This is a genomic window from Bartonella sp. W8122 (assembly GCF_016102485.1).
Taxonomy (GTDB): Bacteria; Pseudomonadota; Alphaproteobacteria; order Rhizobiales; family Rhizobiaceae; genus Bartonella; species Bartonella apihabitans.
This window is the reverse complement of sequence record NZ_JACFOO010000001.1, coordinates 634,386-692,056: the sequence shown is the minus strand read 5'-3', so window position 1 is coordinate 692,056 and position 57,671 is coordinate 634,386. Positions and strand designations below refer to the sequence as shown.

Annotated in this window: 46 protein-coding genes, 1 tRNA gene, 1 other RNA gene, 2 pseudogenes and 1 riboswitch (2 of these 51 cut by a window edge); of the genes and pseudogenes, 25 read left to right on the top strand and 25 right to left on the bottom strand. The window is 45.7% G+C overall.

All coding sequences use genetic code 11. The annotated features are described in order from the left end of the window. The 7 genes from mutM to H3S83_RS03025 all read left to right on the top strand — a co-directional run. On the top strand, window positions 1-119 hold the end of the coding sequence (gene mutM, locus H3S83_RS03055; protein WP_198238875.1) for a bifunctional DNA-formamidopyrimidine glycosylase/DNA-(apurinic or apyrimidinic site) lyase. The gene continues 757 nt to the left of window position 1, outside the view; the window shows 119 of its 876 coding nt (coding positions 758-876); its start codon lies off the left edge, out of view; it ends in the stop codon at window positions 117-119. A gap of 143 nt (window positions 120-262) precedes the next feature. Next, entirely contained in the window at window positions 263-1,645 is a 1,383-nt protein-coding gene (locus H3S83_RS03050) for a dipeptidase (RefSeq protein ID WP_198238874.1), read from the top strand. A 10-nt stretch (window positions 1,646-1,655) separates the two neighbouring features. After that, window positions 1,656-2,276 (top strand): ribonuclease D, encoded by a 621-nt coding sequence (locus tag H3S83_RS03045; protein WP_078038987.1) that lies wholly within the window; start codon window positions 1,656-1,658, stop codon window positions 2,274-2,276. Window positions 2,277-2,476: 200 nt separating this feature from the next. Continuing rightward, entirely contained in the window at window positions 2,477-3,214 is a 738-nt protein-coding gene (locus H3S83_RS03040) for an outer membrane protein (protein ID WP_198238873.1), read from the top strand. 508 nt (window positions 3,215-3,722) lie between these two features. Then, window positions 3,723-4,472, top strand: a complete 750-nt coding sequence (locus H3S83_RS03035; protein ID WP_198238872.1) for an outer membrane protein — start codon at window positions 3,723-3,725, stop codon at window positions 4,470-4,472. A 245-nt stretch (window positions 4,473-4,717) separates the two neighbouring features. Next, on the top strand, window positions 4,718-7,633 hold the full coding sequence (gene ileS, locus H3S83_RS03030) for an isoleucine--tRNA ligase (protein ID WP_198238252.1): 2,916 nt from the start codon (window positions 4,718-4,720) through the stop codon (window positions 7,631-7,633). 262 nt (window positions 7,634-7,895) lie between these two features. After that, window positions 7,896-8,525 carry a hypothetical protein gene (locus H3S83_RS03025; RefSeq protein WP_078040306.1) on the top strand — a complete coding sequence of 210 codons (630 nt, stop codon included), beginning with the start codon at window positions 7,896-7,898 and terminating at the stop codon, window positions 8,523-8,525. A gap of 713 nt (window positions 8,526-9,238) precedes the next feature. Here H3S83_RS03025 and H3S83_RS03020 read toward each other — a convergent pair. Continuing rightward, window positions 9,239-10,072, bottom strand: a complete 834-nt coding sequence (locus H3S83_RS03020) for an aldo/keto reductase (protein ID WP_198239645.1) — start codon at window positions 10,070-10,072, stop codon at window positions 9,239-9,241. Next, complete coding sequence (locus H3S83_RS03015; protein ID WP_198238871.1) at window positions 10,072-10,521, bottom strand: nucleoside deaminase; 450 nt, start codon at window positions 10,519-10,521, stop codon at window positions 10,072-10,074. Before H3S83_RS03015 ends, H3S83_RS03020 begins: the two co-directional genes overlap by 1 nt. Window positions 10,522-10,696: 175 nt before the next feature. On the opposite strand from H3S83_RS03015, the pseudogene H3S83_RS03010 reads away from it, so the two are divergent. The 10 genes and pseudogenes from H3S83_RS03010 to lpxK all read left to right on the top strand — a co-directional run. Further along, window positions 10,697-12,037 (top strand): annotated as a pseudogene (locus tag H3S83_RS03010) (pseudouridine synthase); the annotation flags it as partial. A gap of 568 nt (window positions 12,038-12,605) precedes the next feature. Beyond that, window positions 12,606-13,163 carry a 16S rRNA (guanine(966)-N(2))-methyltransferase RsmD gene (gene rsmD, locus H3S83_RS03005; RefSeq protein ID WP_370541359.1) on the top strand — a complete coding sequence of 186 codons (558 nt, stop codon included), beginning with the start codon at window positions 12,606-12,608 and terminating at the stop codon, window positions 13,161-13,163. 26 nt (window positions 13,164-13,189) lie between these two features. Continuing rightward, complete coding sequence (locus H3S83_RS03000) at window positions 13,190-14,662, top strand: M16 family metallopeptidase (protein WP_370541327.1); 1,473 nt, start codon at window positions 13,190-13,192, stop codon at window positions 14,660-14,662. Window positions 14,663-14,670: 8 nt separating this feature from the next. Then, a complete protein-coding gene (locus H3S83_RS02995; protein ID WP_246741705.1) occupies window positions 14,671-15,999 on the top strand; it encodes a pitrilysin family protein in 1,329 nt (442 codons plus the stop codon). 435 nt (window positions 16,000-16,434) lie between these two features. Beyond that, the gene (locus H3S83_RS02990; protein ID WP_198238868.1) at window positions 16,435-17,766 is read left to right on the top strand and encodes a TldD/PmbA family protein; all 1,332 of its coding nucleotides are present in this window, start codon (window positions 16,435-16,437) and stop codon (window positions 17,764-17,766) included. Then, complete coding sequence (locus H3S83_RS02985; RefSeq protein ID WP_198238867.1) at window positions 17,753-18,553, top strand: 3'(2'),5'-bisphosphate nucleotidase CysQ; 801 nt, start codon at window positions 17,753-17,755, stop codon at window positions 18,551-18,553. Before H3S83_RS02990 ends, H3S83_RS02985 begins: the two co-directional genes overlap by 14 nt. Window positions 18,554-18,598: 45 nt before the next feature. After that, window positions 18,599-18,844, top strand: coding sequence for a DUF4170 domain-containing protein (locus H3S83_RS02980; RefSeq protein WP_077970212.1), 246 nt, complete (start codon window positions 18,599-18,601; stop codon window positions 18,842-18,844). A gap of 226 nt (window positions 18,845-19,070) precedes the next feature. After that, the gene (locus H3S83_RS02975; RefSeq protein ID WP_198225330.1) at window positions 19,071-19,826 is read left to right on the top strand and encodes a lysophospholipid acyltransferase family protein; all 756 of its coding nucleotides are present in this window, start codon (window positions 19,071-19,073) and stop codon (window positions 19,824-19,826) included. Window positions 19,827-19,837: 11 nt separating this feature from the next. Beyond that, complete coding sequence (gene waaA, locus H3S83_RS02970; RefSeq protein WP_198238866.1) at window positions 19,838-21,160, top strand: lipid IV(A) 3-deoxy-D-manno-octulosonic acid transferase; 1,323 nt, start codon at window positions 19,838-19,840, stop codon at window positions 21,158-21,160. After that, entirely contained in the window at window positions 21,150-22,172 is a 1,023-nt protein-coding gene (lpxK, locus tag H3S83_RS02965) for a tetraacyldisaccharide 4'-kinase (protein ID WP_198238865.1), read from the top strand. Before waaA ends, lpxK begins: the two co-directional genes overlap by 11 nt. A gap of 58 nt (window positions 22,173-22,230) precedes the next feature. Here lpxK and H3S83_RS02960 read toward each other — a convergent pair whose 3' ends face one another. The 3 genes from H3S83_RS02960 to H3S83_RS02950 all read right to left on the bottom strand — a co-directional run bounded on the left by H3S83_RS02960 (window position 22,231) and on the right by H3S83_RS02950 (window position 26,084). Continuing rightward, complete coding sequence (locus tag H3S83_RS02960) at window positions 22,231-22,470, bottom strand: DUF2093 domain-containing protein (RefSeq protein ID WP_078040300.1); 240 nt, start codon at window positions 22,468-22,470, stop codon at window positions 22,231-22,233. A 389-nt stretch (window positions 22,471-22,859) separates the two neighbouring features. Next, complete coding sequence (mutL, locus tag H3S83_RS02955) at window positions 22,860-24,725, bottom strand: DNA mismatch repair endonuclease MutL (RefSeq protein WP_198238864.1); 1,866 nt, start codon at window positions 24,723-24,725, stop codon at window positions 22,860-22,862. Window positions 24,726-24,890: 165 nt separating this feature from the next. After that, window positions 24,891-26,084, bottom strand: coding sequence for an O-succinylhomoserine sulfhydrylase (locus H3S83_RS02950; protein ID WP_078038978.1), 1,194 nt, complete (start codon window positions 26,082-26,084; stop codon window positions 24,891-24,893). 172 nt (window positions 26,085-26,256) lie between these two features. Continuing rightward, a riboswitch (SAM riboswitch) is annotated at window positions 26,257-26,291 on the bottom strand. An 88-nt stretch (window positions 26,292-26,379) separates the two neighbouring features. On the opposite strand from H3S83_RS02950, the gene H3S83_RS02945 reads away from it, so the two are divergent. Continuing rightward, window positions 26,380-27,477, top strand: a complete 1,098-nt coding sequence (locus H3S83_RS02945) for a 2'-deoxycytidine 5'-triphosphate deaminase (protein ID WP_210327910.1) — start codon at window positions 26,380-26,382, stop codon at window positions 27,475-27,477. A gap of 144 nt (window positions 27,478-27,621) precedes the next feature. Here H3S83_RS02945 and H3S83_RS02940 read toward each other — a convergent pair whose 3' ends face one another. The 5 genes from H3S83_RS02940 to H3S83_RS02920 all read right to left on the bottom strand — a co-directional run bounded on the left by H3S83_RS02940 (window position 27,622) and on the right by H3S83_RS02920 (window position 32,947). Beyond that, window positions 27,622-29,463: a glucosyltransferase domain-containing protein gene (locus H3S83_RS02940; RefSeq protein ID WP_198232804.1), complete on the bottom strand. Its 1,842-nt coding sequence runs from the start codon at window positions 29,461-29,463 to the stop codon at window positions 27,622-27,624. A 61-nt stretch (window positions 29,464-29,524) separates the two neighbouring features. After that, window positions 29,525-29,935 carry a GtrA family protein gene (locus H3S83_RS11665; RefSeq protein WP_198221258.1) on the bottom strand — a complete coding sequence of 137 codons (411 nt, stop codon included), beginning with the start codon at window positions 29,933-29,935 and terminating at the stop codon, window positions 29,525-29,527. Continuing rightward, a complete protein-coding gene (locus tag H3S83_RS02930) occupies window positions 29,932-30,867 on the bottom strand; it encodes a WxcM-like domain-containing protein (RefSeq protein ID WP_198238863.1) in 936 nt (311 codons plus the stop codon). Before H3S83_RS02930 ends, H3S83_RS11665 begins: the two co-directional genes overlap by 4 nt. A 5-nt stretch (window positions 30,868-30,872) precedes the next feature. Beyond that, entirely contained in the window at window positions 30,873-31,808 is a 936-nt protein-coding gene (locus tag H3S83_RS02925) for a glycosyltransferase (protein ID WP_198238862.1), read from the bottom strand. Between the two features lie 8 nt (window positions 31,809-31,816). Next, entirely contained in the window at window positions 31,817-32,947 is a 1,131-nt protein-coding gene (locus tag H3S83_RS02920; protein WP_198238861.1) for a DegT/DnrJ/EryC1/StrS aminotransferase family protein, read from the bottom strand. A gap of 293 nt (window positions 32,948-33,240) precedes the next feature. Between H3S83_RS02920 and H3S83_RS02915 the strand changes: the two genes are divergently transcribed. Both H3S83_RS02915 and H3S83_RS02910 read left to right on the top strand, forming a co-directional pair. Continuing rightward, window positions 33,241-33,314: transfer RNA gene (locus H3S83_RS02915), tRNA-Gly, on the top strand. 393 nt (window positions 33,315-33,707) lie between these two features. Further along, entirely contained in the window at window positions 33,708-36,077 is a 2,370-nt protein-coding gene (locus H3S83_RS02910) for a membrane-bound PQQ-dependent dehydrogenase, glucose/quinate/shikimate family (RefSeq protein ID WP_198238860.1), read from the top strand. Window positions 36,078-36,839: 762 nt separating this feature from the next. Here the strand turns inward: H3S83_RS02910 and H3S83_RS02905 are convergent. The 7 genes and pseudogenes from H3S83_RS02905 to gshB all read right to left on the bottom strand — a co-directional run. Then, a pseudogene (locus tag H3S83_RS02905) lies at window positions 36,840-37,607 on the bottom strand (cell wall hydrolase); the annotation flags it as partial. Between the two features lie 876 nt (window positions 37,608-38,483). Continuing rightward, window positions 38,484-39,206, bottom strand: coding sequence for a phosphate signaling complex protein PhoU (gene phoU / locus H3S83_RS02900; protein WP_077970200.1), 723 nt, complete (start codon window positions 39,204-39,206; stop codon window positions 38,484-38,486). A 17-nt stretch (window positions 39,207-39,223) separates the two neighbouring features. After that, complete coding sequence (pstB, locus tag H3S83_RS02895; RefSeq protein ID WP_198234791.1) at window positions 39,224-39,982, bottom strand: phosphate ABC transporter ATP-binding protein PstB; 759 nt, start codon at window positions 39,980-39,982, stop codon at window positions 39,224-39,226. A gap of 68 nt (window positions 39,983-40,050) precedes the next feature. Beyond that, window positions 40,051-41,343, bottom strand: a complete 1,293-nt coding sequence (gene pstA, locus H3S83_RS02890) for a phosphate ABC transporter permease PstA (protein ID WP_198238858.1) — start codon at window positions 41,341-41,343, stop codon at window positions 40,051-40,053. After that, window positions 41,340-42,824, bottom strand: a complete 1,485-nt coding sequence (pstC, locus tag H3S83_RS02885) for a phosphate ABC transporter permease subunit PstC (RefSeq protein ID WP_198238857.1) — start codon at window positions 42,822-42,824, stop codon at window positions 41,340-41,342. The genes pstA and pstC overlap by 4 nt, the downstream gene beginning before the upstream one ends. Before the next feature lie 56 nt (window positions 42,825-42,880). After that, the gene (locus H3S83_RS02880; RefSeq protein WP_198238238.1) at window positions 42,881-43,930 is read right to left on the bottom strand and encodes a PstS family phosphate ABC transporter substrate-binding protein; all 1,050 of its coding nucleotides are present in this window, start codon (window positions 43,928-43,930) and stop codon (window positions 42,881-42,883) included. Window positions 43,931-44,071: 141 nt separating this feature from the next. Then, on the bottom strand, window positions 44,072-45,010 hold the full coding sequence (gshB, locus tag H3S83_RS02875) for a glutathione synthase (RefSeq protein WP_198238856.1): 939 nt from the start codon (window positions 45,008-45,010) through the stop codon (window positions 44,072-44,074). An 85-nt stretch (window positions 45,011-45,095) separates the two neighbouring features. On the opposite strand from gshB, the gene H3S83_RS02870 reads away from it, so the two are divergent. Beyond that, window positions 45,096-45,863 (top strand): molybdopterin-synthase adenylyltransferase MoeB, encoded by a 768-nt coding sequence (locus tag H3S83_RS02870; protein ID WP_198238855.1) that lies wholly within the window; start codon window positions 45,096-45,098, stop codon window positions 45,861-45,863. A 161-nt stretch (window positions 45,864-46,024) separates the two neighbouring features. Here the strand turns inward: H3S83_RS02870 and H3S83_RS02865 are convergent, their stop codons facing one another. The 6 genes from H3S83_RS02865 to H3S83_RS02840 form a co-directional block, all read right to left on the bottom strand. Next, complete coding sequence (locus H3S83_RS02865) at window positions 46,025-46,258, bottom strand: hypothetical protein (RefSeq protein ID WP_198238854.1); 234 nt, start codon at window positions 46,256-46,258, stop codon at window positions 46,025-46,027. Between the two features lie 435 nt (window positions 46,259-46,693). Then, window positions 46,694-48,319 (bottom strand): ABC transporter ATP-binding protein, encoded by a 1,626-nt coding sequence (locus H3S83_RS02860; RefSeq protein ID WP_198238853.1) that lies wholly within the window; start codon window positions 48,317-48,319, stop codon window positions 46,694-46,696. Then, a complete protein-coding gene (locus tag H3S83_RS02855) occupies window positions 48,316-49,476 on the bottom strand; it encodes an ABC transporter permease (RefSeq protein ID WP_198238852.1) in 1,161 nt (386 codons plus the stop codon). The genes H3S83_RS02860 and H3S83_RS02855 overlap by 4 nt, the downstream gene beginning before the upstream one ends. Continuing rightward, complete coding sequence (locus H3S83_RS02850; RefSeq protein ID WP_198238851.1) at window positions 49,476-50,582, bottom strand: microcin C ABC transporter permease YejB; 1,107 nt, start codon at window positions 50,580-50,582, stop codon at window positions 49,476-49,478. The genes H3S83_RS02855 and H3S83_RS02850 overlap by 1 nt, the downstream gene beginning before the upstream one ends. 168 nt (window positions 50,583-50,750) lie before the next feature. Then, the gene (locus tag H3S83_RS02845; RefSeq protein ID WP_198238850.1) at window positions 50,751-52,574 is read right to left on the bottom strand and encodes an extracellular solute-binding protein; all 1,824 of its coding nucleotides are present in this window, start codon (window positions 52,572-52,574) and stop codon (window positions 50,751-50,753) included. 59 nt (window positions 52,575-52,633) lie between these two features. Continuing rightward, window positions 52,634-53,179 (bottom strand): cytochrome c family protein, encoded by a 546-nt coding sequence (locus H3S83_RS02840; RefSeq protein ID WP_198238849.1) that lies wholly within the window; start codon window positions 53,177-53,179, stop codon window positions 52,634-52,636. A gap of 117 nt (window positions 53,180-53,296) precedes the next feature. Between H3S83_RS02840 and H3S83_RS02835 the strand changes: the two genes are divergently transcribed. Then, window positions 53,297-54,037: a 3-deoxy-manno-octulosonate cytidylyltransferase gene (locus tag H3S83_RS02835; protein WP_198225351.1), complete on the top strand. Its 741-nt coding sequence runs from the start codon at window positions 53,297-53,299 to the stop codon at window positions 54,035-54,037. Further along, on the top strand, window positions 54,034-54,894 hold the full coding sequence (locus tag H3S83_RS02830; RefSeq protein ID WP_198238848.1) for a prephenate dehydratase: 861 nt from the start codon (window positions 54,034-54,036) through the stop codon (window positions 54,892-54,894). The genes H3S83_RS02835 and H3S83_RS02830 overlap by 4 nt, the downstream gene beginning before the upstream one ends. A gap of 384 nt (window positions 54,895-55,278) precedes the next feature. Here the strand turns inward: H3S83_RS02830 and nudC are convergent, their stop codons facing one another. Together nudC and H3S83_RS02820 are read right to left on the bottom strand one after the other, a co-directional pair. Then, window positions 55,279-56,193, bottom strand: a complete 915-nt coding sequence (gene nudC, locus H3S83_RS02825; RefSeq protein WP_198238847.1) for an NAD(+) diphosphatase — start codon at window positions 56,191-56,193, stop codon at window positions 55,279-55,281. Window positions 56,194-56,211: 18 nt separating this feature from the next. Further along, window positions 56,212-56,622 (bottom strand): HIT family protein, encoded by a 411-nt coding sequence (locus H3S83_RS02820; protein WP_246741704.1) that lies wholly within the window; start codon window positions 56,620-56,622, stop codon window positions 56,212-56,214. Window positions 56,623-56,690: 68 nt separating this feature from the next. Here H3S83_RS02820 and ffs point away from each other — a divergent pair. Then, window positions 56,691-56,788, top strand: an RNA gene (ffs, locus tag H3S83_RS02815) — signal recognition particle sRNA small type. Between the two features lie 190 nt (window positions 56,789-56,978). Then, window positions 56,979-57,671: the beginning of a DNA polymerase III subunit gamma/tau gene (locus H3S83_RS02810; RefSeq protein ID WP_198238845.1), read on the top strand. The gene runs 1,308 nt beyond the window's last position; 693 of the gene's 2,001 nt are visible here — the first part of the coding sequence; the start codon lies at window positions 56,979-56,981; the stop codon falls past the right edge of the window.

Here is a 57,671-nt window from a genome sequence, read left to right as displayed (position 1 = left end):
AACATCATTTTTCGGTTTATGGCCGAGAAGGAGAACCGTGTCTCCTATGCGGAACCCCAATAAAACGCATTGTCCAATCCGGTCGTTCGAGTTTTTATTGCCCCCATTGTCAAACATAACGGCGGAAAGTTGTAAAAGCAGAAAATATCGTACCGACTATAAGAAGAGCGACGTGAACATGCCAAAAATGATGTTAACAACTTGCAAAACGGCTTAAGAGGCTTAAAGTTGTTTTCCAATCAACAAACCGCAGGTGCACTCCATGCTTGACAAAGTTTTATCCCGTCTTGATTCAAATCTTGATAATAGTCTCGAACATCTTTTTGAACTTTTACGTATTCCATCTATTTCCACTGATCCCAAATATAAAGAGGATTGCCGCAAAGCTGCCGATTGGCTGGTCAATGATTTGAAATCAATCGGTTTTGAAGCTTCGCGCCGCGATACCACAGGCAATCCTATGGTTGTCGCCCATCATCCGGGTCCGACAAAAGATGCACCCCATGTTCTGTTTTATGGTCACTATGATGTGCAGCCGGTTGATCCCCTTAACCTTTGGGAAGATGATCCCTTTGACCCGAAAATAAAACAGTTAAACGGTGAAAAGGTTATTGCCGCGCGCGGCGCCGGTGATGACAAGGGACAGCTTATGACCTTTGTCGAGGCTTGCCGTGCTTTCAAGAAGGAAACCGGTAGCCTTCCGATTGCGATCACAATTCTGTTCGAGGGGGAAGAAGAATCCGGCTCTCCTTCACTACAACCGTTTTTACATGCCCATAAAGACGAGTTGAAAGCCGATTATGCTCTGGTTTGTGATACCAGCATGTGGGATGCCGATACACCGTCCATATCCATTGCGTTAAGAGGCATGGTAAGTGACGAAATCATTATCCATGGTGCCGATCGCGATCTTCATTCCGGTCATTTTGGCGGTGCTGCAGCAAATCCTATTCAAATTCTTGCAAAAATTATTGCAGGCCTGCACGATGAAAACGGCCATGTAACCCTTAAAGGATTCTATGACGGGGTTGAAGAAACACCGGAAGCTGTCTTGAAATCCTGGAATGCACTCAATCGTGGTCCTAAAGAATTTTTAGGACCTGTCGGCTTATCGATTCCGGCGGGCGAAAAAGGCCGTTCCGTCCTTGAACTCGTATGGGCAAGACCGACCGCCGAGGTCAATGGCATCAGCGGCGGCTATGAAGGAGAAGGCTTCAAGACAGTAATTGCTGCCAAAGCCAGTGCAAAAATTTCTTTCAGACTTGTCCACAAACAGGATCCGACAAAAATCAGAAAATCATTTCGTGATTATGTTCGCTCGCAAATTCCGGCTGACTGCTCTGTCGAATTCAAAGATCATGGAGCTTCACCAGCAATCGAACTGGCCTATGATTCGCCCCTTGTTCAACTCGCCAAGAAAGCTTTGACCGAAGAATGGCACAAACCGGCTATTCTTGCAGCCATGGGCGGCTCGATTCCAATTGTCGGTGATTTCCAATCTTTCCTCGGAATGGAATCGCTGCTTGTCGGTTTCGGATTGGATGACGATCGCATCCATTCGCCGAATGAAAAATATAATCTCAAATCATTCCATAAAGGACAGCGATCCTGGGCAAGAATTCTAACTGCCTTGAGTAATAAATAGGATAATAAGAATGGCTAAAATACGCGTTCACAAAGGCGATTTGCCTGACCTGAAACATTATAATGTCAAGGAAGTTGCCATTGACACTGAAACTTTGGGACTACACCCCCATCGCGACCGGCTCTGCGTCGTCCAGATTTCACCGGGAGATGGCACAGCCGATGTTATACAAATTGCCAAAGGGCAAAAGACAGCGCCCAATCTTGTAAAAATCCTTAAAGATCCGGATATTACCAAGATATTCCACTTCGGACGTTTTGACCTTGCTGTATTGGCTTTGACATTCGGTGTCATGCCGAGACCGGTTTTCTGCACTAAAATAGCCTCGAAACTCACCCGGACTTATACAGACCGGCATGGTTTGAAAGATCTGGTCGCCGAACTCCTCGAGATCAATATCTCCAAACAACAGCAATCCTCCGACTGGGGTGCTGACGAGCTTTCACCGGCTCAGGTTGAATATGCAGCAACAGATGTTCTCTATCTCCATCAATTAAAAGCGATACTTTCGGCAAGGTTGATCAGGGACGGACGCGAGAGTGTGGCAAAATCATGTTTCGAATTCCTGCCGTCAAGGTCGGAACTTGATCTTATCGGCTTTCCCGATGTCGATATTTTTGCCCATAGTTGATTCGCAAATCATATTTACAAATTAAAAAGCGCCGGTTTTCCGGCGTTTTTTTATACTTTGTTTACCATATTGAAGAGCTTTTGGTCCGAAAGGCCTAAAAAAATGCTCATTCGACTTGCTGTGGCATTTTTGTTACAGACTTTATGACCACACAAACTATATTGACCTCAATCGCAATACATTTCGCGTGGAGTTAACAAATGAAAATAAAATATCTCGTTGCTGCTTCGGCTTTGGCTTTAACCGCTGCTTCTAGCGCACAAGCTGCTGACGTTGTCATGAATCAGGAACCGGCTCCGGTTGTTGCCGCTCCTGCTTTCTCCTGGACCGGCTTCTTTGCTGGTGGTCAAATCGGTGGTTCATGGTCTGACACAGACCAGAAGATCAGAGGCCATAGCAATGTAGAGGGCTTTGCCGGTCGCGGTAAATCCTTCTCTCCGGATCCGTCAGGTTTCATCGGTGGTCTTTATGCCGGTTACAACTATGACCTTGGCAACAACATCGTAATTGGTGCCGATACCGACTGGGTATGGGGTGATATGGACGAAAGCGACAGCGCAACCTACCAAAAAGGTCAAACGGGCGAATTCAAGATCAGCGGCAAGATCAAAGAGAAATGGGCTGGATCAACCCGTGCCCGCATCGGCTACTCGATGGATCGCTGGATGCCTTATTTTGCTGGTGGTGTTGCTTATGCCAAGATCGATTCCGACGCCAAGTTCTCGGGTGCTCTTAACAGCAAGGTCAATGATAGCGATACTTTGACCGGCTATACTCTGGGTGCCGGCGTTGATTATGCTATGACCGACCACATCATCCTTCGTGCTGAATATCGTTACACCGATTTCGGCGACAAGGACTTCGGCAACAAGGACTTCAAATATAATGTAGATTACAAGACCAACGATGTACGCGTTGGCGTTGCCTACAAGTTCTAATTCTTTTTGAAGAATTAAAAAAGAAGCCCCGCAGAAAACTGTGGGGCTTTTTTTATTATCTTGTTCAACCTTTTTATCTCTTGTTTTGACTCCTTTTTATCTCTTGTTTTGCCTATTGATAGAACCAGGAGACCTGCATTCAATGGAAAGTTCGTCACAAAACCGAATAAAATGCAGGGCTATTCCATAAAAATGGAACATGGGAAACGGCTCTGGTCTCTTCTCTTTGACACAAAAATCGATTTGGCATATAAGTCGCCGTCTTGAAAAATTAACGGAAAATTTGCGAATCGACGTCGTAAAGCCCGGTTTTGATTCTGGTCAAAAAGCGTTTTCGACACTTTTTTAAAGAAACGACCTGCATTTTTTCTATATTTTTCAACCCTCCTCGCATTTTATTGAGGTTTTTGTTTCAGTTTTTGCGAGGTGTGTCTTTCGTGCTACAGCAATTCTTATCCGGATAAACTATATAAGTTCAGACGGCATTTTATTGCATTGGAGAATAAAAATGAAAATTAGATATCTTATTGCTGCTTCTGCAGCTGCTCTTACAGCAGCTTCTTCAGCACAAGCTGCTGACGTTGTAGCAAATCAGGAGCCGGCTCCTGTTGTTGCAGCTCCTGCTTTCTCTTGGACCGGCTTCTATGCTGGTGCCCAGATTGGTGGTTCCTGGTCAGATACAGACCTTCATGGTAAATATCGTACAAGCGCTACCAATTTCGACGGTAGAAAGAACTTTTCACCTGATCCGTCAGGCTTCATCGGTGGCATCTATGCCGGTTATAACTATGACCTCGGCAACAATATTGTCATCGGTGCCGATACCGACTGGGTATGGGGCGACATGGACGAGAACGACAAGAGTTCTTTAACATATAGAGACGGCACAACCGGTACGCTCAGCGGCAAGTTGAAAGAACAGTGGGCTGGTTCAACCCGTGCACGTGTTGGTTATGCAGTTGACCGCTGGATGCCTTACATCGCCGGTGGTGTTGCTTATGCCAAGGTTGATTCGAACTTCCGCGTTAAGGATTCTGCTGGCAAGGTTAAACCCGGTTTCTCAGCTAGCGATAGCGACACACTCGTCGGTTGGACAATCGGCGCTGGTTTCGACTATGCTATGACAGACCACATCATCTTGCGTGCTGAATATCGTTACACCGACTTCGGTGACGAGGACTATAGCCGCAACAACGTCAAGTACAGTGTTGACTACAAGACCAACGATTTCCGCGTTGGTGTTGCTTACAAGTTCTAATTTAAACGAACTTTGTTTTGGAAAGGCTCCGTATTTTACGGGGCCTTTTCTTTTTCTCGATTTTTCAGTTTTCTTTCTGTTTCATCTCATGATAAAGCCATGCATCATGAGTGCACATTTTTCTGAACTGTTGACGTTACGAATTATTAGCCCGATCTTCACTCTTGCCTGATAAGTGCAAAGGTTCGAAAGATCGGGAGAGATAATCATTTCGATTGAATAACGTTCGACAGGAATTTTTAAACATGTCAAATAAAGACCAAGCCATGGATTATTCAAAAACCCTTTATCTGCCGAAGACCGATTTTCCGATGCGTGCGGGACTGCCGCAAAAAGAACCGGAAATTGTCAAACGTTGGGAAGACATGGATCTCTATGGAGCACTACGCAAACAGGCAGTTGATCGTCCCCTTTATGTTTTGCATGATGGTCCTCCTTATGCAAATGGTGACATCCATATCGGGCATGCCTTGAACAAGATCCTGAAAGATACCATCGTGCGGTCTTTCCAGATGCGTGGCTATAATGCCAATTATGTACCCGGCTGGGATTGCCATGGTTTGCCTATTGAATGGAAGATCGAAGAAAAATATCGGGCAAAGGGCAAGAATAAAGACGATATTCCGATCAACGAATTCCGTCAGGAATGTCGGGAATTTGCCAAACATTGGGTTAAAATCCAATCGGAAGAATTCAAACGGCTTGGAATTATCGGCGATTTCAAAAATCCCTATACAACCATGGCGTTCCATGCGGAGGCTCGTATTGCCGGTGAATTGATGAAATTTGCCATGTCTGACCAGCTTTACCGCGGTTCCAAACCCGTTATGTGGTCGGTCGTTGAAAGAACCGCTTTGGCAGAGGCGGAGGTCGAATATCACGATGTTGAATCCGACACAATCTGGGTCAAATTTCCTGTACTAAAAGCCAAGGCCGATGATTTGTCGGGAGCCTTCGTCGTCATCTGGACAACGACACCATGGACAATTCCCGGTAACCGTGCTGTTGCCTATTCTTCGCGTATTCCTTATGGGCTTTATCAGGTTGTAGACGCCGAAAATGATTATGGCCCGAAGCCCGGTGAAAAACTGATTTTTGCCGAAGCACTGGCTGAAGAAAGTGCAAAAAAAGCAAAATTGACTTTCAGAAAGCTTCGCTCATTGAATCCTTCCGAGCTTGATACGATGTTGCTTTCGCATCCGCTCAAAGGTTTTGCTAATGATTATGCCTTTAAAGTTCCGCTGCTCGACGGCGACCATGTAACAGCCGATTCCGGTACCGGTTTTGTCCATACAGCTCCAAGCCATGGGCGCGAAGACTTTGAAGTATGGGTTGCAAATAAAGGGAAAATCGAAAGTCTCGGCATTGATTCGTCAATTCCATTTCCTGTTGATGATGCCGGTTATTACACCAAAGATGCTCCGGGCTTCGGCCCAGATCGCGAAGGCGGTGCTTCGCGTGTTATTGACGATAATGGTAAATATGGTGATGCCAATAAAACCGTTATCGCTCTGTTGATTGAAAAAGACATGCTCTTTGCCCGCGGGCGTATCAAGCACTCTTACCCGCATAGCTGGCGGTCGAAGAAGCCTGTTATCTTCCGCAACACGCCGCAATGGTTTGTCTACATGGACAAGAAACTCTCTGACGGAACCACATTGCGCGAACGCGCTCTCAAGGCCGTTCAGGATACACGTTTTGTACCACCGGCAGGACAGAACCGTATTGGTGCCATGATGGAAGATCGCCCTGACTGGGTATTATCCCGTCAACGTGCATGGGGTGTTCCCATTGCAATTTTCGTCAAGGAAAACGGTGAAATTCTCAAAGACGAGGCTGTCAACAAACGCATTGTCGATGCTTTCGAAAAAGAAGGTGCCGATGCCTGGTTCAAGGAAGGTGCGAGAGAGCGTTTTCTCGGTGAACATGCCAAAGAGGACTGGCAACCGGTTCATGACATTCTTGATGTCTGGTTCGATTCGGGCTGCACACATGTGTTTACTCTTGAAGATCGCCCCGATTTGAAATGGCCGGCCGATCTTTATCTTGAAGGCTCGGATCAACACCGCGGATGGTTCCATTCTTCGATGCTGGAAAGCTGTGGAACGCGGGGAAGAGCACCCTATAATACTGTTTTGACACACGGATTTACGCTCGACGAACAAGGCAAGAAAATGTCGAAATCGTTGGGGAATACCGTCGCGCCTCAAGATGTTATCAACACTTCCGGTGCCGATATTTTACGCCTTTGGGTCATGACAACCGATTATTGGGAAGATCAGCGTCTGGGAAGAAATATCATTCAGACCAATGTCGATTCCTATCGGAAACTCCGCAATGTTATTCGCTGGATGCTTGGTACGCTTGCCTATGACGAGGGCGAAAATATCGCCTATGAAGATATGCCGGACCTTGAAAAGTTTATGCTGCATCGGCTTTATGAATTGGATAGGCTTGTCAACGAGGCTTATGACGGTTTCGATTTCAAACGCATTACCCGTGCATTGCTCGATTTTTCAATCGTTGATCTTTCGGCTTTCTATTTCGATATTCGGAAAGATTCGCTTTATTGCGATGCGCCTTCTTCTATAAAACGCAAATCCGCGATCCATGTTGTCCGCGAGATTTTTGAACGCATGGTCACATGGCTTGCACCGATGTTGCCATTCACAATGGAAGAAGCCTGGCTTGAACGGCATCCGGAAAGCAAATCGGTTCACTTCGAGCAATTCCGCAAAACACCGGATAGCTGGTGCGACAATAAACTGAACGAACGCTGGCACAAAATCCGTCAGGTCCGTAAAGTGGTAACGGGCGCACTTGAACTTGAAAGAGCTGAAAAACATATTGGCTCTTCTCTGGAAGCAGCACCCGTTGTCTATATTTCCGACCTTGATTTGTTGAAAGCTGTCGAAGGTATGGATATGGCGGAAATTGCGATCACCAGCGATATTGTTATTACCAATGCCGAAGCCCCGGAAAATGCTTTCAAGCTCGATGATGTCAAGGGCGTTGCGGTGGAATTTCATAAAGCTGACGGTAAAAAATGTGCGCGTTCCTGGCGCTATACACAGGATGTCGGCAGTGATCCTGAATATCCGGATGTGTCAGCACGTGATGCCGCCGCATTACATGAACTCCACGCACTCGGGAAAATCTGATCTCAATAAAAAACACTGGCAAAGTTTTCCTCTTTGCCAGTGAAGACTGTCTCTTGAGTGAACTTCACTACTTCCTGGTTGGTAGGGATTGCCGTAGAGGCATATGTCATGATATGGAAATGGACTATAGGTGCTAATGAACGGCACAAAATCATGGTTGTTATCCGCCTCAGGGTGGAATGGTGAAAGCAATTTTTGGCGGCACAGCCGGGAAAACGGATTAGCAGTGAAGAAACGCGAAGTAGCATTTATTGTATCGAGTATGGTTACGGCCGGTCTTATGCTGACAGGATGTGGTGTTTCCAGTCCGACTTATGGAACAGATAAATCCACCGGAAAGCAACTGATTGACGATTTTTCGAATATTGCATCAATCAGATCCAACACCAATAAAAATCAGGTTGACACCAAGCCGCGTCCGGAGCTTGTCCGTCCGGCTCCCGGCACAAAAGGTGTGCTACCACAACCGCAAACCAACGTCGCCCAGACCGGAACACCGGATTGGCCGGAATCGCCGGAACAGAAGCGGCAGAGATTGCGCGACGAAGCAACGGCGAACCAGAACAATCCGAATTATGTTTCCCCGATTGTTCCTGATAGCGGCAAAGAAACAAAACCTACCGGATCGACGGAATGGCTTGACGGTATTCATCGCAACGAGCAAGTCAATAACGATAAGGAACAACGTGCCGAATATTTACGCCGCAAAAAAGAAAATGAAGGCGGCTCTCCAACCACACGCAAATATTTAAGCGAACCACCCTTGAGTTATCGTCAACCGGCTGCATCCGCACCCGTTGGAGATAAAGGTGAGGATGAGGCGAAAAAAGAGCGTGAGAGGAAAAAAGCACTCAAAGAAAGCTCCGGCAAAAAGAGCTGGTGGCCTTTCTAAATATAAAGGCAATACCCTGTTCTTGAAATCTTTATTCTTTTGTCGAGACACTCCGGTCGGCTCCCGATAGGGGAAAGTTCGATTTTATTTATTTGAAGGCCATGAAGATTGTTCGTTTGCTGACCGAAGCAGGAACAAACTAATTCTGTTATTCTTTTCATGGAGTCTTACCCTGATGTTATAATGCCGCTTTCAGCACTCGTTCCATTGACCTAACTCATCACATGTTCAATCGACAATGTGAATAACTCCAAACTTGGTGACGCAATCGTTGCGCCGATACCGGATTGAAAAGCTTTCGCCCTATCAAACGGCTATGGCGATTGGTGCATATGAAATCTATTTTTCTCAATAAATGCCGCTATTCGACCACCCCGAAAGCCCGCCTCGGGTGAAAGCCTTATCGTTCATTTTTATTCGTAAAATGCATGATAAAATTAGTGTTCTCTGTTCAATGCAATTGCTTGTTTCAGAAGCAACGTCAATCTTCAATCAATAGAGATTTCCGGTAAAGGTTTCAAAATGATGATCGGGCAAGAGATTATTCGAGAAAGGGTGAAACTTCCTAAAATAGGTGCTTTCCCCCTCCAAATTCGACATTTTTAAGTCTTCTTCGCTTCACAAGGTCAAAAATAGTCGTTCTTAATATACAGTGTTTCTCACCGTTCTCCACCCGATCATTCCAAGCTTTCGACTTTCAAACTTTAATTTTATCAAATAACCTCAAGCGGCTGTTTTCGTGTTGGAGGCAAAAATATTTTATCGAGCGCTCGCAGGACATCGTGATCAAGTGTGAGTGCCAGCGCTTTGGTGTTTTCACGCAAATGTTTAATTGACGAGGTTTTCGGAATGGCAATCATCAGCGGATTGCGGATAACCCAAGCAAGAGCAAGAACTGATGGTGCAACATTGAGCTTTCTCGCGAGCTCCAGAAGATCACGGTCTTTCATAATGCGGCCCTGCTCGATCGGGGCATAGGCCATGACCGGAATATTATGGTCTTCACACCATGGGATAAGATCGAACTCCGGCCCGCGACGTGACAAATTATAGAGTATCTGGTTGGTCGCAATATGTCCTTTTGCGGCTATTTGTGCAAGATTTTCCATGAGTGCGGTATCGAAATTGCTAACCCCCCATGCGCCGATTTTGCCTTGTGTAACAAGTTTTTCCAGAGCTTCCACGGTTTCGCTCAAAGGAACGCTGCTTTGCCAATGAAGAAGATAAAGGTCGATTTGTTCAATTTTCAGATTTTTAAGGCTGCGTTCACATGCTTCGATTGTGCCTTTTCTTGAAGCATGGCTCGGCAAAACTTTTGAAACAACAAAGGCATCGTCACGTCGCCCGGCAAGCGCTTTACCAACCACTCTTTCGGAACCACCATTTCCATACATTTCAGCCGTATCAATGAGCTTCAATCCGAGATTAAGGCCGGCACGCAGAGAATCGGCTTCAATGTCTTCTGGAGAAATCCCCTCCCCCATACCCCATGTTCCCTGTCCTAAAGCAGGTACGATCGAACCATTTGGGAATGTTACTGTTTTCATCATTCTTCTCTTTTTCCAGCAAAAAAATTTTTGAGTAAACTGGAAGCCTGTCTTTCGCCCAAGCCCGAATAAACTTCCGGACGATGATGACATGTTGGCTGGCTATAGAAGTGGACACCATGCTCAACCGCACCACCTTTTTCGTCGCTTGCAGCAAAATAAAGTCTCCTGATACGGGCAAAAGATATGGCAGCTGCGCACATTGTACAGGGCTCCAATGTCACATAAAGGTCGCAATCGACCAATCGCTCGCTTTGAAGCGCCTCACAAGCCAAACGAATAACCCGCATTTCCGCGTGACCGGTGGGATCAAACTTTTTATGCGTGAGATTGGAAGCCTTGGCGATCACCTGCCCCTCCTTGACAATAACGGCGCCAACCGGCACTTCGTCATTGGCATTTGCCGAAATTGCCTCTTCAAGTGCTATTTCCATCGGCGTTTTTGTCATTTTTGCCTTTCAATTATTTTGAAGCGCCGGAACAATTGGATTTTATCCGTCGTTTGTGTCATTTATGACAGTTTATCAAAAACAACTGACGAAAGAGATTCCATATCAGAAAAAAATAAGCTAGAGCGGTAAAAAATGAACAATGCGCCCCGGTGCTTCTAAAGGATAATGTGAGATGACATATGATCGCGGCAATAAGAAACCGCAAAATGACCGGGGGGACACAAGAAATAATTTCGACCCACGTGGAAAAAAAGACAAAAAAAACCCGAAGGTCAAAACCGGTGATGAAAGTGATGGCAGTGAACGCATTGCCAAAAGGTTGGCGCGTGCCGGAATAGCCTCGCGGCGTGATGCCGAAACCATGATTGCCGCAGGTCGTATTGCGGTGAATGGCAAGGTTCTTGATACTCCCGCATTCAATGTCAAACGCACCGATGCAATTACCGTTGATGGCAAACCTTTGCCCCCCATTGAGCGCACCCGCGTCTGGCTTTACCATAAACGCGCCGGACTGGTGACGACCAACCGCGATCCGGAAGGTCGGCCAACTGTATTCGACAGTCTTCCGGAAGGTATGCCGCGCGTACTTTCCGTTGGAAGGCTCGATATCAACACCGAAGGTTTGTTGCTCCTCACCAATGACGGGGGGCTTGCCCGTGTTCTTGAATTGCCATCAACCGGCTGGGTGCGCAAATATCGTGTCCGTGCACATGGCAAAGTCACACAAGCCGATCTTGATAAATTGAAAGATGGTATTGCCATAGATGGTATTTTTTATGGTGCTGTAGAAGCAACCCTTGAACGCGAACAAGGAACGAATGTCTGGCTGACAGTGGCTTTACGAGAGGGTAAAAACCGTGAAGTCAAGAATATTCTGGGCGCTCTGGGCTTGACTGTCACACGCCTCATCCGCATCTCCTTCGGTCCCTTTCAACTTGCAGATCTTGAAGAAGGCGCTGTGCGCGAATTGAAAGGGCGCACACTGCGCGACCAGTTGGGTGAACGCCTTATCGAAGAAGCCAATGCCGATTTTGATTTGCCAATTTTGAAGCCTTTTTCCAATGCCCCTGTTGTTGGAGAACAAAAGCCGCGTGAAAAGCCTACTGTTTCGGATGACGGCTGGATTTCTTCAACACCGGAAGCACCCCGCTTTAATAGACGCTGGAAAAAAGCCGATTTTGCCGAACGTGGCCGCGACCAGCTTTCAACAAGGCCGGACAGTTTCAATAAACGGGGCGGTAGATTCGCAAGTAAATCTGCCCCGCTTAAAAAAGCTTTCGAGAAAAAGCCAGAAGCAGAACCGCAACGATTGCGTAGCGCCAATGTCTGGATGGCTCCCGGCGCCCGCCCTCAAACCGCGCATAAAAAATTCTGGCGCATGAGAGACGAAGAGGAAAGAAACGACAACGGCTTTGAAGAAAGAGCCGGTCGCCGTCATCCTCATCGCGCTTCACAGGGTGAAAGCGACACACATTTCAACCACCGTGAGAAACATTTCGACAAATCGAACCGCAAACCGGATTTCAAACAGAAATTCCGGAAAGACCGCTCGTTTGAAGACGATGATGCGACACGGGGCGATAGAAAAAGTCGGGATTATAAGAAAACCGGAAATTATGCTGGATCAATAAAAGAGCGGTCCGGCTATGGTCACGACCGTAGTTTTGAAGGCGGGAAAAAACAGTTTCAGCATCATTCAGGGGGAGCTGGCGAAAGACCGGCAAGAAAATATAATACAGAGCGGAAATTTTCCGAAAGGCGGGAATTTGATGCCCCTGAACGGAAGTTTGATCACCCTCGAAAAAACTATCGCAGTTCTTCTGAACATCACGAAGGTGGATTTGACTTTCCACGCCGTCATTACGGGAAGAAAAATAGGGATGTACAGAACCAGAAAAGATCATCCGGTTTTTCTGGCAACCGTTCCGAAAGACCATTTTCTTCCAAAAATGACCGCAGCGGGAAGAAAGCTTTTACCGGCAAGCCCGAAAAAGCAGGCAAATTTCTAGATCGTAAGGGCGGCGCCAAAGGAAACGGACGTTCCGATGGAGAACGTTCCGGTCGCCCAAATGGAGGATCAGGTGCGGGTCGTCGGCGGTAAATTTTCCGGTCGTCATCTTGCAACGCCCGCCGGACAGGCCATCCGTCCGACAACAGATCGCACGCGTGAAAGCCTGTTCAATATTCTGGAATCGCGGCAAGTGAATTTCTGGAATGGCAAACGCGTGCTTGATCTCTTTTCAGGAACCGGAGCGCTCGGCATAGAAGCACTTTCGCGCGGTGCAGAGACATGCACTTTTGTCGAACAGTCGGTTGAGGGGCGCGGGCTAATTCATGAAAATATAGAAGCCTTCGGATTACAAGGCGTTACCCGACTATTGCGCCGTGATGCAACCCGTTTAGGACAGATCGGAACAATGCAACCATTCGACGTTGTTTTTGCCGACCCTCCTTATGGGCATGGTCTGGGAGAAAAAGCTTTTTCTGCCGCTATCGAAGGCCAATGGGTAAGAAACAATGCGCTTTTTGTGCTTGAAGAGACAAAAGAAGCCACAATTCGCTTACCCGACATTTTTAAGCTTGACGACGAGCGCCATTATGGTGGCACAATTATTTATATATATATGTTACAATTGTGATCATACATTCGCGAGAGGATTTGCCTGTGCCTGAATTGATGAGAAAAACGTTTTTGAAAGCGACGTTTGGCGTTCTTTTATCTACGAGCGCGCTTTTTCCTCTTTATGCAGCGGAAACGAGCGAGAAAACCCCGACAGAGTCACAAATGACAACTTCAACCACTCCGGATCTTCCGGAAATCGCAAAATCGGGCCCGACACAAAGCTTCACCTTGAAAAATGGTCTTCAAGTTGTCGTCATTGAAAATCATCGTGCACCGGTTGTCACACAAATGATCTGGTACCATGTCGGTTCTGCCGACGAACCGAAGGGGCATACAGGCATTGCCCATTTCCTTGAACATTTGATGTTCAAAGGCACAGCAAATCATAAAGATGGCGAATTTTCGAAATTCATTGCCAAAATCGGCGGCGAAGAAAACGCTTTCACCTATTATGATTACACCGGTTATTATCAAAGCGTTGCTTCCGATTATCTCGAAACAATTATGGAGTTTGAAGCAGACCGGATGGAAAATCTGGTTTTGACAGACGAAGTGATAGCGCCGGAAAGAAACGTGATCATTGAAGAAAGACGTATGCGTACCGATAATAATCCGGATGCAATGCTAGCCGAGGAAACGCGGGCAACATTATTTATGAACAGTCCCTACCATAATCCGGTGATCGGCTGGAAACAGGAAATGGAAAAGCTGACACGCGATGACGCGATCGCTTTCTATAACAAATATTATACCCCGAACAATGCAACCCTCATTATTTCCGGTGATGTTACGGCCGAGAAAGTGCGTGAACTCGCGACAGAGATCTACGGGAAACTACCTGTCCGTTCACAGATTGGTCCGCGTATTCGCCCTCAGGAGCCTGAAAAGCAAACGCTGCGCACAGTGACAATGCACGACCCGCGTGTCACCGAGCCAAGTTTCCAAAAAATGTGGGTGGTTCCTTCCTATCACAATGCAAAAAACAAAAAAGAGGCTCAAGCACTCGATTTGCTTGGAGAGATTCTCGGTGGTGCACCGCGTGGACGGCTCTACCAGTCATTGGTTGTGAAAACCGGTTCGGCCGCGTCAGTGGGCGCAAATTATAGCGGCAATGCAGTCGACGACGGTGTATTTTACCTCTACGGAATGCCTCGGGGAGGCGCAAGTCTTGAAGATGTTCAAGAACAAATTGCTCATGAACTTGCCGAAATCCGGAAAAATGGCGTGACAAAGTCCGAACTTGATCAGGCACGCAACCGCTTTATCAAGAATATGATTTTTTCACTGGACAGCCCTTCCGGTCTCGCGCAAATTTACGGTAGCTCCCTTTCGGTTGGAATGACGATAGAAGATGTAACACATTGGCCCGATAGACTGAAAGAAGTGACAACAGATGATATAAAAGCGGTCGCCAATCGCTATCTTGATCCCGACAAAAGCGTTACCAGCTATTTGTTACCTCCGGTTGGCGAAGGAACATCCGCAAATATCAATCAAAGCAAGAAAAACAAATGAGGATTGCTATGAACAAGAAATCGAATATTTTTCATTGTGCTTCAATCCTCGCATTCTCGCTTTTTTTGGGCCTCGGTTTGGGAATAACAACCGCAAGTGCCTTGAATATAGAAAATGTGACATCAAAAAAAGGGATCCATGGCTGGCTCGTTGAAGATAGAACCGTGCCGGTTGTAGCAATCCAATTTTCTATTGGTGGTGGAACAACACAGGATCCGGAAGGCAAAGAAGGTTTGGCAAATCTGATGACCGGACTTTTTGATGAAGGTGCCGGTGATTTCGACTCCCAGTCCTTTCAAGGCCGGCTTGATGATCTCGGTGCAGAAATGGCATTTTCGGTCAATCGTGACCGGATGCGCGGCAGCATGAAAGTGCTCGCCGATAATCGCAAAGAGGCTTTCAACCTGCTTGCGCTTGCTGTTCAGAAGCCCCGCTTTGATGATGACGCTATTGATCGTATTCGTGAACAATTGGTGGCTGAACTCAAAGCATCTGAAAAAGACCCGAAAACCATTGCCCAAAATCGCCTTTTGACATTGATCTACGGTAAGCATCCTTATGCCCGTCGCGGGGAAGGAACACCCGAAACGCTGACAAGTATAAATCACGATGATCTCGTCAAAGCACATCACAACATGTTTGCCCGCGACAATATCCATATCGGCATTGTGGGTCCTGTTTCACCGGATGATGCCGCAACAATCATTGATCAAATATTTGGCGACTTGCCAGAGAAAGCCGTGCTTCAAAAAGTAGAAGAAGCAAAACTCAATCTGGGTGGTATGGCGAATGTCAATTATGATTTGCCACAAACATCCTTGATGCTTGTTTACCCCGGTATCAAACGTAATGATCCGGACTTTTTTGCTGCCTATTTGATGAATTATGTTCTGGGTGGGCCCGGTCTTACCTCGCGCCTGTTCTCGGAAGTACGTGAAAAACGCGGCCTTGCTTATACTGTCGGTTCGTCTTTGATGCTTTATGACCATTCGGCAAGTTTGGCTATTTCTACCGGCACCCGTTCGAGTGAAGCTCAAAAAACCCTTGCAACCATTCGTAATGAAGTGAAAAGAATGGCCGATGAAGGTGTGAGCGAACAAGAACTCGAAGATGCAAAAAGTTACGTGATCGGTTCTTATGCTGTGCAAAATATGGGGTCATCCTCGGAAATTGCAGCAACACTCGTCGGCTTGCAGGATGAAAAATTACCGATTGATTATATTGATCAAAGACGCGCACTTATCGAGGCTGTAACCCGTGATCAGGTCAAAGCGATCGCAGAAAAGCTACTTCGTCCGGAACCGGCTTTATTGGTCATTGGTCCGTCAAAAGGTTGAACAAGCGGGTCTTGATTCTCTAAAAATCATGAAAGCGGCCGGTTTTGTCTATTTGTTGGCGAGGCGCTCTATCGACTCCTCTATAATGCCGACTCGACTAAAAGGGTCGGCATTTTAATAAAATGCATTCATCCGGTTTTATTTTTTTGCTTCAATCTCAAATGTTCGCGTTAAAACATAAGAATATATAAATTTCACGAAGAGTGCCGGACCATTTTTACTGAAATCAATTGATCTCCGGTTTATAATTTTGAAAATAGTCGCCGTTATATTTCTGAAAACTGCTGTTCATTCTGCATAAAGTTTAAAAAATTGTGAGGGTCTTCATCACAGTGCCTGATCTCCGAGATTTTACCTACATTTAATGAAAAGAATTGAGTTTTATAGCTTAAGTTTTTATAAAATCTCATACAAAATGATCGAGAGGAATCTTCTATGGTCCATGATAGCCAAATTGATAAAGCTTCGGCATTGGTCGAAGCAGCACGCAAAGCCGGCGCCGATAGTGCTGATGCAGTCATCATCGGCTCACGTTCGGTAAGCGTATCGGTGCGTCTTGGCAAAGTGGAATCAACCGAAGCATCGGAAAATGATGATTTCTCGTTACGGGTATTTGTCGGCAAAAGGGTAGCGAGTATTTCGGCAAACCTTTCGGCCGACCCGATAAGCCTTGCCGAACGGGCGGTTGCCATGGCCAAAGTTTCACCTGAAAATCCTTTTGAAGGTTTGGCTGATCGCTCTCTCCTTGTTAAAAATCCGAAAGATCTTGATCTTTACGATCCTTTTATACCCGACAGCAAACGCCTGACAGAAGAGGCCTTGGAGATTGAAAACGCGGCATTGTCGGTAAAAGGTGTCACCAATTCGGGCGGTGCAACCTCTGCTTATGGGAGCGGCGGTCTGGTTCTTGTCACCAGTGACGGTTTTTGCGGCAGTTATCAATCAAGTCGCTTTTCCTATTCATGTAGCGCACTTGCCGGTGAAGGCACGGCGATGGAGCGTGACTATGATTATACAACAGCTCTTCACCACGACGCTCTCGATGAGACAACTAAAATAGGGAAAAATGCCGGTGAACGTGCGGTTCGGCGGTTAAATGCGCGAAAGCCAAAAACCGGAACTGTCAATGTTATTTTCGAACCGCGCATGGCACGCGGTATTGCAAGCCACATTGCCTCAATGGTAAATGGCGCCGCCGTTGCACGCAAAACCAGCCTGTTGCAAAACCGCATGGGCGAACAAATTATGAAGCCGACAATTACGGTCACTGATCAACCGTTGAAAAAACGCGGCAATGCCTCCCGTCCTTTTGATGGCGAGGGTGTCGAGGGAACGCCGCTCAATGTCATTGAAAATGGCGTCCTCAAGCACTGGTTTTTATCTTCATCTGTTGCCCGCGAACTTCATCTTGAAACCAACGGTCACGGTGTACGGTCTGCTTCATCGGTGCAACCGGCAAGTACCAATTTTGCGATTGAACCGGGCGATAAAACGCCGGAACAAATCATGCAGGAAATCAAAACCGGATTTTACGTCACCGAATTGGTTGGCCATGGTGTCGATCTTGTGACAGGTCAATATAGCCGTGGCGCTTCAGGTTTCTGGATTGAAAATGGCGAGCTTGCTTATCCGGTAAGTGAAGTAACGCTAGGCTCCAATCTACTTGATATGTTGGCTCATCTTACACCGGCAAGTGATATTGACCGTCGCTATGGCACGGCAGCACCCACTCTGTTGATTGAAGGAATGACCCTTGCAGGCAAATAGTACAACCAATTCGGAAGATCTGGAGCTTATCGTCAATGCTGCCCATCAAGCGGGAAAGACGGCTTTAAGCTATTTCGGACACGACCCTAAAGTCTGGATCAAACCGGGAAATTCACCGGTGAGCGAAGGCGATTTTGCTGCCGATAAAGTTCTCAAAGAAATTTTATTGAAATCCCGCCCCGATTATGGCTGGATATCGGAAGAAACCAGAGATGAACGCCCGCATAGCGACTATAAACGATATTTTGTGGTTGATCCGATTGACGGAACACGTGGTTTTCTTTCCGGTTCGAAACATTGGTGTGTATCTGTCGCCGTCATAGAAGACGGAATTTCGCAAGTTGGCGTTCTTGATTGTCCTGCAACCCGTTCGGTCTATAAAGCTGAAAGAGGTAAAGGAGCAAGCCTTAATGGCAATAAGCTTCCGCTTATAGAAGGTCATGAGGGAAAACTCGTTGTTTCTGCAACCGGAAAACTTGAAGCCAAGCTTCCGGAAACCTTCAAATCACAGGTCAGTTTTGCCCATTACCTGCCTTCACTTGCCTATCGTATTGCACTTGCTGCAGAAGGAAAGATCGACATCGTTCTTGTCAAACCTGACAGCCATGATTGGGATATTGCCGCTGCCGATCTTATTTTGCAGGAATGTGGCGGTGCAATAAAGGATATGGACGACAAAGAGCCGCTTTATGGAAAAGCGCCTTTCGAACACGATTTTTTGATTGCAGGCATGAACAGCGAGCTTAATAACGTGATAGATATTGTCCGTAAAATTCGATTGGGATAATCGTTTAACGACTCGAGAATGGGTAGAGAATAATAGGAGGTCTATATGAGCGCGACAGGTGAACCAAAACAATTGTTGCATCTGGTCTTTGGTGGAGAATTGAAGAATCTCGATAGCAACGAATTTCGTGATCTCGATAATCTTGATATCGTTGGAATCTTCCCCGATTACAAATCTGCCGAAGCTGCCTGGCGAGCAAAAGCCCAGTCAAGTGTCGATAATGCTTTGCAACGTTATTATATTGTGCACCTTCATCGCCTGCTCGATCCTGAACATTCCGGTAGCAAATAGATATTTGCCAATTTTGAAACGAACCAATACAGTTTTAACACTTTTTGAAGCATTTTCGCATTCTTCGCAGAGCATTTGATTGCCATGTCTTGATCTTGGCCGGAGATTATGACAATGACATTTCGTGGTCTCGGACTGGCTTTTCAAATGCCTTCGCGGGCTTATATTATTTTCAAGTAAGAGGATTGCGGCCAGCCTCGTGAAAAGTGATTGGTTCGACAGTTGAATGACTGAAAAGAAAAAACAAAAAAAATCGGATATATTGAACCGCTTGTGGCGTAAAATCCGCTATCCACTGATGAACGCCCGTGTAACCAAAGCGATTGTTGTATCGCTTATGGCCAATTATTTGCGTCTGGTTTATTGGACCAATCCACGGCTTAAAGGTTCGGATGACCCGCAAAAGGCTCATGATGCCTATAACCCGTTCATTATTACATTCTGGCATGGGCGTCATATTATGGGGCCGTTTTTGCGCCCGAAAAAAGAACATATCATTGCCATGTTTTCGCGCTCTGCTGATGCCGAGATCAATGCACGGGTCGGTGAAAAACTGGGGCTTGAAACAGTGCGCGGTTCGGGCGGACGATCCAAACACCAGAATACCGATAAAGGCGGTGCGAGGGCGCTTCTCACGTTAAAACGCGCCTTGCAAGAGGGTAAAACGGCGGCAATGATTGCTGATATTGCTCATGGAACAGCGCGCGAAGCCGGTAAGGGTATCATATTGCTTGCCAAAATATCCGGCCGCCCCATTGTCCCTTATATCTATTCCTTTTCTCATGTAAAAATTTTGGAAAAAACATGGGACAAAACCGTAATTCCGCTCCCTTTCGGACATTCCATATTTCTGATGGGAGATGCATTCTATGTTCCTGAAGATGCCGATGATGACCTCATGGAGCAAAAACGCATCGAACTTTCCGATATTATGAACCGTCTGACGGACGAGGCAGAAAAACGTCTTAGGGAAGGGAAATAAGGGGGGCAATCATGAAAGAATTCAAGGCGCGAACAGCATTATATCTTTATCGCGTTGCGGGCGGCTTGATCCGACCTTTCGTTCCCTTCTATCTATCTTTAAGGGCGGCACGCGGCAAGGAAGACCCGCATCGAAAACGCGAGCGTATGGGGCGCACCGATAAAAAGCGTCCCGAAGGACCGCTTATCTGGCTTCATGCCGCAAGTGTTGGTGAAACGCTGGCACTCGTTCCCCTCATTGAACGCATCTTGCAGCTTCATATCAACGTGCTTTTGACAACCGGCACAGTTACATCTGCAAGTCTCATTGAAAACCGGTTTGGCAGTCGGGTTATTCATCAATTTGCGCCGCTCGACATCAAACCGGCGATAAGAAGATTTCTTGATCACTGGAAACCCGATCTGGCACTCGTTTGTGAATCCGAAATCTGGCCATTGCGCATTAGCGGACTTGCGCGCCGCCACATTCCGCAAGTTATGGTCAATGCACATATGTCCGGCCGTTCATTCCATTCATGGCAAAAGCGGTCGGCTCTCGCTTCGCACATTTTCAGACAGATAGATGCGGCCATCGGACAAAGCGAAAGTGATGCCGAACAATATCATGCGCTCGGTGTCAAAACAGTTGCTGTTTCGGGAAATCTGAAAGCCGACATTGCACCGGCAGCCGACAAACACCTGTTAATGCAATATCGGGAAAGTCTGCATAACCGGCTGGTTTGGGCGGCCATCTCCACCCATGAAGGCGAAGAGAATATTGCTGCCGAAGTTCATCTTGCTTTAAAAACACGATTGCCCAATCTTTTGACAATCATTGTGCCCCGTCATCCTGAACGGGCTGACGAGATTATGGAAGAGCTTGCTAAAAAGTCTCTCAATGTCGTCCGGCATAGTGAAAAACAAATGCCCACCGATGATACAGATATTGTTCTCGTGGACACGATTGGCGAGATGGGCGTGTTTTTGCAACTTGCAAAAGTATCCTTTATCGGCAAATCTTTAACAGAAACCGGCGGGCACAATCCGCTTGAACCCGCACTTTTAGGATCTGCCATACTGACAGGCCCGCATGTGGAAAATTTCAAAGATACGTTCGATGTATTTTTTGCCAATAATGCTGCAAGAGTCGTTGAAGATGCGACGCAACTTGCTGTCCAGCTCAACACACTTTTGACCCACGAACCGTTACGCTATGAAATGATCGAAGCTGCTTATGATACGGCTACCAATATGAGCGGAGCGCTCGAGCGCACGTTAAAAGTGCTCCGCCCGTTTATTGATCCGTTGATCATGCAGGCAAAACTTCATCATCAGGATACCAATCATGGTTGGTGAAGCACCCAATTTCTGGTGGAACGACCAAAAATTGATGCGTTGGCTTTTGCTGCCGGTTTCGTGGATTTACGGTTTTTTTGCCCGCCGTAGAATGGAACGGGAAAATATTCCGGTGATTGATCTTCCGGTTTTGTGTGTCGGCAATTTTACGCTTGGTGGAACGGGAAAAACTCCCGTCGTCATCAGCCTTGCGGAAGCGGCCAAAAAACTAGGTCTTAATCCGGGAATTATTTCGCGTGGTTATGGTGGTGAAATACATAGCCCGCATTTGGTTGACCCCGAATTTGATAAGGCTCGCGAAGTCGGTGACGAACCATTGCTTCTTGCCCGACATGCACCGGTTGCTGTAGCAACCGACAGATTGGAAGCCGCAAAACTTTTACAAAAACAAGGATGCAATCTCATCCTGATGGACGATGGTTTTCAAAGTCGCCGCCTATTCGTCGACTATGCTTTGATGGTGGTGGATGGCATGCGTGGCTTGGGGAACAATGCAGTATTTCCGGCGGGGCCGCTCCGTGCACCGCTTGTAACCCAACTTGTCTATACCGATAGTGTACTGATGATCGGCAATGGTGACAAAGGTAACCAAGTTATCCATATGGCAGCCCGTGCAGCAAAACCTTTAAACTTTGCCCATCTTGTGCCCTCTGCCAGCGATGCTGTTTCGGGCAAAAAATTTCTCGCCTTTGCCGGCATAGGAAATCCGAAAAAATTTTTCCGTTCGATTGGCGAATTGGAAGGCAAAGTTGAACAAACGCGGATTTATGCCGACCATCATTTTTATACAGATTTCGACCTTGATGACATTATCGGCTCGGCCAAGGCAAAACACCTTTCCATTGCTACCACCGCAAAGGATTTTGCCCGTTTGAAAACCGATGGACAGGACAAGAAACTTGAAAATCTTGTTGTGTTCGATGTCGAGGTTTCTTTTGATGATCCGGATTTTTGTAAGCAACGGATAAATGAAACACTCGAAGCGTTCAAAAACCGCGCTTTTGAGGAATAAAAAAGCGCCTCATATGGGCGCTTTTATTTAAATGCAATGCAAAAACCGGCAGTAACGCTTATTTTTTAAGTGTTGTGCCCAAAAGCTTACGCAAACGGGGATCGCATTCAAGTTCACGGCGATAGGAAATTTCGCAACTTGCATAAGCTTCCTGACGTGATGCACTCCAATATCTTAGCTCGTCCAGCGGAATTTTCTCGCCTGTAATTGCACATAAAACATAGGTTCCGTGTGTTAAAACTTCATAATCGCCACTCAGGTAATGGAGTTGCGCCTCGCGTTCACCACCGGGAAACATCATTATTCTAAACCTTTCAGATTGCTTATCGGCGATGATTATAAAGCGTTAGCGAAAACTATAAAAGCCTTAAATCCTTCGCTCACGAAACTATTGATCTCGATTCAAACATATCATGCATTTCGAGGGAGTGACTTTCTATCTCCTCTATCTACTATCTCATAGAGGCGATTTTCGTTTCTGTTCAAGATTTTTTCCATCCAAGTTTTCTGCGCCTATCGGGCACAAACGGCCCGAACCGGAAGCTAGACGGTTTTTGTTATGAGAGGAAAACGCGCCGGTAAATTCCAACCAATAGATTCACTGTAACCTGAGGTGCAAATTTGTTTTGTCTAAAATCGAATCTTCAAACTTCTTGATTGCTGAAAGATAGACGCTCTTAAAGACAATCAACGGCGGCCGAACAATCTTTCAATATCGGTAAGCTTCAACTCGACATAGGTCGGGCGTCCATGATTACAGGTTCCCGAACCCGGGGTCGCTTCCATCTGGCGTAAAAGCGCATTCATCTCTTCCGCACGCAACAAGCGGCCGGAACGCACCGAACCGTGGCAGGCCATGGTTGCCGCAACATAATCGAGCATGGCTTTAAGCCCGTTTGTGGTATCATAATCGGCAGCTTCATCAGCCAAATCGGCAATAAGGCCTTTGACATCCACCTCGCCAAGCATGGCAGGTGTTTCGCGGACCGCGACAGCACCGGGGCCAAAAGGTTCAATTTTCAAGCCGAATTTTTGCAGTGTCTCAGCATGTGCCAAAAGCCGCGTTGCGTCTTCTTCCGGCAATTCCACAATTTCGGGAATAAGCAAGATTTGGGATGGCAAAGGCTTGGAATAAAGTGCCTTTTTCAGAGCCTCGTAAACCAGCCTCTCATGAGCTGCATGTTGATCGACGATAATGAGGCTGTCTTCAGTTTGGGCAATAATATAGTTTTTATGAATTTGGGCGCGTGCAGCACCAAGGGGAAAACGCTGTTCCTCAACGCTTGGAATTTCCATTGCCGGACGGCTATCTGTTGTTGGTTGATCGAGATCGCCCAAGACATTTCCATAGTCTTCATTGAAGCCTGATAAAGGCGCATTATAAAGCGGTTGGTTGACCATTTGCGCTGCCGGTGGCACAGGCGCTCTTGAAAAAGAATTATAGGAAAAAGCTCTATTATTATAATAGGTCGGGCGCGGCGGAACAGATGATGAAGGTGGAACACCATCAGGACGAAAGCTTTTAAGCATAGCGTCTGCCCCCGTCGTTGCAGGGTGAATGCCGGCATGGCTTAAAGCTTCGCGAATGCCACCAACAATAAGCCCGCGCACAAGCCCCTGATCACGAAAACGCACATCCGCCTTTGCCGGATGGACATTGACATCAACATCGGATGAAGGAAGATTGATGAAAAGCACACAAATCGAATAGCGGTCGCGCGCCATTGCATCGGCATAAGCCCCGCGAATGGCGCCAAATATCAATTTATCGCGCACAGGTCGGCCGTTCACATAAGCAAACTGATGAAGACTGTTACCCCGATTGAATGACGGTATGCCTGCAAAGCCTTTAAGCTCCACCCCTTCTCTTACCGCGTCAAGAGTAATAACGTTGGGGGCAAAATCTTTTCCCATAATCTGGGTAATACGCTGTAATTGCGCCTCTTCACCTGTACCGGTCGCGGGATAGTCAAGCATCGAGCGATCTGTACCGGAAAGCGAAAAACGGACATTCGGAAATGCAATGGCAATCCGTTTGACAATATCGGTTATCGCATTGGCTTCGGAACGATCTGTTTTCATGAATTTGAGACGTGCCGGTGTGACATAAAAAAGATCGCGCACTTCGACAATTGTTCCCGCGTTACCGGCTGCGGGACGCGGCCCATCAACATGTCCGGCATTGACAACAATTTCAGCCGCATGTTCCGAAGAAGCTGTGCGTGACACCAGTTTCAACTTTGAAACCGACCCGATTGACGGCAAAGCTTCACCACGAAATCCAAGTGAATGGATGTCGTGAACATCATTGTCAAGTTTGGATGTGCAATGGCGCGAAATTGCCAGTTCAAGTTCGTCCTCGGCAATACCGCACCCGTTATCGGACACGCGGATCATGCTTTTTCCGCCGCCGGCTGTCACAATTTCAATCCGTGTCGCACCGGCATCAATAGCATTTTCGACGAGTTCCTTGACCACACTTGCCGGACGCTCGATCACTTCGCCCGCTGCAATCTGGTTAATTACGGTTTCACTGAGATGATGTATTGTCATGAAGCCGTTATAACCAATTTATGAACCGGCGTATAGCAAAAGCACATTTGTGCTCCGGCATTATCCCCCTTGAATAGATAATCCTGATTGAGACCATATTAAAAAAGCACAAGCTTTTTAAAAAAGCTTGCGCTCATATTTTGAACAATCCGGATAACGGATTTATCAGAGTGTCGCGTTCAATGCCTGTTCGACATCTTCCAGCAAATCGTCAACATCTTCGAGACCAACCGAAAAGCGCAACAATCCGTCACTGATACCAAGTTCGGCACGTGCTTCGGGACCGATGCTCTGGTGGGTTGTGGTTGCCGGATGGGTCATGATGGAGCGTGTATCTCCAAGATTATTGGAAATAAGCGGAATTGTCAGATGATCGCAGAAGGAAAAAGCGGCCTTTTTGCCACCCTTCAATTCCAAGGCAATCATTGTCGAACCGCCTGTCATCTGCTTTTTTATAATATCCCTTTGTGGGTGGTCATCACGTCCCGGGTAAACACATTTTGCGACCGCCTTATGCCCACTGATAAAATCGGCAAGTTTTGCTGCCGAGCGTGTCATTTCTTCAACACGAAGCGGGAGCGTTTCGAGACTTTTCAACATGAGCCATGCGACATAGGGGCTCATTCCGGGCCCCGTATGACGGAAGAAGTCCTGAAAATTTTCTGTCATCCATTCTTCACTAGATAAAACCATTCCACCGAGACAGCGCCCATGCCCGTCAATATGTTTGGTGGTCGAATAGACAACGACATCAGCACCAAGTTCGAGCGGCTTTTGATAAAGCGGCGTCGCGAATACATTATCGACAATCACGGTTGCACCAACTTTGTGGGCAAGTTCCGAAACCGCTTTAATGTCGACTATTTCCAAAGTCGGATTGGCCGGTGTTTCAAAAAATATCCCGCGTGTATTGGGGCGAATTGCTTTTTCCCAATTTTCGATTTTGCGCCCGTCAATGATTGAAACCTCGACACCATAACGGGGCAAAACTTTTTCAATGATATAACGGCAGGAACCGAACATGGAACGGGCTGCAACAAAATGGTCGCCGGCTTTCACAAAACATAAAATAGCTGTCGAGACAGCAGCCATTCCCGAAGCAAGCGCGCGTGCACTTTCAGCCCCTTCCAACGCACACATACGTTTTTCAAACATATCGTTGGTCGGATTTGCATAACGTGAATAGACAAAGCCCGGATCCTCTCCGTCGAAACGCCTTTCGGCCGCTTCGGCACTCGGATAGGTAAAGCCCTGGGTTAAATAAATCGCTTCACAGACTTCTCCATAAGGAGAGCGTTGAGTCCCCGCATGAACCATTTCTGTAGCGGTACGGTATTTACGATGCGGATTAAGTGTCATAAGTCACCTGCTTTCATCAAAAAAACCTTTGCCGTCATGGTAAAGATTGAAAAACAAGATGCCAAAAGTCCGCTTGATCTCACGGCCTTTTAGCATTTCAAGAGGATTGAATGGAATCGGCACCGAAGACTTTACGTTGTCATCCGAACGCGTTTATATTCCATAAACCCCAAGCGTGGCTGCAAGCCGGCCGGCCAAATCACCACGGGATAAATCTTCCATATTCTCTTCAATAGCTTGCGTCAATCCATGAACAGGTTAAAGAGATAACGGGAAATAACAAAAGGTATTCATCATGGTACGCTCAAGCGGCATTCTGGCAGATAGCGATATTCAGGGTTTATTTGAAAACAATATTTTGAAATCGGATCGCCCGTTAGACAAAGATCAGATACAACCGGCCAGTCTCGATTTGCGATTGGGCAAAAAGGCCTATCGTGTCCGCGCCTCTTTTTTGCCCGGGCCTGACAAACAAGTTATTGATAAACTTGAACAATTCAAACTGCATGAATTCGACCTTACAAACGGTGCAGTGCTTGAAACGGGTTGTGTCTATATCGTGCCGCTGCTTGAAACACTTTCGCTGTCAAGTGATTTATCGGCCTCAGCCAATCCAAAAAGTTCAACCGGACGGCTCGATATTTTTACCCGCGTCATTACTGACCATGCACAAGAATTTGATAAAGTAACAAGCGGCTATCACGGAAAACTTTACCTTGAAATTTCCCCGCGCACTTTCCCAGTGATTGTGCGCACCGGTTCACGATTGTCACAAATCCGCTTTCGCAAAGGCAACAGCACACTTAACGAAAATGAGCTTATTGCCCTTCATAAAAAGGAAATGCTGGTTTCCGACAACCATCCCACGATCACGGCAAGCGGCGTCGGACTTTCGATTGATTTAACCGGTAATGATAAAGGGCTTGTCGGCTACCGTGGCAAACATCATACCGGTGTTATTGACGTTGATAAACGCAACGTCGCCGAAGTGCTCGATTTTTGGGAACCGATCTATGATCGCGGCTCGCATTCACTTATTCTTGATCCTGACGAATTCTATATTCTGGTTTCGCGTGAGGCAGTTCACGTTCCGCCGCTTTATGCTGCCGAAATGACACCGTTTGACCCGTTGATCGGCGAATTTCGTGTTCACTATGCCGGTTTCTTCGACCCCGGCTTTGGCAGCAATGAAGCGGGCGGCAAAGGTGCTCGTGCGGTTCTCGAAGTAAGAAGCCATGAAGTTCCCTTCATTCTCGAGCATGGACAGATCGTCGGTCATCTTGTCTATGAACATATGCTCAAACGGCCCAATTCACTTTACGGTCGCGATCTCGGTTCCAATTATCAAGCCCAAGGACTGAAGCTCTCAAAACATTTCAAATGTGCCGAATAAACTTACCGGAGCAGACAAAATAGAGTCCTGAACCAACCACCATCTGCAACACCATTGCTACCCACTGACGTGGCAATGGTGTTTATACATGCAATGTTTGACCGATAACTAAAATCTGCCGGTGCTTATATTCGTTTAACCGCTTTATCTGACACACTTGATATCAAGCTTGTTGATCTTAAAGTTCTGAATATTATTCACTGGATCAAGGCGAATTGAAGTTTTAAAGCCGTTTTGCGAATCTAAAATAACCGTAACATCCTGATGCCCAGGATGCAGCAGAGGCTGAATATAGGTGCTTTTTTCATTAAATTGCTGATCATCCGCCTTCAGAAAGTACACTTGAAAGACGGAAGCTTTTTCAAGATCTAAATCTGCTTTTACTTGAAAAGTAGTACACCCCTTAATCCTTTCACGATCTAAATTAATAAAGATTTGTGCATCATTACCAGTTGCAACAAAATGACCTAGACTGACTTCTTTTAATTCAAACATTTGATGATTTTCCGAAATGGACTCGCGATTATCATAATGGAAAACGGATTTGTCTAAGGTACCAATGACATTGCTCATGTTGAGGTATTTTGAATTAGGCTGATTTGAAAGTTTAATAAGAAACACATTATCAACTTTTCTTACCGAATCTTTTGCTGGCCAGCTTGGCATTTTTAAGTATTCCTCAAAATACCGTGCTTTATCGCTATCTTCCGCTGATGGAACAATATTGTTGTAACCAATTAACTTCATAAAAGCGACAATTCTCTCAATACTACCGTACGGTATATCAAAAAATGACCCGCCCGACGACATCCAAGGTGCTCTTTCTAAGTTAGTTTTAAATGCGATAGAACCATAAACGTCTACCACCATCGGCGTATGCAGATCACCACCCTTCTCAATAAGTCGATCGTAAATTTTTCCAGCTAACGCAACATCGTATTGATAAGCCAGCTTCTGATTTGTTGTGTAATAAGAGACAAAATAGACGCTTTGTATAAGCGTCAAACAGGTGGCAAGTACGACCACAAATTTTACAAGCGATTTAGAATGATGATAGAGATAAAATGAAAAGAACCAAACCACAAAGGGCATCGCAAGTCCTAGGCGAGTAAGGAATATGGAGCTAAAAAGGTGTTGTATAAATGGGATTGTTATTATAGCAATAGAAATAATTACATTAAAAACTTTTCTTTTTAAGGTTATATTTATAAAATACAACAACACTATTATAGTTACGCCAAAAAAATAAAAGTTAAAAATTTGTTTATTTTTAATAGCAAACTTATAAATATCATGAGAAACAATTGATAGTCGTCCAAGTGGATCGTTAGTAAATAACTTTATATCTAAAAATGACCCTATATAACCAACGTTTACATTATATATAATAAGAAGTATTTTAAACATCAATCCGTAAATTAGGGTTGATACAAATAATGCTAAAATGCAAATTAACAGTGACTTTAATGATTTTCTAGTAAAATTATTAAATTTCACTAAAATCATTGAAAATATTATGACTGCTAAACAATAAAAATACGCTTGGTAACTTGATATCGAAACAAAAAAACATAATACTGTATAAATAAAATATCTTTTGCGATATGTTTCAATGAAGTCAGATAGAAAAAATATACCTAGTCCACACGAAAGAATACCAATGGAAACAGCCGGTATATTGGAATAAAATTCCAATAGAAAATACCAGACTGGAAAAGCACAAAAAATACCAAATGCAAGTACATCAAAAACGCCAATTTGGTAATGACGGAATGCTCGCAAAATAAAGGCATATGACAAGGTTGCACAAATGCCAAAAAAGAATTCATTATAGAATATAATAACTGATTGTTTTATAATATATTTTTCAAGAAAAAAACCTACAATTCGTCCTTGCGCTAACCAAACTTCTGGAGTCGTCCGCCAAAAAGCAATTTCATCATCAGCACTTAATGTATAGGTTGTGAGGCATGGCAGATAAAGCACTATGTAAAGTCCAAACAAAAGAAAATACGGATAATATTTGGACAGATCATCGTTAATTGCTTTAGTATTTGTTTTCATAGGAGTGACTCGCAGCAAAATGCATCAGGAGGAATGATATTGAAGAGGTAAAACACAACGTAAAGAAAATAGATAACCGAGGGATATTAAATATAAATATTAATATCTGATTACAAGCCAAACCGAGAAAAAAACAGATGATATAAATTATTGCGAACTGAATGCTTGTTTTTGAATGGTTCTCTTTCTTTACGCTAAAAACGAAGTATGGATAGACTACACTAACAAGAATAACTCCGACACACCATGAAATACAATAAGATACTGATGAGGAAACAATAAATAAAAATAGTTGATATACAACTATTGTTATAATCGTATTTATCGAACCGGCAATTAAAAAAAGAAATATATTCTTCTTTAACTTTGCTATATCATAAAAAGTGTTCTTCATTTAACAAAACTGAGAAATGTGTCATAATCTCTTATGTAGTCAGCTTCATCATAGGGAAGTGATGCCAACACCAAGAGTACAGCGTCACTAGAAAATTTATACTGTATACCCCATGTCATTGGAGCGAGATAAAGACCAATATTTGGCTTATCCAACACCACTTCTTTGCGCTGCTTTCCATCGTCGACAATAACGGAAACACTCCCGTGAGCAGAAATCAAGAATTGTCGACAGTTGTGATGAGCATGTTCACCTCGTACATATTGACCCGACACACCATAAACCATAAAAACCCTAACCGGTTCGAAGGGTAAGCCTTTTTTTATTTCCAATGGAACAAGTTCGCCGCGCAAATCAGAAAAATGCGGCAACCCCTCAACAAAACAGTCATTGACTTCTAGATCAAGGCGTTGGCCTACCGATAATCTCCCCGTTTTAACAAACAAACTTAATCTCTGAAATTGTGTATTATTTTCATAACCGATAATCGTAGCGGGATTGCCAACAACTCTAGCAAAAGGCGGTACATCCCTTGTAACTACTGCGCCAGCACCAACCATTGCACCTCGTCCTATATGAATATTAGGTAAAACCGTTGCGTTGGCACCGATAGAAGCACCGTCTGCAATAATAGGGCCTAGATATTTCTCAGGGTATTGTTTGGAGTGTGGATAGACATCATTACAGAAAGTAGCATTGGGACCGATGAATACATTATTACCAACGCGGGTTCCATCCCATAATTGCACGCCACATTTTACGGTAACATTATCACCAAGTACAACATCATTTTCAATAAAAACACCATCGCAAATATTACAATTTACGCCAATTTTCGCACCCTGCAAAATATGTGCAAACGCCCATACACGCGTTCCCTCACCAACAGAAATTGATTCACATAAGGACTGCGGATGCTTAAAAACTGACAAGATTTTCACCCTTTATAAATGTGTTCTGCACAGTAATTGATAAGGGATAGGGGACGTTTTTTACTATTCTCAAAGGTACGCCACAAATAGACGCCGATTACCCCCTGAACCATCAAGATGATTGATGTGGAAAAACAAATCAACACAACAATGACCGTATAACCCGGCACATGGATAAAATCCAGCAATCTGGCACAGATGACCCCGACCCCAACCATGAAACTAACAAGACTGCCAATAACTCCTACCCATAATATTAAAAGGATGGGAAGGTCTGAAAATGAAAAGACACTGTCCATCATATAGCGTAGCCGACGAGAAAAATTCCAGCCACTTGATCCCTTTTGCCTCTTTTGTCGGTCATACTCAACAAATCCCCGACGGTAGCCAACCCAAAAGAGCTGCGCAACTAATGAACTATTCGTCTCTTTGAATTCAAGTACAGCTTGTCTAACCTTATCATTGCATCCGAAAATATCTACGCCACCTCTGGGAACATCTGTCACTATGAAACGCCGATAAAAAGACCAAAAAGTTTTGGACAAAAAAGTTTTCACTGCTCCGTCATCCCGACTTTTTCGAACACCGAAAACAATATCGGCTTCATCAACAGCCAACTTTTCAAACATTTGTTGAACCAAAGAAATTGGCTCCTGCATATCGGCAGCCATAACAGCAAACAATTCGCCTTTCGCTTTTTCAAGCCCTGTACGAATTGCTACGAAAGAGCCAAAATTTCTGCTGTGAAAAATAATTTGTGAGTTAAAAAGCATAGAGGTCTGAGCTTCCAAGAGCATTTGCCCACTTCTATCGGGGGAGCCATCAATTACAAAAACAACCTCCAGCTTGAACGATACATCGCCACTCCACCTATTTAGAAGTTGAAGCAAATCTGGAATATTTTCTTCATTTTTATAAACTGGTATAATAAGAGAATACATTGATTTTACTACTTGTTTTTATCCCAATTGTTGACCAGACCAGCTACCAAATCAACTGATTGATCAGTCAGTGAAGGATAACAAGGCAACGATAATACATCTGAGCAAGCTCTTTTTGTAATATTTACTCCATTTGGAGCTAAAGCTTTTGGAAGATTTTTCCATCCTTCTTGATCAAAATCGGCAATCGGATAATGGATAGCCGACTGAACACCATTTTTATTCAAAAAACGACTAAGTTCATCACGCCTTTTGCATTGAATAACACACAAATGTGCAACGTAGTCAATTGGGCTTTCAACAAGATTTATACCAGATGGTAATGCTTTTTTATAGCGCTGGACAATTTCAATTCGACGGGCATTCCACCCGTCAAGTTTAGGTAATGATAAACGCAGAAAAGCGGCTTGAATCTCGTCCATACGTGAATTTCGCCCATAAGCTCTATCAATTGAGTATTTACCAGCCCAACCATACTGGCTCAGAGCACGTGCTATATTCATTAATTCTTCATTATTGCTAACAATTGCGCCAGCATCTCCGATTGCTCCGAGATTTTTCGTTGGATAAAAACTGAACGTTGCAATATCTCCCAACGTTCCTACTTTCTGCGTTCCAAGTTTGGCACCATGTGCTTGAGCGCAGTCTTCCAAAATAAGAACATCTTGATAACCTGCTCCATCAAGCTTTTTACGCAATGTTTTTACGTCTGCAACCCCACCATAAAGATGAGTAACTACAACAAATGAAGTTCTGGGCCCTACACAGGACAACGCCGAATCCATATTCATCAGAAGGCTTTGACTATCAATATCCGCATATACCGGTTTCAGACCAACCAACCGACATGCTATTGAACTGTACCCTCCTGCATTACCGACAGTAACCACTTCGTCATACTGCGCTCCTCTGACTTCGATAATAGTCCGCATTGCAATTTCTAGTGCATCTGTTCCGTTAGCTAGAGGTAGACAAAATTCAATGTTAAGATAGTTTGCAAATTCTTCAGCAAAAGCACTTGTTTCCTTGCCATTCAACCACCACCCCGATGTGATAACGCGTTTTGCAGCAGCCTCACGCATATGGTAAAAATCGCTAGAGAAACTAGCTAAATCGTTAAATAAAACTGAGTTTTCCATATCACTAACTTTATAAACAATCCTATCAAAACCAAAACACTAAATTCATCTAATACAGGATAATATCCTGTTCTTCATACAAGCCAGCTTATGATTTTAACGTAACTTTGTTATTTTATGCTAAACAGTTACTGCACAAAAAGCAATCTAAACTACTACTGCACAAAAAGCAATCTAAACTACGTTTTTCAGCGAAAAACCAAAAATCGTAACGTACGAACATTTTAAACCGCTTTGAGTAGAGAGTGCTTGACAAAAAGCGTTAAAGATTGCATCCGTGTGTCACGCATTTTGCGGGTATGATGTAATGGTAGCCTGTCAGCTTCCCAAGCTGAACGCGCGGGTTCGATTCCCGCTACCCGCTCCAGCTCTTTGACTGTTTCCTGCTGCCCTTATCTCGTATTTTTCTCGCTACTTATATTTTTTAATTTATAATAATTTTAAACAAAATATAATCATTTTCGTGATTTAAAAAACAGAATTTTTATATTGCGTTTTATAATTATTATAATTCTATATTTACTTTATTTAAATATATTATACGAAACAACATATCTAAACTTATGTTAAATTTATCTAATTATTGAAGAGAAAATTTTTTGTATAAAATATTGTTATATATTTATCTTATAAAGACCATCATTCATCACACTCATATGAACGGCTGCCGAATTGACGCTGTTTTGACTTTATGCAAAAGCTTTCCAAAAACAACAATCTGAAAAACCCCGAATTTGTTTCCAATCAGTGGGAAGTTCAAATGATAAAGTTCAAAAATGGCCCGTCGAGAATGACCGTTTGTCTGGTTATTCTGTTAAGCTTGCTGGTATTGGCAGCGGGGCTTTATTTCACTCTTCTTGGCGGCTATCTCATTTATCTTGGCAGCCGGACATGGTATTATCTGGCGCTCGGTATCCTGTTGCTTCTGTCGGGTTTGTTCATGATCCGGCTCAACCGTTTCAGTGTATGGATTTTCGCTTTTATCTATGTGATGAGCGCAATATGGTCTTATCATGAAGCAGGGCTTGATTACTGGCAGCAATTTTCCAATCTCTTTGCTTTGTCTGTGGCCTTTTTTCTGGTGTTGCTTGCCTATAGAGCAATGGCAAAAAAACAGGGGAAAATCGCAGGCTCCACATCACTTGTTTTGGCTGGTTTGGTGTTTATCGGCATGGCGGCAACAATTGTGAGTTCGTTTATACCGAAAAATGTCATCCACGCGGCAGAAAAAGCCACGCCTGCACGACCGGTGCAACCGGCTAATGAACAAAAAGACTGGAAAAACTGGGGCAATGACGATTATGGTAGCCGCTTTGCAGCCCTTGACCAGATAACGCCTGCCAATATCAAAAAACTTGATGTGGCCTGGATTGCCCATACCGGTGACATTCCCCAAAGTAACGGCTCGGGGGCAGAAGACCAGAATACCCCGCTACAGATCGGCACCAATCTTTATGTTTGTACTGCCTATGGCAAGGTGCTTTCATTCGACGTCGATAGCGGAAAACAGAACTGGATGTTCGACCCTCACGGGACCGGACCCAACTGGCAACGTTGCCGCGGCTTGGGTTATCATGAGACACAGTCAATCAAAGCTGTGAAAGCTGATAATACCTGCGAAGCGCGGCTGTTTTTGCCAACGGGAGACGCAAGACTCATCGCACTTGATGCAGCAACCGGAAAGCCTTGCGAAGAATTCGGAGATAAAGGTACTGTCGACCTTAAAACCGGCATGGGTGAAGTAAAACCCGGTTATTACCAACAAACATCGACACCACTTGTTGCCGGTGACGTTGTCATTGTGGGCGGGCGCGTGGCCGACAATTTCTCGACCGATGAACCGCCGGGGGTTGTCAGAGCCTATGATGTGAACGACGGTCATCTCGTCTGGGCCTGGGATCCGGGTAATCCCGATATTCACGGACTTCCGCCGGAAGGGCAAACCTATACACGTGGAACACCGAATGTCTGGGCGGCAATGTCATATGACGAAAAACTCGGGCTAGTCTATTTACCGACAGGCAATTCAACCCCCGATTTCTGGGCCGGCTATCGCACAGCCGAAGATGATAAATACTCGTCTTCCGTTGTGGCTGTTGATGTGAAGACCGGCGAGGTGCGTTGGCATTACCAATTTGTGCATCACGACATCTGGGATTTTGATACGCCCGCACAACCCGTTCTGCTTGACGCTCCCGATAATGACGGCAATATCGTACCTGCACTCGTTCAGGTGACAAAACAGGGAGAGGTCTTCCTGCTTAACCGTGAAACCGGCGAACCGATTGCGGATGTCGAAGAAAAACCGGTACCGCAAGGGAATGTTGCCGGTGAACGTTATTCGCCAACACAGCGTTTCTCCGTTGGAATGCCGTCATTCGGCAATGCAACTTTAACAGAAGCCGATATGTGGGGAACCACACCGTTCGACAAGCTTCTATGCCGGATCGAATTTGCCAAAATGCGTCATCAGGGTGTGTTCACCCCTCCGGGGCTTGATTATTCATTACAAATGCCGGGTTCACTCGGCGGTATGAATTGGGGATCTGTCTCGATTGATCCGACATTGAACTATGTTTTCGTCAATGATATGCGCCTTGGCCTTGCCAATTATCTTGTCGAGCGCAAAGATATTCCCGAAAGTGCGTCCGGCATCGAAATGGGTATTGTCCCCATGACCGGAACACCTTTCGGTGCTATGCGCATGCGCTTCCTTTCGCCACTTGGAGTTCCTTGTCAGAAGCCGCCTTTTGGCACAATGTCGGCAATTGATCTCAAAACCCGCAAAATTGTGTGGCAGGTTCCGGTTGGCACTGTCAGGGATACGGGGCCGCTCAATATCGCACTCGGCGTACCTGTTCCTATCGGAATGCCGACACTTGGAGCCTCTTTAGCAACACAATCCGGCCTTGTGTTCTTTGCCGGAACGCAGGATTTCTATTTGCGTGCGTTCGATAGCCGCACAGGCAAAGAAATCTGGAAGTCGCGTTTGCCTGTCGGCAGCCAGGGCGGCCCTATGACTTATATTTCGCCAAAAACCGGCAAACAATATATTGTCATTACCGCAGGCGGTGCCCGTCAAAATCCGAAACGGGGTGACTATGTCATTGCCTATGCTTTGAAGGATTAACTGTTATAAAACGATAAAATTTTCCGGTTCCCAAACGTTTGAAATATCCCCAATGTTGGACCCCTCTAAAACCGGACCCGCCGCATTCATGTGGCGGGCTTTTAGACATTATTCAATATTATTATTTTAAAATAAAAAATAATTATGAATAGATCGAACCCACATAAATTTTTATAATACTATTGTCATCATATATAATTTATTGTTTTACGGTTTTATTATTTTTGAATTTAATAAATGCTATAAAAACAATGCAAAGACGAATATAACTGTTTTATGTTACCTTTAAACAACAGCATGCTATAAAATTCTCCAGCGAGTGCAAATGTTTCGAACATAAGCAGAAAGTTCGCAAACCATAACAGCCTTAGAAAACAAGTCGGAAAAAACTGCCAGAAAACACCCCCACCAATAAAAAGCCCGCAATTCATTGCGGGCTTGATGCATAAAGTAGCTTGTAAAAATACCCTTTCAATCAGGCTATTTCACGAAAATTCATCAAAACCGTTTGTTCTTATCCTGTTTTTGCAAAAGAGCGCCAATTTCATCAATCTTCTCTTTTGACGGGGTCGGATAACCAACAGTTGTCGAACCTGTCTGTGTATGGTCCACCGAACGGGCCGCCGGCTTCGGGGCATAATTATAATGCGCATCGGCAACCACAACCTGTTTTGGCGCAGGTGTAGGAGCGGTCTGGAAAGGTAGATAGGGTTCTTCAACCTTTGCAACCGGTTTTGCATGGGAAGCTGCCGGTTTTGCATCTGCTACAATAGTATTCGTTTGATGCGTAGCTACGCTCTTCTGTGATGAAAAAGGCTTAGCTTCAACCGGCACAGGTTGCGCCTGAGCAATCATCACAGGTTCGCTTGTCGGAGCTGTCTTGACCGGTAGTGCAGGTGCCGGTTCCGAAACCGCTTTCGGCGCTGCCGGTTGAGCACCCCGACCCGGTGTTGTGAATTGCGGTGCATTGCCGATCTTTTCTTGAGCAAAAGCAAACGCTACATCATAAGGTGCATCATTTGCCGGAACTTGCAGTTCGCCGTTACGACCGCGCTTTTCATAAAATGCGTTACCACCAGCGACTTGCACATAATGGATATTTTTATACGGGAAGGTTAATCCGGCGGTGTGAAAAAACATCGCGTTTTTACTTTTTTTGGCACGCTCGCCACGCAAAACTGCGTCAGCGGCTTCACCTGCTCTTGCCATTGCAGCAGGTTCACTCATCGGTTTTGTCAAAACACCGGGAGCAAATTGGTTGGGTTGCCCGACGACGCCGCAAATTGTCTTCGGATAGGCTGTCGAATTCACACGGTTCATGACCACAGTTCCTACAGCAATCATACCGTCGCGGCTTGAGCGGTTTGATTCAAAATACATTGCCCGCATCAGGCAAGTGCGTTCTGTCAGGGGAAACGAGGCTGGTTGATTGGTATTTTTGTGACCGAATAAATGGTTTGATGCACATCCAGTAACGACGAGCGGTGCGAGCATAATAGCAGCGGTACTTGCCCAACGGAGTTTTTTCATCTTTCCAATACCATTCCTGTGTTTCGTTTTCTTTTCGACCGCTTAAAAACAAAAGCAAAAAAAGGCCAAATGAAGGCAGATTTTTTGCGTCTCTTTTGTCAATGCGCGTTTTAAGAGGCAAAAAGCTTTAAAAACACTATGACTTTAAACCTTTTAAAAACTATTAATTGCGTTTTAAGGCACTCTTTTTGGGTCCTTGGAGCATTATTTTGAAAATTGTCGTTGAATGATAAAAGGAAAGCTGAATAATTATTATAAAGCATTGTTTTATTTATATATTTTTAAATTCATAAACTATTTTAAAAATATCCGCTCCCGACTTTTCAGTTGCCTAGCTACAGCTCAAGAAGACTACCTGTTCACTTATTATTAACGCTAAATCCACAAAGTGTAGCCGATAAATGAATTTCATCGACAAAATCGGGAAGAACAAGGCAAAAAACGACCGGGAAGACTGTTTTAGATCATCTTTCGTTTAAAATAAGACTGTTATTAATGAGCTTAAAAGCCCATAGCCGAACATAATAAAATTTCATTGGTGAATATTGCGGAGAAAACCTGCTCCGGATCATCCCGAGCGGTATTTGCGGTTCGGTTCGCAAAACAAAAGAACGCATTTCGCTAGACTGTTGTTATGAGTAAGTTGCGTGCTCATGAAAATGAAAACAGTCATTGAAACCTATGCGGGTTGATTACGAAATTCTCAATGAGAAAATTGGGCATATATTCAGACAGGTAAATTCCTATTGAGAGAAGTAAATTTTAGGCAACAAGCCAGCGAACAGGGAAAAGCCACAACAGAACATGGCTATCCGCCCGATATGATCTATTTCCGGAAGCTATTTCAATAATCGATATTTTTGGGCACAGCTTCAGCTATTTTTCAGTTTTTTCGTCTGCACCAACCTTATAGGTCGTATCATCGCGCGGACGATCTGTGCTCAAATATGTACCGGTCATGATATAGTGCAATGCCTCGGCAATATTGGTTGCGTGATCGCCAATGCGCTCGATATTTTTGGCGCAAAACAATAAATGCGTGCAAGCGGTAATATTGCGCGGATCTTCCATCATATAAGTGAGGAGCTCGCGAAACAGCGACGTATACATAGCGTCAATTTCTTCATCCCTGTTACGCACGGCATCAATCCGTTCAAGCGAGCGGCTTGCATAAGCGTCCAAAACTTCCTTGAGCTGATTAAGTGTCAATGTCGCGAATGATTGCAGGCCATGATATAGGCTCGCCGGTTGCCGGCTTTCGACAATCGCGGCCGCCCTTTTTGCAATGTTTTTGCCCATATCGCCAACGCGCTCCAAATCGGCAGCAATGCGCATTGCACCGATAATTTCGCGCAAATCCACCGCCATTGGCTGGCGTTTGGCAATGATTGCCACCGACTTTTCGTCAATTTCGCGTTCGGTTTCATCAAGAAACATATCATCGGAAATGACTTTTTTAGCGAGCTTCAGATCATTATTCACGACAGCATTAACTGCTTCTTCGATCATCTCGCTGGCAAAAGTTCCCATTTTGGCAATTTTTGCTTCAAGGTAGCCCAACTCCTCATCGAATGAACGGACGGTATGATTGATTGGCATAAGCGTGCTCCCTGAATTTAACCGAAACGACCGGTGATATAATCTTGTGTACGTTGCTCTTTTGGCGATGTGAACATCATCTCGGTTTCGCCTACTTCAACGAGATCCCCTAAATGGAACATCGCCGTATATTGCGAAACGCGTGCAGCCTGCTGCATTGAATGGGTAACGATAACAATCGTAAAATTCTCGCGCAAATCATCAATCAATTCTTCAATGCGCGCCGTTGCAATCGGGTCGAGTGCGGAACATGGTTCATCCATCAATATAACTTCCGGGCTGACCGCAATAGCGCGTGCAATGCACAAGCGTTGTTGTTGTCCACCGGAAAGACCGGTTCCGGCATCGTTCAACCGGTCTTTTACCTCATCGAACAAACCGGCCTTGACAAGGCTTTGCTCAACAACCGTATCAAGTTCCTTGCGTGATTTGGCAAGTCCATGAATACGCGGCCCATAAGCGACATTCTCGTATATGGACTTCGGAAAAGGATTGGGCTTTTGAAAGACCATGCCGACACGTGCACGCAATTCGACAACGTCGATGTCGGGATCATAAATATCCTGCCCGTCAAGAGTGATAAGGCCGGTGACTTTTGCCCCGTCAATTGTATCATTCATACGATTGAGACAGCGCAGAAACGTTGACTTCCCGCAACCGGACGGACCAATCAATGCCATAACCTGATGTTCCGGAATATCAAGGCTGACACCATGCAAAGCTTCTTTGGCGCCATAAAACACTTTGACATCCTGACCACGCATCTTGATTTTCATTATCGACCTAATCCTATTTCGTCTTGAGCCAGAATGGGCTCGCTAAATCAATATGTTCAACTTCAATTCTACCAGCGCCGTTCAAATTTACGGCGCAGCAATACTGCGGCTATATTCATGATAGCGAGAAACGCCATCAATATGATGATTGCTCCGAATGTGCGTTCATTAAAGGCACGTTCCGGTTCATTTGCCCACATGTAAATTTGGACCGGAAGGGCTGTTGCGGGTTCCATCGGGGTTGCCGGATAATTTGCAACAAAGGCGACCATGCCGATCAATAAAAGTGGCGCTGTTTCTCCTAGAGCCCTTGCAAGACCAAGGATTGTACCGGTGAGAATTCCAGGCAAGGCAAGCGGCAAAACATGACCAAAAATGGTTTGCGTTTTTGATGCACCAAGTCCCAACGCTGCATCCCGTATTGAAGGCGGAACCGCCCGCAAAGCGGCACGCGTTGCAATAATGATTGTTGGCAGCGTCATGAGCGTTAATACGAGCCCCCCGACAATTGACGAGGCGCGCGGCAGATGCAGAAAATTAATAAAAATGGAAAGCCCCAACAAGCCGAAAACAATAGACGGCACAGCTGCAAGATTATTGATGTTGACTTCTATTATATCATTGAATCTGCTGCGGCGGGCAAATTCTTCAAGATAAATGGCTGTTGCAACTCCAATCGGCAAAGACAATATCAACACGATTGCCATCATATAAGCCGAACCGATAATGGCAACGCCAAGTCCTGACGTTTCCGGCCGGCTTGAAGCCCCGAACGTAAAAAGCCCTTTATTGAAAGCTTTATGCAATGTGCCGTCGGAAGCGAGTTTTTCCATCCACCCGATCTGGCGATTAGTGACCTTACGATTCTGTTCGGGAACAGAAAGGTCGATCTGCCCTTTGAAAGCAGAATCGATATCGGCGGCAGCTAGCACATCAATCGTGCGGGTTTTACCGATATAATCGGGATGTTCAATAAGAAGCTTACGTATTTCAACACGCACACCACCTGAAATCATGCGGTTGAGTTCACGCATTGCACCATGATTATTCTTGTCGACGCCAAGCTTGTCTGCGAGAGTATTGCGCACAAGCAGCGGATAATTTGCGGTAATGAGGACTTTGGGATTTGTAAGCCGCTCGCCTTTCGGGTCAATAATCTGTTCATCGAAATAGACAGGCAAGGTCATCGTTGTCTGTTGAAACGCACTCACCCCTTGAGCGATAATTGACCACAAAAGAATAACGAGAAATAAAAGCCCGACCCCGATTGCTAAAAGCCCATAGGCGCGGAAACGCCGTTCCGCCCGATAACGGCGCTTTAAACCGATGTCGCGTCTTGGCATTTGAACAACGTTACTCATTCATATTGTTCCCTATATTTACGCACAATATAAAGCGCAAAAACATTCATCAAAAGTGTCAGTACAAAGAGTGTCATACCGAGGGCGAATGCAACCAATGTCTGCGGCGAATTGAATTCGAGGTCGCCGGTGAGCTGATTGACGATTTTGACTGTCATGGTTGTCATGGCCTCGAACGGATTGAGGGTCAGATTTGCAGCAACACCGGCTGCAAGAACCACAATCATCGTCTCGCCGATAGCCCGTGATGCGGTGAGCAACACTGCACCCACAATCCCCGGCAATGCTGCCGGAAGGACAACCTTTTTAATGGTTTCCGACTGCGTGGCTCCAAGCCCGTATGAACCATCACGCAAAGCCTGTGGTACCGCCGATATAATATCGTCGGAAAGCGAGGATACAAAAGGTATCAACATAATTCCCATAACGAGACCGGCAGTCAAAATGCTTTGCGACATAATGAAACCTTGTCCACCAGCAATGGCAATTGAAAGATCCCGCAAGAACGGCCCGACAGTAACCAGAGCGAAAAACCCGTAAACAATTGTCGGAATACCGGCGAGAACCTCCAATAGCGGTTTGATAATTGCACGCACACGGCGGGAAGCATATTCCGACATGTATATAGCCGCAAAAAGCCCCACCGGAACCGCAAAAATCATTGAAACCAAGGCAATATAAAGTGTACCGGCCAGAAGCGGCAGCAAACCGAACTGTCCGACAGCACCGGCCGAACCGCTTGCGCTGAAACGCGGGTCCCAAACAGTACCGAAAAAGAAATTCGACAACGGCACAACTTTGAAAAAACTGATTGTTTGGAACAGCATTGAAAAGAAAATGCCGATGGTTGCAAGAATGGCCACGATAGAGGCAATAACAAGGCCGACAAACACCATCTTCTCGACTTTGTTGCGGGCGCGTTTTTTCTCGCCCACACCCAAAATACCAGAAAACAGGCCGACGATTGCAATAACCAATGTGACAATCAAACAATAGAAATGGGACTTCGTCGCCCCCTTATACCAGTCTATAGCAACCGGAATAAGGCTATCTGCTCCCTCGCTCGGCAGCATAATGCCTTTCTTTGCCATATCACCACTTAATGTTTTATAAGTGAGCGGGGATGCCGGATGATCAAGATCAAGCTCTGCAATGTCGGTTTGGGCGGACGAAAAAGCGCGGGTAAGACTGTCAACCGTGCTTAATGCCAAACTGTGATTTAACGTCTCTCCGCTTTTTATAATTTCAGTCAATTCGGTCGAAGCGCGTTCTTCAAGATAGATGGCACTTCCCAATTCCCACAATATAAGAACGAGAAAAGCCGGAACGACCGTCAGCAAAAATGTCCACCAGCCAAAGTAATATGGCCGCGAATGCAATTTTTTACCTTGTTTCTCGATTGAAGCGGCACGCTTTCCCGAAATGACAAACCCGGCTATGCCAAGAGCAAAAATAACCAAGACTAATAGTGATATGGACATTCCATTTTCCGGTTTTATTTCAAAAATAACGCGGGAATTTCCCGCGTTTGCTCACTTCATTTGTCAATTGACATGACAGTTCCACTCTCGAATGCGGCCCTTTGCGCTTCCCGTTCGCTATCAGGGGCGGGAATAAGGCCATAATCTGCAAGCGGTCCATCCGGTCCGATCATCTGGTCAGACAAGAAAAATTCGACATAGTCTCTCATGCCCGGAATAACCCCCAAATGGGCTTTCTTGACATAGAAAAACAGCGGACGGGAAACCAGATACTTTCCGCTCGAAATCGTGTCAACATTGGGAGTAACACCATTAACGGTAGCAACCTTCAGCTTGTCGGCATTATTTTCATAAAATGCCAGTCCGAAAACCCCTATCCCTGTTTTATTCGACATGACACGGGCAAGGGTTTCCGAATAATCGCCATCAATATCAATAGCCCTTCCATCCTTGCGAATGCTTATACAAGCGGCGGTGACTGCCTTGTCATCCATCGAAAGAGTTTTCATGCTTTCGGCTGCACCACTTTTTTTGCAGCCTTCAGCCATCAATTTCTCCTCGAAGACTTCTCTTGTGCCATGTTTTTCACCGGGGATATATGCGTTGATCTCCCAATCGGGTAATTTCGGGTCAATCTCGTTCCATTTTTTAAAAGTGTTAGCAACAAGTTTCCCCTCAACAACGATTTTTGCTGCCAATGCCTTATAAACATCGACAGGCGTCAAATCGATGTTAGGACCGTGAATATCGCTTGCAAATACAATCCCGTCATAGCCGATGCGGACTTCTTCGACTTCGGTGACACCGGCATCAAAACAGGCTTTCAATTCGGTATTTTTCATCGGTCGGGAAGCATTGGCAATATCGATGGTATTTTCACTGATACCGCGGCAAAATTCTTTTATACCGGCCCCCGAACCACCCGATTCGATAACAGGTGTACGATAATTGGTAAAAATTTCTCCGAATGTTTCTGCAACTATTTTTGCATAGGGTAAAACTGTCGATGAGCCGGACACTTGGATATAATCGCGAGCCAAGGCAGTTCCCGACAAACTGGTTGTGACCAATACCACCCCCACAACCGTTGCAAGCAATCTGTTCATCCATGCACTCCTGGACAACCGGCAGCTTTTTTTAACAAGGCTAACAATGGATTGTTATTTCTCTCATAATGCTTGTTGCAGTGTCTGTTAAAAACCTCATACAGTCTAAAGCCATTTTTGACTATCTTAATATTGGCTTTTTCAACCTTTTAATTTGTTTTCCACATGATCCCAGAAGATTTTGGCAGCATCGGCACCACCGAAACGTTTCAGTTCGCGGATACCGGTTGGCGAAGTGACGTTGATTTCGGTCATGTAATTGCCGATGACATCTATTCCGACGAGGAGAAGACCGCGTTTTTTCAAGGCAGGTCCAATCCGTTCACAAATTTCAAGGTCACGGCGAGTAAGCTCGGTTTTCTCTGCCCGTCCACCAATATGCATATTGGAACGGGCATCGGTCGAGGCTGCAACGCGGTTGATAGCCCCCACGGCCACCCCGTCAATCAATATGATGCGCTTGTCGCCGGCACTCACATCTTTCAGATAACGCTGCACGACAAAAGCTTCCGGATAAAGCTCGTTGAACATTTCAAGGAGCGAGCCGAGATTCTTGTCGTCCTTTTTCAACAGGAAAACCCCTGCTCCGCCATTTCCATAAAGCGGTTTGATAATGATATCGCCGAATTCGGAGCGAAAAGCATTGACCTCTTCGGCGTCACGGGTGATGAGCGTTTCCGGCATTAGGTCAGGAAATTCGGTAACAAAGAGTTTTTCAGGACTATTGCGTACCCAATTCGGATCATTCACGACCAAAGTCTTATCCATTATCCGTTCAAGAATATGCGTGGTCGTGATATAATTCATGTCGAATGGCGGATCCTGCCTGAGCAGCACAACATCCATTTGTTGAAGCGGCGTGCGCTTTGCCTCACCCAATTCGTAATAATTGTTTTCTTCGTCCCGCACTTTTAACGCTTCAATGCGGGCGGTCACTTCGCCATTGAGCATCGAAAGCCGGTCGGGTGTGTAATGGAACAGCTCGTGTCCCCGCCTTTGCGCCTCCAATGCCAGAGCAAATGTTGTATCTCCCTTGATATGGATGCTCGAGATATGATCCATCTGGATAGCTATTTTCATAAGATTTGCCTCATATAATCAAAGCGGGCTGGTCAATCGCACTATAAGTTACTAGATATGGATGAAATATGACAAGGGTTAAGGCATGACGCAAGCACCAGACGAAAAATTAAACAAGGAAGAAATAGAGCGCTATGCACGCCACATTCTTTTGCCGGAAATCGGTGGTGCCGGTCAACAGAAACTTAAAGCTGCGAAAGTGCTGGTTGTCGGTGCGGGCGGGCTTGGAACGCCGGTTTTAACCTATCTTGCAGCCGCCGGTGTCGGCACTCTCGGCATTATCGACGATGATGTGGTTTCGCTTTCAAACCTGCAACGACAGGTTATCCACAAAACTTCGGCAATCGGAGAAAAAAAGACTGAAAGTGCTGCCGAAACGCTTAAAGCGATCAACCCGCATGTCAAACTCGACCTTTATCCTTTAAGACTAACGCAAGAAAATGCTACCGAAATTATCGGCAAATTCGATCTTGTCATTGATGGTTCGGATAATTTCACCACCCGTTATCTTCTCGCCGATAGTTGCGAAAATTTGAAAAAACCGCTCGTCAGCGGTGCAATCGGTCGTTTTGACGGCTCTTTAACGGTCCTCATGCCCTATCTTGGCGGTGAACATCCTTCCTATCGCGATCTCTTTCCGACCCCACCGCCCAAAGGTGTTGTACCGACATGTGCAGAAGCCGGCGTCATCGGTGCTCTGCCTGGTGTTATCGGTTCATTACAAGCCATGGAAGCCATAAAAATCATTACCGGTTGCGGTGAGCCGCTTGTCGGAAGACTGCTCCTTTATGACGGGTTATCAGCCCGTTTCGAGACAATCCGCTATAAAAAAAGAGCCTCGACACAAAAATAAAAACGCTGTTTGTCTTGTTTAAAACAATGCCTTGTTCTTTTAAAACAACGCCTCTTGAAGCAAGTATTTTTAGCCGCGTCTTTCCAACTCTGTCATTCTAGCACCGTCTTTCTAATAAAGCCGGACGACTTTGAATAACGGAATCAACTATACTGAAAGGACTATTTCTGTTTGTCGGTCGACAAATTGTCGGAAGCAATGTTCTTTTCCAATAATGGACTGTCGGAATCCGATAATGGACCGTTATAATCTTCAAGATTACCCGCATCGAGAAGCGTTTCATTGGTTTTATAGGCAGTACCATCCGGCATAGTCTCGTGACGCCGCTCATGTCTATTTTCTGACCTGTTTTTATGATCGGGTGACTTATGCCCATTTTTATGTGCTTTTGTCATAATGTCTTTCTCCTGAAAGTCTCACAGCTAAAAGACATTGAGCGCAGATAAAACTTTTCAAGGCTTCAGGCTTTATTTCGTTGAAAGGCTCTATCGCTCTTTCATAACTTCTGCAAAACACCTCCGACAATTGCCGGTTTTGAAACCCGAAAAATCCTCTCTTATGCGCTTTGTTCAACAAAAAAGTAATTTTGAGAATTGTTATTTCACGGGGCTATTTTAGCCATGTGATGCACTTTCGCCTTGATGTTTCTGCTGATGTTTTATTGCTCCGATTTTTATTTCACCCAAAGAAAACACAAGAAAAATTCAAAATATGTGAAAGCAAAAACTCGACCGGCTAGAAAAGTTTGCCGATTAAAAAATGGCCGATCAGTTTTTATAACCAGAAATTGCAGTTTTGCTTTGCTTGTCCACATTCACGCTTGATAAATATCAAGCTTCATCAATGTTATGCTTATCGACACTTAAATCGAAAGCGGCATTCATCAAAGCTCTGGTATATTCGGTTTTGGGTGATGAAAACACTTCTTCTGCCGGTCCATGTTCAACCATTCGACCATTTCTCATGACAATAAGATCATTGGCCAAGGCTTTGACAACTTTCAGATCATGGCTGATGAAGAGATAGGCAAGATTGTGCTTTTGTTGAAGAGTGCGCAACAAATCGACCACTTGTGCCTGAACGCTCATATCAAGAGCCGATGTCGGTTCATCGAGCATCACAAAACGCGGATTGAGAACCATGGCGCGGGCTATCGCGATGCGTTGGCGTTGACCTCCGGAAAACTCGTGCGGATAACGATTGCGCGTCTCGGGATCAAGATCGACTTCTTCTAAAGCGCGGACAACACGCTCATCGCGTTCTTCGTAATTCAGATTTTTCTCGTGAATGAGCAGCCCCTCGGCGATAATTTCACCGACCGACATTCTTGGCGACAGCGAGCCGAACGGATCCTGAAAAACAATCTGGATATGACGGCGCAAAGGTCGCATCTGTTTGAAGGAAAAATGTTCAATATTTTTCCCGTTAAAACGAATATGGCCTTGTGAAGAGATCATACGTGTGAGCGCGAGACCCAGCGTGGTTTTTCCCGAACCGGATTCGCCAACAACGCCCAATGTCTGTCCTTCACGTATGGTCACGTCAATATCATTGACCGCCTTGATATAATCGACCGTGCGGCGGAAAAAACCTTTTTTAACAGGAAACCAGACCCTGACCTTTTCCCCTTCCATGACAACAGGAGCGTTTTTATCGGCTTTCGGCGGATTTCCTTTCGGCTCTGCGGCAAGCAGTTTTTTGGTATAGTCATGTTGCGGGTGATTAAAAATATCGGCGGTTTTTCCTGTTTCGACAATTTTGCCCCCAGTCATGACACAAACGCGGTCGGCAAATTTCCTCACAATACCGAGATTGTGGGTAATAAAGAGCATCGACATCGAACGCTCTTGCTTGAGCTTTTCAAGAAGTTCGAGAATTTGCGCCTGCACTGTCACATCAAGTGCGGTTGTCGGCTCGTCGGCGATAAGAAGTTTCGGATTATTGGCAAGCGCCATTGCAATCATAACGCGTTGCCGCTGACCGCCGGATAATTGATGGGGAAATGACGACAAGCGTTTTTCCGGCTCGCGGATCCCCACTTGAGTGAGAAGCTCGATCGTGCGTTGGCGAGCGTCTTTATCCGACATGCCCTCATGAACTTTCATCACCTCGCTTACCTGCCGTTCGACCGTGTGAAGGGGATTGAGCGAAGTCATCGGTTCCTGAAAAATCATTGCAATGTCTTTGCCGCGAACTTTCTGCAAAGATTTTTCATCAAGCTTTATCAAATCCTTATTGTCAAAAAAGATTTCGCCTGAAGGGTGGCTTGCCATCGGATAGGATAAAAGCTTCAGAATAGAAAGCGCGGTTACAGACTTTCCCGAACCCGATTCGCCGACAAGCGCGAGTGTTTCACCGGAATTGATGTCAAACGAGACGTGATCGACGGCAAGTGTTTCCTTGCCATCCTGACGAAACATCACTGAAAGATCGCGAACACTGAGCAAAGCTGTCATTGGAATGTCTTCCTCGGATCGAAAGCATCACGGGCGGCTTCACCGATGAAAGCCAGAAGCGACAACATGACTGCAATAGCAACAAAGCCGGTAATGCCAATCCACGGAGCATTGAGATTGGTCGCCGCCTGCCGCATGAGTTCTCCAAGCGAGGCCGACCCCGGAGGCAAGCCGAAACCGAGATAGTCAAGCGCAGTCAAAGTCGAGATACCGGCTGTCAATAAAAACGGCAAATAGGTAAGTGCTGCAACCATGGCATTGGGAAGAAGATGGCGTATCATGATCGTGATATTCGGCACACCCAGCGCCCTTGCTGCATTGACATATTCAAAATTTCTTGCCCGCAAAAATTCTGCACGCACCACGCCCACCAGCGCCACCCACTGGAACAGCAACATAATTCCCAACAGAACCCAGAAGCCTTGGGCAAGAACCGCCGCCATAATGATGATGAGATAAAGCGCGGGAACCGAAGACCAGATTTCGATAAAACGCTGGAAAATGAGATCGACCCAACCGCCGAAATATCCCTGCACCGCACCGGCAGCAATGCCAATAATCGAAGAAACCGCCGTCAAGATAACCGTAAACAATATGGAAACACGAAAACCGTAAAGCACACGCGCAAAAACATCACGTGTCTGGTCATCTGTACCAAGCCAGTTCCAATTTCCGATTGTGCATTCTGGATCCTTTGCGCCGAGAGCATAATTCTTGCAGCGCTCGTCTTTACTTTGAAGCCAGAATGGAGGAGCCAGCGCAACAGGCTTGTTGCCGACTGTTGTATCATAGGAATAATGCACCGGCGGCCATATGGCCCAGCCATGGTCGTTGATTTCTTTCTTGATATAATCTTCACGGAAATCAACCGTTGCAAGGACGCCGCCAAATTTGGAATCGGGATAGTCGAAAAGCACCGGAAAAAGCAGTTCGCCTTTATAGGATGCGATAATCGGCCGGTCATTTGCAATGAAATTGGCACCAAAAGAAAACAGGCAAAGAATAAGGAAAATCCACAACGACCACCAGCCGCGACGGTTTTTCTTGAAGTTTCTCCAGCGCCGTTCATTAAGCGGCGACAAAAACGGCCTTTTGTTGCGGCGGGGTTTTACCGGCTTTGCCACGCCGATTGTCTGTCCGGAAGTTTGCTCGCTCATCAAACGTCCCTCTTCTCGAAATCGATACGCGGATCGACAAGCATATAGGTGAGATCGGAAATAAGGCTCACAACAAGACCGATCAACGAGAAAATATAGAGCGAACCGAACACGACCGGATAATCACGATTGACAATGGATGTATAGCTTAAAAGCCCCATTCCGTTTAACGAATATAGCATTTCGATAAGCAGTGAACCGGTGAAGAATGACGCAATGAAAGCTGCCGGAAAACTTGCAATAACAACAAGCATCGCGTTGCGGAAAACATGCCCGTAAAGAACAGCGTGTTCGCTTAAACCTTTTGCCCGTGCCGTCACCACATATTGCTTTCTGATTTCTTCCAGAAAACAATTTTTGGTCAGCAATGTTGTGGTGGCGAAAGCCGAAATAACCATTGCTGTGAGTGGCAAAGCAAGATGGTGGAAATAATCCAGAATTTTGCCGCCAAGCGACAATTCATCAAAATTTTCCGATGTCAAATGGCTCAATGGAAACCAGTCGAAGAATGACCCTCCGGCAAAAAGCACCATTAACAGAATACCGAACAGGAAACTCGGTATTGCATAGCCGATAATGATAACAGCACTTGTCCATATATCGAATGTAGAGCCGTCCTTGACAGCCTTGCGGATACCGAGAGGAATGGAAATTGCGTAAGAAATCAACAATTGCCATAGCCCTAAAGAAATCGAAACCGGCAAGGCACCTTTGATAAGATCTACGACAGAACGCCCTTGCGTATAGGAATCCCCGAAATCGAAACGGATATAATTCCACAACATCGTAAAATAACGTTCAAGAGGAGGTTTATCAAAACCGAACTGTTTTTCGAGTTTTTCTATAAATTCCGGATCAAGGCCGCGTGCACCACGATATTTTGCACTCGCGTCGCTACCCTGTAACGTTACCTCTGATGAAAGCCCGAGATCGCCACCACCGCCGGCAACCCGCCCCATGGCATCGCCACCGGTGCCTTGCAATTGTGCAATAATATTCTCGATAGGGCCACCGGGAGTAAATTGCACAATGACAAATGTCACCGTCAAAATGCCGATCAATGTCGGTATAATCAGCAGCAAACGCCGCGCTATATAGGCCGCCATATCTCTCTTTCATCCTCTTTCCGGTATGAGTTTTGTTAGGCTCGCAACATGCGAATCAAACCGGTGCGTTCAATTGAACCCCTATTCTGGAACATTTATGGTAAACAAATGACAAACGGCTGATTTTTCAGCAATTCCGGTTCTTGGCAATTCTAGCCCACCACAGTTCTAGTTTTTGTCTTTCTTTACCCACCATGAGGGAATATCAACGCCACTTGCTTCCGGTTGCGGTTCGGGAATGCCGAATTTGTCCCAATAAGCAATATTGAGATGTTCGGCATACCATTGCGGGATAACGTAATAATTCCACAACAAAACCCGGTCGAGAGCACGCGTTGCGGCAACGAGTTCCTCACGATCTTTCGCATAGATGACACGTTCGATAAGTTTGTCGACAGCCGGATTTTTAATGCCTGCGACATTATAGCTTCCCGGCCGGCTAGCAGCTTTCGAGCCCCAATATTCCAATTGTTCATTGCCGGGTGAATCGCTCTGGCCGATAACCTTGATGACAAGATCGAAATCGAAATTCGCTTCGCGATTTTGATATTGTGAAGCGTCAACAACGCGCATGGATGCATCGATTCCCAAACGTTGAAGATTGGCTATAAAAGGTGCTGTTGCACGCTCGAAAGCCATGTCACTCAACATCACTTCCAATGTGAAAACTTCGCCCTTTTTATTCACAAGCCGGTTCTCTTCCAGATGCCAACCGGCTTCATTCAACAAACGCATGGCTTCTGTCAGATAGCGCCTTGATGAATCGGGCTTGTCATAAACGGGGTTGGAAAAGGGGGCGGTAAAGACTTCGGCCGGCACTTCATCTTTAACCGTTTCAAGAATTTCAAGTTCCTTTCCCTGAGGCAAACCTTTTGCGGCGAGATCAAGCCCGTCAAAATAGCTCGAGATGCGATGATAATCATTGAAAAACATCGATTTATTGAGAGACTCGAAGTCAAAAGCGAGGCTGAGTGCCTGACGCACGCGCCGGTCGGCAAATTGCGGACGGCGGGTATTGATAAAGAGCCCTTGCATACGTCCCGAGCCATGAAAGGCGAAACTGCGCCGGATAACTTGCCCGTTTTTGACTGCTGGAAAATTATAGCTCTGGTTCCAGCGCTGGATACGGTTTTCCAAATTCCAGTCGACGAGATTACCTTTTTTGAAAGCTTCCCACGCGGCGTTCGGATCAAGAAAATAGCTGTAATGCTCTTTATCAAAATTGAACCGTCCACGATTGACAGGAAGATCGGCTGCCCAATAATTTTCAACCCTTTTCCATGTGATCGATTTTCCGGCTATAAAACTTTCAACCTCGTAAGGCCCTGACCCCAAAGGTATTTCGAGAGTTGGCGCAGTAATATCCCTTTTTTTACCTGTTGCATCGGTTCCTTCCCACCAATGTTGAGGTAAAACCGGCATTTGCCCCATCACATAAGGGAGTTCGCGATTGCCTTTTTCTTCAAACAGAAAGGTGACTTCATGTTCACCGGTTTTTTCGGCTTTTTTGACCGAATGATAATAATTGTTGAAAAATGGCGAATTGCTTTTCAAAACATTGAAGCTCCACACCACATCCCCGGCGGTAATGGGGCGACCGTCATGCCATCGGGCTTTTTTATTCAAGCGGAATTTTACCCACGAAAAATCGTCCGGATATTGTGCAGCCTCGGCAATAAGGGGATAGTTGACCGACGTTTCTTCGGTCGAAGGTGCCATCAGTGTATCATATTGTTCCCCGCCGCCGCGGGAAGAAAAACCCGCAGCAGGTGTACCTGTAACAATATAAGGGTTGAAACTATTGAATGTGCCGGTGCGACTATCGTTAAAAGTGCCGCCTTTGGGCGCATTCACATTGACATAATCATAATGGGTAAAATTGTCGCCATATTTGGGTTCAACACCGAGAGACAGGCTTGTGCGCCACTCTGGATCGGCGATAGCTATACTATTAAGGGCGAAAAAGAGACAAAAAGCCAATCCGAGTTTCATCAAATCCCCAATCGATTTCAATATAGCCGATAGAAAACAGATTTTATTGATTGTTATTCTTAAGGGGTTAAATGTGGCAATTCAACCGGCGCATCGGAAAGACTACGCAAATAAAGAATAAGATCGGCTCTGTCTTTCTCATCCTTCACACCGTTGAAAGCCATGGCCGTTCCAGGAATATATTTACGCGGGGAAGCAAGATAGGCGTCAAGCGTTGCAAAGTCCCATGTCTTGCCATTTTCTGCCCGCATAACGCGCGAATAAGTATATTCGGAAACGGAAGCAAATGGCCTTCCCACTATTCCATATAAAGGTGGGCCGACACGCGCAGGGCCATTTTTTGCCGGTGTATGACATAAACCGCATTGGCCGAATACTTTGCGGCCATTTTCTATATCGGCCTGTTGAAGTCTTTCAATGAGTGATATTTGTTGTTTCGGCTCTGCCTTTTCGGTAACCGGTGCTTCTTCACCGTTGATTGAATAAACAATTTTTGCCGGTTGCTGGTGGTCATAAACAAGGTCACTGCTATAAACGATTAGAAATAGAAAAACAGCCCAGAGAAGACAGGCGGCAATAAGGTCGTTGACAGTGGATACCTTCATAAAAAATTCGGTCGCTTAAATTTTATAGATGTTGAAAATTTAAGTCTTTTGCGTCATCAACGCAACATCTATAAATCGATACAATAAACTGGGATAATAATCTTCAGGACGATGATGATGGCTTTTTCTACTCTTATACTTATTCCTGCCCGCATGTCTTCAACACGACTTCCCGGAAAGCCTCTGGCCGATATTGCCGGAAAACCGATGATTGTTCATGTTGCCGAACGCGCCAATAAGGCAAATCTCGGCAGAGTGGTTGTTGCAACCGACCATGAAGACGTTGCCAATGCTGTCAAAGCACATGGAATGGAAGCTGTCATGACACGTCCCGACCACCAGTCGGGTTCCGATCGCATCTATGAGGCATTAACGCTTCTTGATCCTGATAACCGTTTTGATGTCATCGTCAATGTGCAAGGTGATTTGCCGACGATTGCGCCGCATGAAATTGCTGCAGCATTGGAACCACTTGAAAACCCTGAAACGGATATTGCCACTTTAGGGGCTGAAATTTCGGTTGAAGAGGAAAAGGTCAATCCGAATGTGGTGAAGATCGTTGGTTCACCGATCGGAAAAACCAGATTGCGCGCCCTTTATTTTACCCGTGCAACAGCACCTTATGGCAATGGCCCGCTTTACCACCATATCGGCCTTTATGCCTATAAGCGCAAGGCACTTCAGCGTTTTGTCTCGCTACAGCCTTCCTATCTTGAAAAGCGGGAAAGCCTTGAACAATTGCGTGCGCTTGAAGCAGGCATGCGTATTGATGCCGAAATTATCGAAACCGTGCCTTTAGGGGTTGATACAATTGAAGATCTCGAACACGCAAGAGAAATGATCAGGGCAGGAAAATGACAAAAACCAATAAAATAGCGTTCCAAGGTGATTACGGCGCCAATTCCGATACGGCTTGCCGGAACGTATTTCCGGATATGGAGCCGTTACCCTGCACGACGTTTGAAGATGCTTTGCATGCGGTCGAGAGCGGAGAAGCCGACCTCGGCATGATTCCGATTGAAAATACACTTGCCGGACGTGTTGCCGATATTCACCATTTGCTGCCGCAGACAAAACTCTTCATCATTGGCGAATATTTTTTACCAATTCATTTTGAATTGATGGTGCTGCCGGGTGTCAAACGTGAAGAGATAAAATCGGTTCATAGCCACATCCATGCACTGGGACAATGCCGCAAAATTATCCGCGACAATCATTGGCAGGCGGTCGTTTCATCCGATACGGCGGGCGCTGCCAAATTCATCAAACAGGCAGGTGACCGAACACAGGCAGCCCTTGCACCAAAACTTGCAGCCAAACTTTACGGTCTGGATATTATTGAAGAAAATGTCGAGGATTCGGAAAACAATGTAACGCGTTTTGTTATCCTCTCGCGGGAAGAAAAACGCGCACCAAAACCCGAAAAAGGCGAAAAGGTCATGACCAGTTTTCTTTTCCGTGTGCGCAACGTTCCGGCAGCGCTTTATAAAGCCATGGGAGGTTTTGCGACCAATGGCGTCAACATGACCAAGCTTGAAAGCTATCAGGTTGGCGGCACATTCAATGCGACACAATTTTTTGCCGATATTGAAGGCCACCCCGATCAGCCAATGGTTCGCCTTGCTTTGGAAGAACTAGGCTTTTTCTCGACCAAGGTCAGAATAGTCGGTGTCTATCCGGCAAGTCCTGTCCGCGACACGAAAATCTATGGGTGAGGATTACCGGATTAACCAAATAGCGCTCACAAATAATAGAAGTTGGCAAAAATGTGCCGATTGCTATTTGTGCGTTTCGAGAATGAATTTTCAGCCGGACTTTTATCCTGCTTTTGGCAAGTGATAATATTTGAGGGTTGACGACAATCGGATGAGAATTTTTCGGCCATAATGATGAGAGTTAGAGAAATAGCCGCTCTCAAAGCTTGAAATCTACAAAAGTGGTTTTTGTATATTCCGTTCGGTCGAAGCAATGGGTTGCGAACGGATGAGGCAAGCTGTTTCAAAAAAACCACAAGCGGAGAATTTCGAGGCCATTCCGCTAATCTGGATAGCGGTACTTTTTTTTAACCCCACGAAAACTACCGCCACCAAAGCCATATCCTAGTCGATAAACTTCTTTTCCAGCCATTCCCTTATCAAAAAATTGGCAATTGCCGCGCGAGGTGGCAAATGCAAGCCTTGTTCATGGCGACCGGCCATCATGAGTGCGACTTCCTGACGGGTAAACCAGCGCCCGTCTTCCATCTCGTCATAGCCGATGGTAATCTTGTCGTCGAGCGCTTCGGCATGACAACCGAGCATCAAAGAATGCGGAAACGGCCAAGGTTGGGACGCAATATAGACCACCTTGCCCACCGGTATTCCCATTTCCTCGCGTGTTTCCCGACGCACTGCCATTTCCAATGTCTCGCCCTGTTCGACAAAACCGGCAAGGCAGGAATAACGCCCCTTTTCAAAACTCGGTGTGCGGGCAAGCAGGCACTTATCTTCAAAATGGACAAGCATGATGGCAACCGGATCTGTTCGTGGAAAATGCTCGGTCCCGCAAGCCGTGCAGATGCGCTTTGCACCACCTGCCGCAATCCGGCTGGGCTTGCCACAACGCGAACAAAAACGGTTATTTTTGTGCCACATGAGCAATGAATAGGCTTGCGCGAGAACGCCCGATTGCGTCTGGCTGAAAAGTGCGCGGCTATAAGCTTCCCTCAATCCCACCTGATTGAATGGTGAAGGGGGTTGACCGGCAAATTCTTCAACCGGTAAAGCAATAACCGGATTTTCATCTTCCCAACCAAGAAGGCAGGCTTCTTCCCATTGCGGCTTAAAAAGCTCTAATGATTTTTCATCAAGATAGAGATCGGCTATCCCGCTAACATTCCGATAGACGATTGAAAAACCGTTGAGCACAATAAAACGCGCATGATGGTTTCTTTGCTCGGCCACGATTGTATCCGTACGCTTTTCAAGCTGACGGTTGATAGGGTTTCCGATAAATGCAATTGCAGAAGATGTCATATTCAATCCAGCCTTAATTCAATCGAGCCTCAGTTGCAGCTTACGAATAAGCTTGCGAGCGGCTTCATCGCTATAGGGAACGGGTTCTCCGTATCCCCAGACCGTTTTCGGCCAATTTATATCGCCTTCGTTACGGGCAATAATATGCACATGGAGTTGTCGCACGATATTGCCGATAGCGGCTGTGTTAACTTTATCGCATCCGGTGATGGCTTCAAGTGCTACGGCAACCTCGTTCATTTCGGCAACAAGGACCTGTTCATCATCAACGGAAAGATGATGTATTTCTTCTGCTCCGGCAATGCGGGGGACGACGACGAGCCATGGCCAACGGGAATCATTCATGAGCCGGACATCGGATAAGGCAAGCTCGACAATGAAAAAACTGTCTTTTTCCAAACGTGGATCAAGTTTAAATGGCTGTTGCAACGTATTTATCTCCATGTTTTTCGTTTCACGACTTGCTTTTTTGTTTCAAATTAGCGATATCAACGCCGGGAGGTTGGTGGTGGACGAGCCACTCGCCAACCGGGTCAGGTCCGGAAGGAAGCAGCCCTAACGAGCTTCGGCACGGGTCACAGTGCCAGCCTCCCACTCATTATACCAATCACATCTTATTCAGGTCACGTCTTGTTTATTGGAAAATTCGGGCAATGGCATTGTGAAAAATTGCCTGAACTGTCGAAAATCCCCACCTGAAATCCTATATTCAACACAATTGGTTGACGCAGACGTCGTCAAAGTTCACATTCAGGAAAATCACATTTCGGAAACTGGAAGAACACATGGAAAGCACTGAGGCAGAGACAGGTTATCGCGTTCTCGCCCGAAAATATCGGCCGCAAAATTTTTCCGACCTTATCGGTCAGGAGCCGATGGTGCGCACACTTACAAACGCATTCGATAGTGGACGGATACCGCAGGCATGGATGTTGACAGGCGTTCGTGGTGTAGGAAAAACCACGACAGCCCGCATTCTTGCACGTGCACTCAATTACAAGACCGACACAATCGATAAACCGACAATCCATATGGATAAGCTTGGCGAGCATTGTAAAGCCATTATGGAAGGCCGGCACGTCGACGTGATCGAAATGGATGCGGCATCCCATACCGGCATTGATGACATAAGAGAAATCATCGAACAGGTTCGCTATCGTCCGGTTGCTGCCCGTTTCAAAGTCTATATTATCGACGAAGTCCATATGCTTTCGACACAGGCCTTCAATGGTCTGTTAAAAACATTGGAAGAACCACCGCCGCATGTAAAATTTATTTTTGCCACAACAGAAATCCGCAAAGTTCCGGTGACTGTCTTGTCGCGTTGCCAACGCTATAATTTGCGGCGGGTTGATTCGAATGTTCTGGCGGCACATTTGAGAAAAATCTCCGATCTTGAAAAAATCGAGGCCGAAGACAGTGCTCTTGCCATGATTGCCCGTGCCGGAGAAGGTTCCGTTCGCGATGCGCTTTCGATT

Excerpts from the sequence above, each read along its gene's own strand:
- H3S83_RS02860 (WP_198238853.1), bottom strand. The coding sequence starts at position 48,319 with ATGACAGCTTTGCTCAGTGTTCGCGATCTTTCAGTGATGTTTCGTCAG.
- H3S83_RS02945 (WP_210327910.1), top strand. The coding sequence starts at position 26,380 with ATGGTACGCTCAAGCGGCATTCTGGCAGATAGCGATATTCAGGGTTTA.
- waaA (WP_198238866.1), top strand. The coding sequence starts at position 19,838 with ATGAAAGAATTCAAGGCGCGAACAGCATTATATCTTTATCGCGTTGCG.
- H3S83_RS02855 (WP_198238852.1), bottom strand. The coding sequence starts at position 49,476 with ATGAGCGAGCAAACTTCCGGACAGACAATCGGCGTGGCAAAGCCGGTA.
- H3S83_RS03015 (WP_198238871.1), bottom strand. The coding sequence starts at position 10,521 with ATGACAAAAACGCCGATGGAAATAGCACTTGAAGAGGCAATTTCGGCA.
- pstA (WP_198238858.1), bottom strand. The coding sequence starts at position 41,343 with ATGAGTAACGTTGTTCAAATGCCAAGACGCGACATCGGTTTAAAGCGC.
- H3S83_RS02950 (WP_078038978.1), bottom strand. The coding sequence starts at position 26,084 with ATGACACTTAATCCGCATCGTAAATACCGTACCGCTACAGAAATGGTT.
- H3S83_RS02975 (WP_198225330.1), top strand. The coding sequence starts at position 19,071 with ATGACTGAAAAGAAAAAACAAAAAAAATCGGATATATTGAACCGCTTG.
- H3S83_RS02980 (WP_077970212.1), top strand. The coding sequence starts at position 18,599 with ATGAGCGCGACAGGTGAACCAAAACAATTGTTGCATCTGGTCTTTGGT.
- H3S83_RS02880 (WP_198238238.1), bottom strand. The coding sequence starts at position 43,930 with ATGAACAGATTGCTTGCAACGGTTGTGGGGGTGGTATTGGTCACAACC.
- ileS (WP_198238252.1), top strand. The coding sequence starts at position 4,718 with ATGTCAAATAAAGACCAAGCCATGGATTATTCAAAAACCCTTTATCTG.
- H3S83_RS02835 (WP_198225351.1), top strand. The coding sequence starts at position 53,297 with ATGGCTTTTTCTACTCTTATACTTATTCCTGCCCGCATGTCTTCAACA.
- mutL (WP_198238864.1), bottom strand. The coding sequence starts at position 24,725 with ATGACAATACATCATCTCAGTGAAACCGTAATTAACCAGATTGCAGCG.
- H3S83_RS02995 (WP_246741705.1), top strand. The coding sequence starts at position 14,671 with ATGAACAAGAAATCGAATATTTTTCATTGTGCTTCAATCCTCGCATTC.
- H3S83_RS02870 (WP_198238855.1), top strand. The coding sequence starts at position 45,096 with ATGACGCAAGCACCAGACGAAAAATTAAACAAGGAAGAAATAGAGCGC.
- H3S83_RS02925 (WP_198238862.1), bottom strand. The coding sequence starts at position 31,808 with ATGTATTCTCTTATTATACCAGTTTATAAAAATGAAGAAAATATTCCA.
- H3S83_RS02910 (WP_198238860.1), top strand. The coding sequence starts at position 33,708 with ATGATAAAGTTCAAAAATGGCCCGTCGAGAATGACCGTTTGTCTGGTT.
- H3S83_RS03040 (WP_198238873.1), top strand. The coding sequence starts at position 2,477 with ATGAAAATAAAATATCTCGTTGCTGCTTCGGCTTTGGCTTTAACCGCT.
- gshB (WP_198238856.1), bottom strand. The coding sequence starts at position 45,010 with ATGAAAATAGCTATCCAGATGGATCATATCTCGAGCATCCATATCAAG.
- lpxK (WP_198238865.1), top strand. The coding sequence starts at position 21,150 with ATGGTTGGTGAAGCACCCAATTTCTGGTGGAACGACCAAAAATTGATG.
- nudC (WP_198238847.1), bottom strand. The coding sequence starts at position 56,193 with ATGACATCTTCTGCAATTGCATTTATCGGAAACCCTATCAACCGTCAG.
- H3S83_RS03050 (WP_198238874.1), top strand. The coding sequence starts at position 263 with ATGCTTGACAAAGTTTTATCCCGTCTTGATTCAAATCTTGATAATAGT.
- H3S83_RS03020 (WP_198239645.1), bottom strand. The coding sequence starts at position 10,072 with ATGAAAACAGTAACATTCCCAAATGGTTCGATCGTACCTGCTTTAGGA.
- H3S83_RS02830 (WP_198238848.1), top strand. The coding sequence starts at position 54,034 with ATGACAAAAACCAATAAAATAGCGTTCCAAGGTGATTACGGCGCCAAT.
- H3S83_RS03045 (WP_078038987.1), top strand. The coding sequence starts at position 1,656 with ATGGCTAAAATACGCGTTCACAAAGGCGATTTGCCTGACCTGAAACAT.
- H3S83_RS02840 (WP_198238849.1), bottom strand. The coding sequence starts at position 53,179 with ATGAAGGTATCCACTGTCAACGACCTTATTGCCGCCTGTCTTCTCTGG.
- H3S83_RS02960 (WP_078040300.1), bottom strand. The coding sequence starts at position 22,470 with ATGTTTCCCGGTGGTGAACGCGAGGCGCAACTCCATTACCTGAGTGGC.
- H3S83_RS03025 (WP_078040306.1), top strand. The coding sequence starts at position 7,896 with ATGGTTACGGCCGGTCTTATGCTGACAGGATGTGGTGTTTCCAGTCCG.
- H3S83_RS02990 (WP_198238868.1), top strand. The coding sequence starts at position 16,435 with ATGGTCCATGATAGCCAAATTGATAAAGCTTCGGCATTGGTCGAAGCA.
- H3S83_RS11665 (WP_198221258.1), bottom strand. The coding sequence starts at position 29,935 with ATGAAGAACACTTTTTATGATATAGCAAAGTTAAAGAAGAATATATTT.
- H3S83_RS03035 (WP_198238872.1), top strand. The coding sequence starts at position 3,723 with ATGAAAATTAGATATCTTATTGCTGCTTCTGCAGCTGCTCTTACAGCA.
- H3S83_RS02865 (WP_198238854.1), bottom strand. The coding sequence starts at position 46,258 with ATGACAAAAGCACATAAAAATGGGCATAAGTCACCCGATCATAAAAAC.
- H3S83_RS02845 (WP_198238850.1), bottom strand. The coding sequence starts at position 52,574 with ATGAAACTCGGATTGGCTTTTTGTCTCTTTTTCGCCCTTAATAGTATA.
- H3S83_RS02920 (WP_198238861.1), bottom strand. The coding sequence starts at position 32,947 with ATGGAAAACTCAGTTTTATTTAACGATTTAGCTAGTTTCTCTAGCGAT.
- phoU (WP_077970200.1), bottom strand. The coding sequence starts at position 39,206 with ATGCCAATCAATCATACCGTCCGTTCATTCGATGAGGAGTTGGGCTAC.
- pstC (WP_198238857.1), bottom strand. The coding sequence starts at position 42,824 with ATGTCCATATCACTATTAGTCTTGGTTATTTTTGCTCTTGGCATAGCC.
- H3S83_RS02850 (WP_198238851.1), bottom strand. The coding sequence starts at position 50,582 with ATGGCGGCCTATATAGCGCGGCGTTTGCTGCTGATTATACCGACATTG.
- pstB (WP_198234791.1), bottom strand. The coding sequence starts at position 39,982 with ATGAAAATCAAGATGCGTGGTCAGGATGTCAAAGTGTTTTATGGCGCC.